Annotated in this window: 42 protein-coding genes and 1 tRNA gene (1 of these 43 running past the window's edge); 9 read left to right on the top strand and 34 right to left on the bottom strand. The window is 62.7% G+C overall.

The window, feature by feature from the left end; genetic code table 11:
• Positions 1-95: 95 nt before the first annotated feature.
• The 30 genes from ACYQ6J_RS06230 to ACYQ6J_RS06375 form a co-directional block, all read right to left on the bottom strand.
• Positions 96-2,498: a DNA methyltransferase gene (locus ACYQ6J_RS06230; protein WP_460182178.1), complete on the bottom strand. Its 2,403-nt coding sequence runs from the start codon at positions 2,496-2,498 to the stop codon at positions 96-98.
• A gap of 183 nt (positions 2,499-2,681) precedes the next feature.
• The gene (locus ACYQ6J_RS06235) at positions 2,682-2,846 is read right to left on the bottom strand and encodes a hypothetical protein (protein ID WP_460182179.1); all 165 of its coding nucleotides are present in this window, start codon (positions 2,844-2,846) and stop codon (positions 2,682-2,684) included.
• 281 nt (positions 2,847-3,127) lie between these two features.
• Entirely contained in the window at positions 3,128-5,413 is a 2,286-nt protein-coding gene (locus ACYQ6J_RS06240; protein ID WP_460182180.1) for a DUF3987 domain-containing protein, read from the bottom strand.
• A complete protein-coding gene (locus tag ACYQ6J_RS06245) occupies positions 5,414-5,794 on the bottom strand; it encodes a dATP/dGTP diphosphohydrolase domain-containing protein (protein WP_460182181.1) in 381 nt (126 codons plus the stop codon).
• Positions 5,778-6,215, bottom strand: coding sequence for a hypothetical protein (locus tag ACYQ6J_RS06250; RefSeq protein ID WP_460182182.1), 438 nt, complete (start codon positions 6,213-6,215; stop codon positions 5,778-5,780). The genes ACYQ6J_RS06245 and ACYQ6J_RS06250 overlap by 17 nt, the downstream gene beginning before the upstream one ends.
• On the bottom strand, positions 6,202-7,464 hold the full coding sequence (locus ACYQ6J_RS06255; protein WP_460182183.1) for a DNA N-6-adenine-methyltransferase: 1,263 nt from the start codon (positions 7,462-7,464) through the stop codon (positions 6,202-6,204). The genes ACYQ6J_RS06250 and ACYQ6J_RS06255 overlap by 14 nt, the downstream gene beginning before the upstream one ends.
• A gap of 14 nt (positions 7,465-7,478) precedes the next feature.
• Positions 7,479-9,170 (bottom strand): DEAD/DEAH box helicase, encoded by a 1,692-nt coding sequence (locus ACYQ6J_RS06260; protein WP_460182186.1) that lies wholly within the window; start codon positions 9,168-9,170, stop codon positions 7,479-7,481.
• Positions 9,170-9,559: a RusA family crossover junction endodeoxyribonuclease gene (locus ACYQ6J_RS06265; protein WP_460182184.1), complete on the bottom strand. Its 390-nt coding sequence runs from the start codon at positions 9,557-9,559 to the stop codon at positions 9,170-9,172. The genes ACYQ6J_RS06260 and ACYQ6J_RS06265 overlap by 1 nt, the downstream gene beginning before the upstream one ends.
• 269 nt (positions 9,560-9,828) lie before the next feature.
• Positions 9,829-10,488 (bottom strand): hypothetical protein, encoded by a 660-nt coding sequence (locus ACYQ6J_RS06270; RefSeq protein ID WP_460182187.1) that lies wholly within the window; start codon positions 10,486-10,488, stop codon positions 9,829-9,831.
• A gap of 102 nt (positions 10,489-10,590) precedes the next feature.
• Positions 10,591-11,046: a DUF669 domain-containing protein gene (locus ACYQ6J_RS06275; RefSeq protein ID WP_460183330.1), complete on the bottom strand. Its 456-nt coding sequence runs from the start codon at positions 11,044-11,046 to the stop codon at positions 10,591-10,593.
• 3 nt (positions 11,047-11,049) lie between these two features.
• Positions 11,050-12,810 carry an AAA family ATPase gene (locus tag ACYQ6J_RS06280; protein WP_460183331.1) on the bottom strand — a complete coding sequence of 587 codons (1,761 nt, stop codon included), beginning with the start codon at positions 12,808-12,810 and terminating at the stop codon, positions 11,050-11,052.
• Positions 12,811-13,028: 218 nt separating this feature from the next.
• Complete coding sequence (locus ACYQ6J_RS06285) at positions 13,029-13,829, bottom strand: PD-(D/E)XK nuclease-like domain-containing protein (protein WP_460183332.1); 801 nt, start codon at positions 13,827-13,829, stop codon at positions 13,029-13,031.
• A gap of 169 nt (positions 13,830-13,998) precedes the next feature.
• Complete coding sequence (locus tag ACYQ6J_RS06290; protein ID WP_460183333.1) at positions 13,999-14,580, bottom strand: sigma-70 family RNA polymerase sigma factor; 582 nt, start codon at positions 14,578-14,580, stop codon at positions 13,999-14,001.
• A 201-nt stretch (positions 14,581-14,781) separates the two neighbouring features.
• A complete protein-coding gene (locus tag ACYQ6J_RS06295; protein ID WP_460183334.1) occupies positions 14,782-15,759 on the bottom strand; it encodes a hypothetical protein in 978 nt (325 codons plus the stop codon).
• Positions 15,756-16,943 (bottom strand): hypothetical protein, encoded by a 1,188-nt coding sequence (locus tag ACYQ6J_RS06300; protein WP_460183335.1) that lies wholly within the window; start codon positions 16,941-16,943, stop codon positions 15,756-15,758. Before ACYQ6J_RS06300 ends, ACYQ6J_RS06295 begins: the two co-directional genes overlap by 4 nt.
• Before the next feature lie 88 nt (positions 16,944-17,031).
• Positions 17,032-17,790 carry an ImmA/IrrE family metallo-endopeptidase gene (locus ACYQ6J_RS06305; RefSeq protein WP_460183336.1) on the bottom strand — a complete coding sequence of 253 codons (759 nt, stop codon included), beginning with the start codon at positions 17,788-17,790 and terminating at the stop codon, positions 17,032-17,034.
• A gap of 4 nt (positions 17,791-17,794) precedes the next feature.
• Positions 17,795-18,121 carry a helix-turn-helix domain-containing protein gene (locus tag ACYQ6J_RS06310; protein WP_460183337.1) on the bottom strand — a complete coding sequence of 109 codons (327 nt, stop codon included), beginning with the start codon at positions 18,119-18,121 and terminating at the stop codon, positions 17,795-17,797.
• A 35-nt stretch (positions 18,122-18,156) separates the two neighbouring features.
• On the bottom strand, positions 18,157-19,308 hold the full coding sequence (locus ACYQ6J_RS06315; RefSeq protein WP_460183338.1) for a restriction endonuclease subunit S: 1,152 nt from the start codon (positions 19,306-19,308) through the stop codon (positions 18,157-18,159).
• Entirely contained in the window at positions 19,301-20,887 is a 1,587-nt protein-coding gene (locus ACYQ6J_RS06320) for a class I SAM-dependent DNA methyltransferase (protein WP_460183339.1), read from the bottom strand. Before ACYQ6J_RS06320 ends, ACYQ6J_RS06315 begins: the two co-directional genes overlap by 8 nt.
• A gap of 10 nt (positions 20,888-20,897) precedes the next feature.
• On the bottom strand, positions 20,898-23,258 hold the full coding sequence (gene hsdR, locus ACYQ6J_RS06325; RefSeq protein ID WP_460183340.1) for an EcoAI/FtnUII family type I restriction enzme subunit R: 2,361 nt from the start codon (positions 23,256-23,258) through the stop codon (positions 20,898-20,900).
• 294 nt (positions 23,259-23,552) lie between these two features.
• A complete protein-coding gene (locus ACYQ6J_RS06330) occupies positions 23,553-23,966 on the bottom strand; it encodes a hypothetical protein (protein ID WP_460183341.1) in 414 nt (137 codons plus the stop codon).
• On the bottom strand, positions 23,963-25,528 hold the full coding sequence (locus ACYQ6J_RS06335; RefSeq protein ID WP_460183342.1) for a recombinase family protein: 1,566 nt from the start codon (positions 25,526-25,528) through the stop codon (positions 23,963-23,965). Before ACYQ6J_RS06335 ends, ACYQ6J_RS06330 begins: the two co-directional genes overlap by 4 nt.
• On the bottom strand, positions 25,525-26,007 hold the full coding sequence (locus ACYQ6J_RS06340) for a DUF2924 domain-containing protein (RefSeq protein ID WP_460183343.1): 483 nt from the start codon (positions 26,005-26,007) through the stop codon (positions 25,525-25,527). Before ACYQ6J_RS06340 ends, ACYQ6J_RS06335 begins: the two co-directional genes overlap by 4 nt.
• Positions 26,008-26,705: 698 nt before the next feature.
• Positions 26,706-26,778: transfer RNA gene (locus ACYQ6J_RS06345), tRNA-Arg, on the bottom strand.
• A 457-nt stretch (positions 26,779-27,235) separates the two neighbouring features.
• Positions 27,236-29,155, bottom strand: coding sequence for a carbon starvation CstA family protein (locus ACYQ6J_RS06350; protein ID WP_460183344.1), 1,920 nt, complete (start codon positions 29,153-29,155; stop codon positions 27,236-27,238).
• Positions 29,156-29,429: 274 nt separating this feature from the next.
• Complete coding sequence (locus ACYQ6J_RS06355; protein ID WP_460183345.1) at positions 29,430-32,075, bottom strand: beta-galactosidase; 2,646 nt, start codon at positions 32,073-32,075, stop codon at positions 29,430-29,432.
• Positions 32,076-32,225: 150 nt separating this feature from the next.
• Positions 32,226-33,542, bottom strand: coding sequence for a Gfo/Idh/MocA family protein (locus tag ACYQ6J_RS06360; protein WP_460183346.1), 1,317 nt, complete (start codon positions 33,540-33,542; stop codon positions 32,226-32,228).
• A gap of 460 nt (positions 33,543-34,002) precedes the next feature.
• Positions 34,003-34,305 carry a hypothetical protein gene (locus ACYQ6J_RS06365; RefSeq protein ID WP_460183347.1) on the bottom strand — a complete coding sequence of 101 codons (303 nt, stop codon included), beginning with the start codon at positions 34,303-34,305 and terminating at the stop codon, positions 34,003-34,005.
• Between the two features lie 56 nt (positions 34,306-34,361).
• The gene (locus ACYQ6J_RS06370; protein ID WP_460183348.1) at positions 34,362-37,634 is read right to left on the bottom strand and encodes a LamG-like jellyroll fold domain-containing protein; all 3,273 of its coding nucleotides are present in this window, start codon (positions 37,632-37,634) and stop codon (positions 34,362-34,364) included.
• Positions 37,635-37,803: 169 nt separating this feature from the next.
• The gene (locus ACYQ6J_RS06375; RefSeq protein WP_460183349.1) at positions 37,804-38,577 is read right to left on the bottom strand and encodes an SOS response-associated peptidase; all 774 of its coding nucleotides are present in this window, start codon (positions 38,575-38,577) and stop codon (positions 37,804-37,806) included.
• 162 nt (positions 38,578-38,739) lie between these two features.
• Between ACYQ6J_RS06375 and ACYQ6J_RS06380 the strand changes: the two genes are divergently transcribed.
• Positions 38,740-39,576, top strand: coding sequence for an undecaprenyl-diphosphate phosphatase (locus ACYQ6J_RS06380; RefSeq protein ID WP_460183350.1), 837 nt, complete (start codon positions 38,740-38,742; stop codon positions 39,574-39,576).
• Between the two features lie 42 nt (positions 39,577-39,618).
• Here ACYQ6J_RS06380 and ACYQ6J_RS06385 read toward each other — a convergent pair whose 3' ends face one another.
• On the bottom strand, positions 39,619-40,479 hold the full coding sequence (locus tag ACYQ6J_RS06385) for a S1 family serine peptidase (RefSeq protein ID WP_460183351.1): 861 nt from the start codon (positions 40,477-40,479) through the stop codon (positions 39,619-39,621).
• A 341-nt stretch (positions 40,480-40,820) separates the two neighbouring features.
• Positions 40,821-41,618, bottom strand: a complete 798-nt coding sequence (locus ACYQ6J_RS06390; protein ID WP_460183352.1) for a hypothetical protein — start codon at positions 41,616-41,618, stop codon at positions 40,821-40,823.
• 265 nt (positions 41,619-41,883) lie between these two features.
• Here ACYQ6J_RS06390 and ACYQ6J_RS06395 point away from each other — a divergent pair, with 265 nt between their 5' ends.
• Positions 41,884-42,018 carry a hypothetical protein gene (locus tag ACYQ6J_RS06395; RefSeq protein WP_460183353.1) on the top strand — a complete coding sequence of 45 codons (135 nt, stop codon included), beginning with the start codon at positions 41,884-41,886 and terminating at the stop codon, positions 42,016-42,018.
• 105 nt (positions 42,019-42,123) lie between these two features.
• Entirely contained in the window at positions 42,124-43,119 is a 996-nt protein-coding gene (locus ACYQ6J_RS06400) for a hypothetical protein (RefSeq protein ID WP_460183354.1), read from the top strand.
• Between the two features lie 67 nt (positions 43,120-43,186).
• Here ACYQ6J_RS06400 and ACYQ6J_RS06405 read toward each other — a convergent pair whose 3' ends face one another.
• A complete protein-coding gene (locus ACYQ6J_RS06405; RefSeq protein WP_460183355.1) occupies positions 43,187-44,119 on the bottom strand; it encodes an HDOD domain-containing protein in 933 nt (310 codons plus the stop codon).
• 702 nt (positions 44,120-44,821) lie between these two features.
• Between ACYQ6J_RS06405 and ACYQ6J_RS06410 the strand changes: the two genes are divergently transcribed.
• The 3 genes from ACYQ6J_RS06410 to ACYQ6J_RS06420 all read left to right on the top strand — a co-directional run bounded on the left by ACYQ6J_RS06410 (position 44,822) and on the right by ACYQ6J_RS06420 (position 50,625).
• Positions 44,822-45,142 carry a hypothetical protein gene (locus ACYQ6J_RS06410; protein ID WP_460183356.1) on the top strand — a complete coding sequence of 107 codons (321 nt, stop codon included), beginning with the start codon at positions 44,822-44,824 and terminating at the stop codon, positions 45,140-45,142.
• Positions 45,143-45,329: 187 nt separating this feature from the next.
• Positions 45,330-46,487: a glycoside hydrolase family protein gene (locus ACYQ6J_RS06415; RefSeq protein WP_460183357.1), complete on the top strand. Its 1,158-nt coding sequence runs from the start codon at positions 45,330-45,332 to the stop codon at positions 46,485-46,487.
• Between the two features lie 208 nt (positions 46,488-46,695).
• Positions 46,696-50,625 (top strand): glycosyl hydrolase, encoded by a 3,930-nt coding sequence (locus ACYQ6J_RS06420; protein ID WP_460183358.1) that lies wholly within the window; start codon positions 46,696-46,698, stop codon positions 50,623-50,625.
• A 146-nt stretch (positions 50,626-50,771) separates the two neighbouring features.
• Here the strand turns inward: ACYQ6J_RS06420 and ACYQ6J_RS06425 are convergent, their stop codons facing one another.
• A complete protein-coding gene (locus ACYQ6J_RS06425; protein WP_460183359.1) occupies positions 50,772-52,193 on the bottom strand; it encodes a hypothetical protein in 1,422 nt (473 codons plus the stop codon).
• Between the two features lie 427 nt (positions 52,194-52,620).
• On the opposite strand from ACYQ6J_RS06425, the gene ACYQ6J_RS06430 reads away from it, so the two are divergent.
• The 3 genes from ACYQ6J_RS06430 to ACYQ6J_RS06440 all read left to right on the top strand — a co-directional run.
• The gene (locus ACYQ6J_RS06430) at positions 52,621-53,622 is read left to right on the top strand and encodes a hypothetical protein (RefSeq protein WP_460183360.1); all 1,002 of its coding nucleotides are present in this window, start codon (positions 52,621-52,623) and stop codon (positions 53,620-53,622) included.
• Between the two features lie 397 nt (positions 53,623-54,019).
• Positions 54,020-56,203: a LamG-like jellyroll fold domain-containing protein gene (locus ACYQ6J_RS06435; RefSeq protein WP_460183361.1), complete on the top strand. Its 2,184-nt coding sequence runs from the start codon at positions 54,020-54,022 to the stop codon at positions 56,201-56,203.
• Positions 56,204-56,489: 286 nt separating this feature from the next.
• Positions 56,490-57,671, top strand: the 5' portion of a protein-coding gene (locus ACYQ6J_RS06440) for a sialidase family protein (RefSeq protein ID WP_460183362.1). The gene runs 81 nt beyond the window's last position; only the first 1,182 of its 1,263 coding nucleotides appear in the window; the start codon lies at positions 56,490-56,492; its stop codon lies off the right edge, out of view.

Genomic DNA, 57,671 nt, shown 5'->3' on the forward strand with positions numbered 1-57,671 from the left:
GCCCGTCCCTGTGGATGCCGTCCAATTCCAACAACCTTCCAGTGCGGAACGATCGACTTTTCTCCAGAAACGCGCAGCGACAGAGTCTGGATGGGTCATACCGCTGCCTCCAATCTTTTTCGCTCCGCCTTCTTGCCCGTGAAGTTTTCGAAGCGCTGGACGATGGTGTCGCAGTACAGCGGGTCCAGTTCCATCAGGAACGCACGCCGCCCGGTCTGCTCGGCCGCGATGAGCGTCGAGCCGCTGCCGCCGAACAGATCCAACACGTTCTCGCCGGCAAGCGACGAGTACTGGATCGCCCGCACGGCCAGCTCCACGGGCTTTTCGGTGTTGTGCGATAGCCCGACAGCCGTCTGAAACGACGGGTGCCCCTCGATACTGAGATTCCATACCTGCCCTCCGTAGGGCACCCGTTCTACGCTCTTAACGCGCCGCAGCGAGTACTCCTGGCCGCCGTGCTCCACCCAGGTGGGACAACCACGCTTGGCCAATTGGGTCTGTTCGTAAAAGTAGAGGTAGTAGACCCGCCGCCGGCTCTGAAAGCGTCGGTCGCCGACTCCGCCGAGGTCGGGAGGGGGATCGTATGCGTAGACGTTCGCTCGGTAGCCCACCGACTCGGCCAGCAAGGCCAACTGCGCGGCCAGATCCGCCGACACCGTGTTCCCCTGCCAATACGGGCGATCGTGGACCTTGCAGCCGTCGCCGTTGAGCCAACCGTGCAGGATGGCGCTGCGCTTCGCGCGCGGCAGGGAAAAGACTTCCGGCGCCATCCGCTTGGCATGAGCGTGACGGCCCCCCAGGGCCTCGAACCGCTCTCCGGCATCGGCGTCGAAGGCCATCACCACCAGCCCGCTGGAGGGCCGCTGCGCGTAATCGTTCGGGTCGTACTCGCTGGCGCGGGGCCATTGCTTGCAGATTCGCGCAGCCAAATCCTGCCGCCTCTTGTGGATCGAGAAGACCGGGTAGCGGTGATCCCCGTGGCCGGCCGCCTGTAGATGCCCCTGGGCCAGGTACAAGCCGAACAAGAACCAGAAGTCTTCGTCCAGCTCAGGAAAGGGATCGGGACCATCGCCGGCGAGGACGGGGGTCATCGTGTAATCGCCGGCCTGCACTTCATCGGCGCGCACCCAACCCACCTCGCCGCCCACGATGCTCCGGCCGCAGCGTGCGGGACGCCAGATGAGAAACGGGTGGTTGTCCGAGGCCTCCGTGGTGATGTTTCCCCCCTTGGCCGTGATCCGATACAGGTACTCGGACGTATAGGGATGCGACGACACATGGACGACATCGTGGAAGGTGCCGTCGCCTGAAAAAACGCGGTCGCCCGTTTGAAGGGACCGAATCGGGCGATAGCCAGCCTCCGTCAGGACCAGGCTCTCGGGGTGAAGGCATAAGTGGAGCATCTTCTGCGGGCTGACCTTCTTGACCTGCCACAGGTCGGGCACGTTGTTGGGGCCGAAGAAGCGGTGGCCCGCGCCCTCCTTCCACCCGTAGAACGCAAGTTCGAAGCACCCAAGAAAGTCTTTTCGGGTCAACACGGGATGCTCTTTGTCCCACACGATTCCTTGCGAGAAGTAGAGCTTGTGCTCCTTGAGCACTGGGGGATAGTTGCCCAGATTCGCATAGCCGCCCCAGATGTAGAAGGCGTGGCCGGGACGCAGCGCCCGCGCGATATTGCCGAACCAGGCGTGCAGAAGCCGGTTGAACTCTTCGTCCGAAACGAAGTCGTTTTCCAGCGGCCGGTCCTTGGCCCGCAGCTTGCGGTGCGTGGATTTGGCTTTCTCCGGGTGCCGGGCCACGTCCATCGACTGGTGGTGCCCACGCCAACGACGCCCGCCCTGCAGCTCTTCGGCCGAAGGATACGAGCTCAAGCCCGCAGCGATGGCGTTGTTCGATCGGGGCTCGACCCGCACGTTGTACGGCGGGTCGGTGTTCACCAGGTGCACCGGGTTGCCATCCAGCAGCCGGTCCACGTCCTCGGCCTTCCCCGCATCGCCACAGAGCAGCCGGTGGTCGCCCAAGAGCCACAGGTCGCCAGGCCGGGTGATCGGCTCATCGGGCGGCTCGGGCACCTCGTCAGGGTCGCACAGGCCTTTTTTCACGCCCGGGTCTAGCAGTTCGGCCAGTTCCTCTTCCGAGAAGCCCAAGAGGCCCAGGTCGTAGTTCATCCCCTGAAGCTCGCCCAGCTCGATGGGCAGTAGCTCGTAGTTCCACTCGGCCAGCTCGGCCGTCTTGTTGTCGGCGATGCGGTAGGCCTTGACCTGCTCGGGCGACAGGTCCTTGGCCACGTGGACGGGCACTTTCTCCAGACCCAGCTTCTGGGCCGCCTTCCAGCGCGTGTGGCCGCAGATGATCACCCCATCGGCGTCCACCACGATTGGTTGCTTGAAGCCATACTCCCGGATGGACCGGGCCACGGCCTCGACGGCCTGGTCGTTTTGTCGCGGGTTCCGCTCATAGGGAATCAGCCGGTCTACGTCGATCCATTCAATCTTCATGCTTTCCTCCGTGACTGCGACATTGGGGACGGATGTGGCGGGGAGCGTCGTTTCCGCAGGGGCCACGCGGACACGCCTTGCACATGGGGCCGAGAGCCGCCCCCCCACCGGTACCGTTTGGCCGTTTCTAGGCCCCTGGTGGCCGCGTGGCGGGGCTTCGGCCGGGAGATATACGGATGTCCATTACCCTTGCAATCGCCCCGCTACGGGCGTTTTGGGGGCCTTTACGGGCCGATTCTCCCGGCCTGCCCTTCCGCTGGGCCGGATGCGGCCCGGTGCCCAAAGCTCGATCTTCATGGCTTGCCTCCCTGCGTCCAAAGTCTTGACCATCCAATAAAACTCTCCCATGGTTCGGCCCCGTTCCCGCACGCCCCGTTAGTGGGGTTTTGGCCGGGAAGTACCTAGCCCACCACCGACCGCCCCCTCGCGCGCGTACGCGCGCTAATGCGTGCGCGTGGGCGGGTGGGCGGAATATGCGGTAATTAGAGAGAAGAAGATGTAAGTTATTTATTTCTTTCATCTTACGACTTCCCTAATTCCCGCCTCGGCTCAGGCGGCAATTAGCCGATTTCGTCGGTAATTACCCGAAACCGTTGCTAATTCCCGCCTTTCGAGGCGGTAATTAACGATCACTCCGATAGCCTGTACCTTTGGCCGATCCGGCCCCGGTCCGGCGTCGAGCCGATCTCGTAGGCGATGCGTCGCTGGCTCACCAGTGCGTTGCGCACCTCTTCGATGTCTCGGTCGCTCCAACCAAGCCGTCGCGACAGATACCAATGGGGCATCCAGGCATCACCGCGACGCTTGCGCCAATTGCCCAACACCTCGATCATCCGCTTGCACTTGGCGTCAAACTGGCCCTCCGCCACGTGCTGGCCGGCCATGAAGAGCATCCGCCGAGTCTGGTAGTCCACGAATCGCCACGCCCACTGCACGGCCGGCTCGTCGATCCGCATCTGAAGATGGTTCTCGCTTGCGGCGTAGACCAGCGCGAGCTTGCGGGCCTTCTCGTAAGCCCGAGCCCAGATGGCCATGCCCGCCGGGTCGTCCCGGTCTTCGGCTTCGGCATAGCGGTCGTCGGCCAGCGCGCGGAACTCCTCCAACGCCGCTTCAGCTTCCGGCGTCGCCTCCACGCAGACCGGGATGGGGTGCCAGTTCTGAAGGTTGCCTTCGCCGGGGCGGAAGTCGGTCCACCAGCGTGCGGTGCACAGGATAGCCTCTGGGATCGGCCGCGACAGCGGCGTCTGGCCCCGGCCGCGCTTGCCCGCCTCCAGCACGATCAACCGCGCGAAGAAGCCGTTGTTGAGCATGCGCACGCTCAAGGCCTCGTAGTAGTACTTGGGCACGGCCGTGCCGAGCATGCACAGCGAGGGCTGGTCGACCACCCCGGGCGAGCGGCCGCCGGCCTTGACCCGCAGGGGATAGATGGTGCTGCTGGAGGTGTACATCTTCAGCAGCACGTTCATGATGCCCTCGTGGCGGGCGTCGGAGGCCCGGTTGATGGCGTTCATCAGGCCGTCGATCTCGTCGGTCTGGAACAGGACCGAGGGCGTGAGGAACAAGCGGTCCTCGATGCCTTCCCCGGAGGCGAAGGCGTCGCCCAGGCAGTCCTGGAGGCCTGCCTCGACGCAGATGCGCTGGTTGACCTTGCGGGGCTCATTCTTGCCCGCGCCGCTATTGGCCAGCGCGAGGACGTAGAGATTGGTGCGGTTGTCGGCCGCATCGCGGACCTTCCGTCCGGCCAGGAAGGCTTGGAGGACGAGGGCTGCGGCGAAGGCCAATGCTGGCTGGGGATAGGGCGAGACGGCCAGCGTGTAGTCGGTCACCTGCCGGATGAAGCCGGGCACGTCCAGAAGGTCGTCCGGCATGGGCCCGGGGTCGGGTGGGGTCGGCTCGGCCGGTGGTTGCGGCTCACTCGGGCCGATGAGGGATGAGATGTCCACCACCTCGCCGTTCGGTTTCGCCTGCCGGGCTTTGGCGATGGTTCGCTGCAGGTAGTCCTGCCGCAGGGCCTTTTCTGGGTTGTCGTTGTGGTGCCGCCGGAAGGCGATCATGAGGTCGGCGATCTCTTGGTCGGTCCACTCGTTGAGTGCGGCGATGGTGGCAAGGCTCAGGTCGTAGCCGCTGGCGGACGGGTCGGCCAGGTCGGTCCGCTGCCGGTTCCACGTTTGCCAGAACAAGGGGCTTTTGCCGGCCAAGTCCAAGAGTTTTTGAGCCGGGGGCTGGGCGTCGGGACGCAAGACCAGCGTGCCACACACAACCTGTGGTTCGGACTCGGCGGGCAGGTACGGCTCGAAGTCGTCAGATGCATAGCGGCGGAGTTCATCCAATTGCAACAGGCGGACTTCAACGGGCGGACCTTGGCTGTTGTGGTTGAGCGTGTCCGGCAGGCGCAGCACGCGGGTCAGGTCGCCGAGGTTTTCCAGCGCCCAGCCCCGCGCAGCGGCTTTGCGGCACAGCAGGGCGTGCCATCCTTTGGCTAGCGCGGCTGCCTTCTGGCGGTCCGCGTCGTCGGCGAAGAGCCACGGCTCATGGAAAAACCAGTAGGCGTGCAGGCCGTGGCCGCTGTAGACCACGGCCGAGGGTGCAAGCGGCATGTGGGCCAGCAGGTCGTGAGCCTCATCGATGCTCTGTGGCAAGTTCGGCTTGGGATGGGCCTGGCTGGAAACATCGATGTCGGCCCACAGTCCGCCGATGGCGGCGATGTCGGCCTGTTTGCCACGGCCACGCGGCGTTCCCGCCACCAGTCCCAGCCCGAAGTAGACGTTTTGCGAGCGGCTCTGCTTGTTGGCATAGCCGGCCAACTGCTGGTAGTCGGCGAACAGCCGCGTCTGCCGCGACGGCGTGGTGAACACCACGACCCGTCGCGCGGGCGAGAGCGCTTCGCCGAACAGGTTTTCGAGCAACTGTAGCATCTACGACTTCCTGCCGTCTGCCCTGGTGGGAATGTCGATCATCTCGGGCAGCGCCTCTTCGAAGTGGCACACGCCCAGGATGTTCCAGGCGGCGTGGGCCAGGTGGTCTTCGCCCCTGTCGCCTGCCAGGTAGAGGTAGATGTGCCGGATGGCGTGATTGAGCATTACGCTGGCCGGGATGCCCTTCTGCCAGTTGTGCTCGCCGTACTTCGCCGCGCCTTCGGCGCAGGTCTCGGCCAGGCGCCGCAGCCCGATGGGCGTGATCAAATCCCAACGCTCGCCGTCGGCGTCCGTGCCGCGCACCGCGCCGGTGGCGAAGCGTGCCAGCCCCTTCTGGGGCAGCATGACCGGTTCGTCAATCGCGTCAACGGTCTCGCTCATGCTTGTACTTCCTTTGGAAAGCCCGATTGGCCGCAGCCCACTGGGCCCAGGCTCGGATCTCTTGCCGCAGGCGTTCCAGGTCCGCGGGTTCCGGGGGGCCGATCTTGCCGCACCACACCATGCGGACGCTGATAACGGACATCTGCTCGGCATCGCCCTCGACCACCAGCACCGTGGCCGGACACGTCAGCGTCAGTCGCTCGAACAAAATCCGTTGGCCTCGGGTGAGCCCCGTGTGAGCCTTCCATTCCAACACGAGCAGATTGCCGTTGATCTCCGTGATGGCGTCGATGTCTGTGAAGGCGATGCGGTCGGGCAGACAGTCGGAAAGAAACCGGAACTTGAGCCGCTTTTTCTGGTTGAAGCATCCATGCTTCCGGCAATCCCAGTGCATCACATGGGGTGGATCATTGGGCGACATGGCACACCCTCCCCAAGTCCGCGAAGGTTTCTTGGAACCGATCCACCTGGGGGCCGCAGTAGATCACCGCCTGCCCTTGCAGCGGGCTGGCCGAGCCCCTATCGGGCCGCCAGAACTGCACCCGCCCCGCCGGGAAGCAGACTGCCCGGGCGGCCGTCAAGAGCGTCTGGAACCAGCGGGTCTCGGTGGCGTTGTTGACCAGCACCACCGCTTCCGTCACGTCGCCCTCTTGGACGTGTTGGACGAGCTTGTCGGCGAACTGCTGCACCAGGGGCTGGGCGTAGGGCGGGTTGAGAAACACCCGCCCCCGCCAAGGCCGCGCCAGTCCGTTCTCTTGGGCGGTGAAGTATTCCGCGGCCTGGACGACCTGGTTGGCCACGGCTGTAGAAGCCGGGTCCAGGTCGATGCCGCCCATGACGGCCACCGCCCGCTCGATGAACTCCTGCGGCGTGTACCACTCGCTGTCGCCCGTGTTGAAGGCGACGTGGGGCAGCCCGCGCTGGGGTTCATCCCCTTCGTCCGACTCGGCTTCGTCTGGTGGGCCGAATGCGGGGTCCCAAATGGTGCTTCGCGGCTCGCCTGGCTCCTCCGGATCGTGATCTCCGAGGGGCTGGGGGTGTGTTGTGGGGCCGAGGGCCCGGGCCACCCGCTCTTCCACCTCGGCCACCGTGGGGTTGGCTTGGGCGATCCACTCGACGAACTCGGGCCACCTGTCTTGGGGCAGCTTGTGGACGGCCGCCAGGTGTTGGGCTTTGTCCGAGAAAACGGTAAGTTGACTTACCATTTTCCGGCATTCAGACAACACCTCGGCAGCGTTGCGCATTTGGAAAATGTATGGATGCGTCTTGCCAATTCGGCGAGCGTATTCACGCAGTCCGCCGGCAACGCCACGACCGCCTTTGCCTAATGGCACCGCCTTCAGACAATGCAAGCCGATTTCCAGGGGCGACAGTTCCCCCTGCTGGTTCGAGAGCACGAGTTCCATCATCGCCGCCTGGTCATCGAGCGGTTCCACCCAGGCCCAAATCCTCTGCAAACCGGCCTTGCGTGCGGCCCGGACGCGGTGGTGGCCGGCCATCAACTGAAACCGCCCGTCCACCGGCCGCACGTGGATGGCGTGCTTCTGCGGGTACTGGCCATCGAGGTTCGCGGCGATGGCGTCGATCACGTCCTCGCGGAACGCCAGCCGCGGGTTATCCGGGTGGTCGTCCACCAAGTCCAGGGGCAAGCATTCCAAGACGGCATTCACAGCGTTGCCTCCGTTCAGAACGGAACGTCGTCCAGGTCGTATTCCGAGGGGCCAACTGGCACGGGGTCCGGCTTCGGCCCCAGGGTGTAGCCCACGATGCGGTCGTATTTCTCGCCGGCCACCGTGCGCACCACGATCTTTTCGGTCCACGCCACCCCGCCCGCCTCGGCGACCTCGACGGCCCGCTCGGCCGTCTCCGGCACCGGGTCGGGCGAACGGCGCCGCCACCACTGTTCGGCCTTCCAGCGGGCGTAGCCGCCATGCTCGAAGCAGACCCACTCGGAGACCCAGGTGAACTGGCCGATGCGGTATTCCACACGCATGGACCGCGGGGCATCCGGCGGGGCGTCTCGCTTGGTGTGGACGCTGTAGCGGATGTCCAGGACCTCGTACTCGGTGTCGGTGACCTGGCCTGAGAGCACGCCTGTGGTGGCGGCTCGGGCGTCATGGCGCTGCCTTTCCGGCGGCGGGAACTGGTGGCCGCACTCGGGGCAGCGGGCGTAGCCGGCAGCGATCACCGCATGGCATTCGGGACATTCCTTGGCCGGCGCCTCGCCGCTGCCGCGCCCGGGCGCTTCGGGCGTCTTCAGTTGATCCACCGGCCCGTGGCGCAGGGCGTTACCGCCGAAGTCCAGGACAAGGCAGTTCTGCTTGCCGGGATGTATCCGGAAGCCCCTCCCGACCGCCTGATACCAGAGTCCCGGCGACATCGTGGGACGCAGGATGGCCACGCAGTCGATGTTCGGGGCGTCGAAGCCCGTGGTCAGGACGTTGACGTTGACCAGGTATTTCAGGGGCACGCTCTTGCCGAACAAGTCGCCCGAAAGCGGTTCGCGGCGGAAGCGGGCGATCAGTTCGGCGCGCTCGGCGGCCGGCGTCTGGCCGTCCAGAAAGCCCACCTCTTGCCCCGACATCTCGGCCAGCACGCGGGCCACGTGGCGCCCGTGCCGCACACCGGCGGCAAACACCAACACACTCCGGCGATCGTGCGTGTGCGTGACGATCTCGCTGCACGCCGCGATCACCAAGCGATCGGTGTCCATCATGGCCTCGACCTCGTCCGCCACGAATTCGCCGCCGCGGATGTGCAGTCGCTCAAACTCGGCCTTGTGGATGCCAGCCTTCGTGACCAGGGGGCAGAGGTAGCCGTCGCGCATGAGTTCCCGCACGCCCACCTCGTAGCAGATGTGGTTGAGGATGCCGTCCGGTGTGCAGATCGGTCCGCTGGACAGGCGAAACGGCGTAGCCGTCAGGCCGATGACTCGCGTGTGCGGATTGACGACCTTCGCCTCGGCCAGAAAGGTGCGATACATCCCTTCGCCGTCGGGGGGCACCATGTGGACCTCGTCGACGATCACCAGGTCGAAGGCATCCAGCTCGCAGGCCCGCTTGTAGACCGATTGGATGCCAGCGACCACGACAGGTTTGTCGCCTTCGCGGCGATTCAGCCCCGCCGAGTAGATGCCGATTGCGACCTCCGGGCACAGCCGGCGAATCTTGTCCGCGTTCTGCTCCAAGAGTTCCTTGACGTGGGCCAGCACCAGCACCCGGCCGTTCCACCTGAGCACGGCGTCTTGGACCAACTGGGCGATGACGAGGGACTTGCCGGCCGCTGTGGGAAGCACGACCGCCGGATTGTCGTCGCGCGTGCGGAGGTGCTCGTAGACGGCCTCGACCGCAGCCTGCTGGTAGGGACGGAGCTGCATCACGTCGGCACCTCCAGCCCGTCGCACAGCACGCACCGCCGCCGGATCGTCACGACGGCTTTGCCCCCTTTCACAACGTCTCGCTTCTCGACCGAGAGCTGTTCAATCAAGCTGTCGTCCGGGTACACGCCTGCATGCTGAAGCGCATCGAGCAGCGCCTTCAGGGCGTTGTCCAAGTCGCGTCGCCGGCGATCGGGCGGATACAGCGAGACTTCCACACGGAGCGGACCGGTCAAGGGCAGTCGGTCTGCCGCATGGTCGATCAGCCGCACGGCGGTCGCCACGTCGCGGCGATACGCCCGTCCTTGGCGGCTGATCAGGGTCCGCGGCCCAACTCGTCGCCAGTAATGATTGACAGACGGCGGGTAGGACAGCTCCACCGTAAGCATGCTCTTCCTTTCTTCGTGCGGAGGTGCAGGCGTGCGTCTCGCAGGGGACCGACAGTCGCCGGTGCGTGTCCTGCAAGTCGCGGGGACGATCGTTTCGCCTTCGCCTTTCCTTTTCGGCTCCACCGGGGCGCTGACCTGTCGTCGCCGCTCCACCGCGCCGGCTCGCACGCACGCCTATGACCTCCTCGTTTCTGCCACGCCACGCCGAACCGTGCCAAACCTCGCCTGTCCAAGCCGTGCCAAGGCCCGCCATGCCCGGCCATGCCCTGTCATTGCGCGTCCAACAGATCGAATCGCATTACTTGGAACCGGCCGTAGGTGGGCCGGAAGTCGCCCACGCCGATCAACCGCCCGGCATCCGTCAGCAGGCCATGCAGCATCTCCAGCGAGACGTATTCCGGCAGATTCACCAGAAGCACGAAGGACGCCGACCAGCCGGCGCCGAGGGCTGGCCGCACGCGGGTGACTCCGTTGCGCTGCACCTGCACGCGGCAGCGATGCTCGTAGTCCCACGCCTTCACTCCCAGACTGGCCAACGGCGTCAGGCTGACGATGGCCGCCTTCACCAAGTCCATCGCGCTTTTGCGTGGCGAGCGGGGGTCCTGCCGGTACTTGGCGGCAGCAATGATCGCCTGCCGCAGGTACTCCCCGGGGAGGCACAGTTCCCCGGCATCATTGCGGTAGACGTAGGATTCCAGATCGTCGGCCTTCTTGGCTGCCGAACCCTTGGCCGCCTTCGCCTTGGCCTCGACCGCTTCGCAGTTCCAACGGTGGAATAGCACGTCGGCCTCGCCGCGGACCGTAACCTTGACGCGATAAGGCAACGAAAGCGCGATGGTGCCGCAGGCGCCGTTGGTCGCCTCGGGCCCGATAGATTTGGGTTTGCCGTTTCCGTTGTGCATACGTTCCCCTTGTGAATGAAAAGCCATGCCACGCCTTGCCTTGCCCAGCCGCACCACGCCTGACCACGCCACGCCAGGCCGGACCATGCCCCGTCTGACCCCAGCCCTGTCTCGCTACACTGCAAGCCATCACGGCCTCCGCCACGGCGGCGTGCTCGATTGGGCCTGTTGCGGCCGGCCGGTCGCGGCGTCCCGCTTCTCGTAGCCACGGATGACGTTGGCGATCTCGTCGGTGTCCTTGCGCTTCTGGCAGCCGGCCTTGATCACCAGCGGCAGGTTGTGCAGCTCCACGCTGTCGCGCGGCGTGAGCACGCCCACGGCCCGGCAGATGGCCGACAGCTCGGCCCGGGCGATCTTCACCGCCAGCTCGTTGGGGTTGTCCAGGTTGAGCCGTACCCAAAGCTGCCGACCCTTGTACTCGCCCTCGAGAATCGTGAAGACCAGCTCGAGGTAGCTGCCCGTGCCGGCCTTGTTCGGCTTCATCTCCGAGGCGGTGATCATCGCCAGGTATTTGCCGGCGGGGATGGGATCGAATGCAGTGGTAGGCTCCACCTGGTTCGCATCAAAAGTACCGAGATTCGCCATAGTTCAATTCTCCTTGGACTGAGGTGCGCGTGAGCTGATCGCCGCCACGAAGGCCGGCCAGGACAAAGGCAGGCTCTCCGACAGCCCATAGCGGTTCTTGGCCACCAGTTGCGGCGTCTCGTAGAGGATGAGTTCCCGTTCCTGGCCGACCAGGCGAATCGCCCCCACGAAGTCCGACCACTCGATCATCGTGTTGGCCAGGTCGGGGTGGATTTCCGGGGCGGATTTCTCCAGTTCGATCCCGTCGATCGTGGTGATCGAGCGGCGGGCGGCATGGGCCAAGAGCAAGACGGCCACGCCCGCGTTGACCAGCCGATCGAGCACGGGAAGCAGGTACTGGTAGACGTAGTTCTTGAGGACCTGCCGGCCGTTACCGTAGCCGCCGTGCGAGCGGTTGAGAGTCTGCTTCATTCCGGTGGGCGTGCCGTCCACCCCGGCCACGTGCTCCTCGATCCGCCGCAGGAGCCAGTCGATCGAGTCGATCACGACGGTCTGGTACTCGTGGCCGCCGGCGGCCAGGCCGTCGAGCCAGGGCTCGATCTCGGGCCATGTGGCCAGATACGGCGTGCGGTGGCAATGGACGTGGGCCGCGCCGTTCTCGCAGTCGACGACGAGCGGCCGATCGGCCGAGGCCCCATAGGTCGTGTTGTGTGTGACGATGAAGTCGTCAGTCACGTAGAGTCCGTCCAGGGCATCGATCTTGATGCACTGGCACGGCTTGACCCCGGCGGGTTCGATCTGGCGGATCGTATGGTGAATGGCCCACTCCGGCACGCGCCACTTGCTGGTGTGCTTTTTAGAAGCCACCGGCACCAGGCCGTTGGTGAAGGAGGCATAGACGCGGTAGGCCAATTGCCCCTGGCGTTTTTCTCCTCGATAGGAGAACACCGGCCTCTTCGTGGACAGTTTGGCCGAGCCACCCAGTGAGCGGATCAGAAAGCACACCCCCTCGGCCAAACGGGCACTGGTGGTGCAATACTCGACAGCTCCCGGCTTGTCCACGTGTCCGTCGCTGTCCAGGAGCCCCCGTAAGAGCTCCAGTCGCTCGGAAACGGACGCGTGGAGGTAGCGGTCCGGGATGAACTTCCCTTCGGCACGGACACCGTCGAGACCTAGGCTCCGCAGAACCGCCATGAAGGCTGACGGTTGGCCGTGTGCATCGCGACGGGAGACGCGCAGATTGATCTTGTCAAACAGGACGCAGCAGTCTCCAGGCGGTACCGCCTCCTCGATACGGCGCTGAACGTCCGGCTCGGGGTTGGTGATGATCACGCTGCTGGAGGTGTGCCCATCGCCCAGATAGATGCCCAAGAGCCAGGGGTCTAGAGGCAGGGGCTCTGACTGGGAGGCAAACTCGACCGGTTGCACCCGCGGCACAGCGTGGTTGAAGCGTGTGCCGTACCGGAGTGTCTTTCGGATGGTCGCCAGGGAGCGGACGGCCCCCTCAACCCCCGATTCCCGGTCGCTGATCGTCCTGGTGAACCACAGATGATCGTCGGTACATTCCGTCGTGCTGCCATCCCGAAATGTGACTCGAAAAACCGGCTGGGCTCCTTGGGGATACACACCCAGCACGCGGTGTCCTTGTCCGTCGGCTCCGATAACGGAGTCCCCAACTCGAATTGCTTCCATAGGCACAAAGCCGGTAGGGGTGAGCACTGTGGCATCCAGGGGTTGTGCTTTGCCCGAACCGGGCGGGCCGTACACGATGCCCTTCGGGGCGCGGAGATGGGATTGGGTCAGGACGGTATCGGGTAAGGGCATAACGAATCTCTCCCGTGCAAGGGAATCTCGAAGCTCAAAAAAGGCCGGTCGCCTTCGGGTGCACGCAGCGATCCTCATCCATGACATGCCTACGTGGCTTCGAAAGACCCGACAGGCGACCGGCGGCCATGTGGGCAGCCAGGCTATGCCACACCCAGCCTCGCCAAGCCACGCCCGGCCCAGCCTCGCCTAGCCCCACCGTGCCAGGTCCAGACGTGTCAAATCGCGTCGAAAAGCCGAAGGGATTCATAACCTGTCCCCCACGTATCACTGGCCATACAGCGCCGCAAACGTTCGATGGCCGCCTCGTTTTCCCGTTGGGCTAGGTTCAAGATGTCCTGATGAACCTGCCAGACACCACAGCGAAACGGCTCCCGCTTCTCGACTGCGATAAAGAAAATGGGCTGGTAAAGGCTGATCGCCTGGGACAGCACGGCCTGATAGAAGGCCACCTGGTGGACGTATCCGTAGCGCCGCGCGTCGGCCTCGAACCAGTCCAGGTCGTCGCAGGTCTTCAAGTCCACGATCCCCCGGTGCGGATCGAACCAGTCCATGCGAATCTGGCACGGCATCTGGCAGTACTCGGCACGCACCACGCCCTCAGGTGTGCCTTCGCTCAAGAGGTCCCTGGCTAGGCCGTGCCCGCGAACCCCTTCGCCCATGCGCTGGACCAAATCGTGCTGCTGCACCGTGAGCACAGGCTTGCCCTGCTCGGCGGCCCACTCGGCAAACGCCTTGGTGCTGGAGCCATAGAACTCGCCGGTCTTGGGGTTGATCGGCCCGCCGACGGCGTACTGCTCCTCAAAGGCGTCCCGGCCTTCCAGCACCAGCGTGTGCAGCGCCCGGCCCACCAGGTACGCCGGCCGATCCTCGTCTTCGATCAATCCCAGCCTCTTCTTGCGGTACAGCACCGGGCATCGGCGGAAGTCGGCAAGCTGGTGGCTGGTGAGGTACTCCGAGGCCTTGGCCTGGTACACTTCGGCTGATTCGCGGATCAAGAACGAATCGGCGACCGTCATCGAGGTATCTCCACACGGCTATGGGGGGATGCGTCAGGTGGCAAGCGCGACGAGACAGAAGGCGTCTTCGCCGAAGCGGACTTCCGCCGATCCGGCGAAGACGCAAGTGAGATCGGCCGCCGGCTCTATCCCTTATGTATGCCGTTTGCGGGCGATCTGTCGGACTTTTTCAAAAGTTTTGCAATCCGGCCTCCTCGAAGTACGGCCGGGCCTCCTCAAGGGCTTTGCGCACCTGATAGCGGGAAATGCCCAACTCCCGGGCCACCGAGGCGACCGTGCCGGTCATGAGCCGCCGGCAGATGTCCCGCAGCCGCTCGGGCATCTGGGCCAAGGCGCACTCGATCGCCTCAGTCTGTTCAAGCCGCTCAACCGGATCCGCGGACTGCGTGCCCAGCCGTCGGGCGACATCTGCCAAAAAGACGGTCTCGGAAAGCGGCTTGAGCCCCTCGCCGGTGGAGGTGAAGTCGCTCTCCAGGGAGAGCGGCAAGACGCCATTGCCTCGCTTCCGGCGCTTGCGGCTGCGCAGGAGCATGGCCGCCGCCCGCGAAACCACGCGGTCGAGGAATGTCTCTAGCCGGGCCCGGGCCGGGTCGAACCGCTCGGCCTTTTCGAGCACCGCCAGCCAGAGTTCCTGCTCGATGTCCTCCTGCTCGCTGGGACGGAAGTCCCTTCGGCGGCAAAGCTGCCGGGCCTTGGCCTGGATGAGTGCCTTGGCGTACTGGGTGACGACGAAATACTTGCCTTGCGACATGGCAACCTCCCAGACCGGAGGCTGCTCGCCACAAGGGTTCTCCCAAGCAACGCGCGGCTTGCGGCACCACACCGCAACCGAAACTTCACGCGACCTCGGCGACCACCGGGCTACGAGCCTCACGGCCTTCACCTGGCGGCCGGCCTGTCGCGATCACTCAGCGCTGCGCACGGACCGAGGGTCCTTCGTCACCGGCGTAAGTCATGGCGCTTCAAGGGGTTTGGATTGAGAGAATCTTTTTCCGAACCTGTCGCGGCGGTGCGACGCGACACCGCGCTGCACCGAATCGCTGTCCTCGGCATCGAGCACGGCCGCCGCACCGCCGGCCCGCTTTAGCGCCCGATGCACCTGATCCTTCGAGACCGCTTGTCCGGTCTGGCGGGAAAGAAACGCCGCCGCCTCACGTACCGAACCGCAGTGCCGGTAGGCCTGGAGGAAGACGTCGTCTGTCAGACTGGTTTTGCCCTCGGCCTTGACCTGCTGACGGACCATGAGCTTCAGCTGCTCTTCGGTTATGACCGCGAGTTGATCTTGTTGCCGTGTCTCGGCGTCTTGGATGGCGGCCACCAATTCCAGGCGGTCCGCGTCCAGGCCCTGCTCGCCCAGCGTCGCCACTTGCGAGAGGGCCAGAACCGGCGGAACTCGTCCTGTCCAGGAATCGTTGTCCGGCTTGTGCTGGGGCACGAAGACGATCGGCCTGTGTGTTCGAGCGATCGCACTGCGCACGCCGACGGCTTCCTCCCACCTCAACCCCCGAGCCAACAGCACGTCGCGCCGTCTGCCCCGCCACTGGGTGCGCCCCAATCGCCACAGGCGCCGCGGCAGAAGCTCCGCCAGCCGGCCGGTAAGCCTCAGCGTAAGGGCCAGCGCTGTCACAAGGCCATCGAGGTTCGCCTGCCACTGGCGACGCGCTTCCGGCGGCAGGCGGGCCCGCAGGACCTGGGGGCATGGGACGAACAGCCGCACCGACCCATCCGGTCCATCGCAGGCGACGATCTCTTCGAAATGCTCGTGGCACTCGGGACAGAGCACGCGCTGGGCATCCTCAGCCCGCACCAGCAATCCCAAATCGACCAACCGCTTGTGGACGCCAGCGGGCCAGCCGGCTACCACGTGAGCCCCCACGATCGGGCACTTGGCCTCCAACAAAGGCCACAAGTAGTCCAAGGCGTCCGTCACAGCAGTATCCCCCAGCGCCGGATGCACCGCTCACCCACCACCCGCACGTCGTCTGGCTTGCTCTTCAGATCGCAGGTGTTCGGGCAAGAGACGTGAAACGTCATCGTTTTGCCGCGCCGGCGCCCGTCACTGAGAAACTGAAGCTGAATGCCCACATGCACCACCCGAACCTGCGTGCGATCGAGTCCCACTCCGGAAAGCAGGCGATCGATCAGGTCCAAGGCTTCGCCGTGCGTGGCGGTTTCCAACAGTCTCGATTCCAGCGATTCCATCGCCGGCACCGGCACCGTGGGTACCAGGCGAATCCGCCGCAGGCGCACGGCCGCGATCCGGTCCTCCGGTTCGGTCTGAAACCAGAAGCCCGGATCGAGCAGGTGATCGAGCCGATAGGTCGGCCGGATCGGCTCCTCGTCGTCCACTTCGATCCCCAGCACCGTGTTGCAGAACGCCCTGCGCAGGGCCAGATGCACCGGCCTGCCGCCCTTGGCCACCAGCTCCATTGCCCCGGCGGCCGGCTCGTAGATGAACACGTTGCTGAACGTGTAGGCCTCCTCCCGGGCCGTCAGGTTCCCGTCGGTGTCGAAGATCAACCGCTTGTCGGGCCAGTCGGGCAAGTAGGCGAAAAAGTACTCCGCCGCGCCGGGCCGCTGGTAATGGTGGACACGGCAGAGCGGTCCCCGCAGTTCCTTCTGCCAGTAGTAGTCGCGAAGGGACTGTTCGAGCGAAGCCACGATCGGCTCGGTGACGGTGATCTGGCGCGGCGGCAGGCTGTTCCAACGGGCAGCGAATTGTCCGCTGCGTAGCGCCTCGGCCCGGGCAAACAGCGCCGCCTGGTCGAAGGCCTCGCGTGCCTCCAGGTACGCCCACAACGCTTTGTCGGCCAGGCTGCTCCACTGGCCGAAGAGCGCCAGCTTCTCTGGAAACCGGCAGGCGAGCTCTTCGGCCAGCACGCGCTGGCCCCGCTCTTCGGCCAGTTCGTTGGCGTCCTGCAAGACGACCTGGATCGCACGCCGCGCGGACTCCTCGATCCCGTCCCAGCGTGCAACCAGCGGGTCAATCCGGCGGGCTGAAAGCTCGTCCCACGGGAAATCCTCCAAGAGCCCGTGCTCGGCGAACAACCGCCTGAGCAGTCCCTTGTCGTGCAGCCGAAGCTGCTTCTTCAAGTCAAAATGCTTGGCCATCAATTGGCCCTCCTTAATCTAGGGTGTCCCTGTACAGAAAACAGTAAACGCCGGTTGCCAAAAAAAGAGAAACACCGCATTGCGGCGCTTCTCAATCAAAGAGTGTCGGCTCCTTCTTGCGCAGCAACAGTCCCATGTTCTCCAGCCGAATCCGCATCGCTTCGGCCGATACCTGGAATCGTTCCGCCAGCGGCCGGGCCAGGTGCTCCAACACCATGTCGTCAGCCGCGTTCTCGCTCTGCTTCAACCCACCGCGCCGCAGTACCTCCGCAGTAAGAATCTGCCGCCGCTTCGATTCCAGGTCGGGCAGACAGATCGGCTCCATCTGGCCACGCCACTTGTGCCACACAGTCTTGACCATCTCCCGCGGCATCAACAGTGCGGCGGCGAACTTGTTCGCCTGAATTTCAACCGGGTCGCGGTCCGTGGAACGGCAGACGTACTCCGCCCGCTGGGCATCCTCCGGCAGCAAGGAAAGCTGGTTGGCCCTCTTCTGGAACAAATGGCGGTGCAGCCGCCAATGGCCGGCCTCGTGTGCCAGCGTGAAGCGATAGCGCCCGAGCTTAACCGGGTGCTGCTCCGGATCAAGGCTTGCGTCCACGCCCACGCGCCGCTCGTTGACCCACAGCGCCCCGTGGACGTCACCGACGCCAAACAGCGCCTGCATATCTTTGAACTCGAATGTAAGCTCCAGATATAGCTCGATGATGTCGTCGATCGGTATCGGCGGCGCGGTGACCTGGCCGTGCTTGTTGCCGAATTCCGCCAGCAGCAGCGCCGCCTCGTCTTCGATGTGCCGATCAGTCAGGTAGGGCAGCTTGAGGCCGATTGTCGAACGTCCTCTGGTCATTATGTCATGTTCCTTCTCTTTTCATCTTTCTGGCCGCTTCGCGCAGCCGCTGGAGTTGCTCAGCCGTCAGGCCTCGCGCTTCGCGGAGCAATTCAGGAAACTCCGTTGGCTCTTCATGAATGATCTCCGGCAGGTCCTCGGGCACGCGGCCCGCCAGCGAAATCCATTCGTCCGGATTTTCGCCCAGGAGTTCGGCCATTCGCTTGACACGGTCCGCCGTCGGCGGTTGAACGTTGCCTTGCTCGACCTGTGACAAATACGTCGGGCTGACGCCGACGAGCTTGGCGAACGACCGCAAACTGTAGCGGCCTTTGCGCTTCTCACGAAGCACTTGGCCAAATGGTTTTCCGGGCTTCTTTCCCATTATTACCCACTTGGAGCAAGCTCGTTCAGCAGCTTTTGACGGGTGACTTCCGCACGTGCACGAAGCCGTTCAGAAGACCCCTTGATACTCCCCAGTGACTCTTCTAGCCTTTTCACTTGCTTGACTATTTTTCGTTGAGCATCAAGCGGCGGCAAATTGATCTGCAAGTCCAAGAACACATCTCGCCGCATTTTTTTCCTGTTCGTCGAACCGGCGCTTCTAGCAACACATTGCTCTCTAAAAGCTGGTGTCCGAAACGCCAACTCAACGTACTGCGCACACACATTCTCGTTGAGAACATACACCGGAAAATCGTTTGCAACGACGGCTCCGTCGAGGTCGTCCGGAACAATCCCTATGGCGCCGTTGCGAATATCAATCCTTGAGAAAACGACGTCACCCGCATGTACAACAGCCTGGTTTTTGACCGCGATCTGATATCCCCACTTTTCGCCGCGAAGCCGGACACCACGGTTGTTCATTGCAATCGTAACTTGGCGATACGTCTCGCCGTCGTTTATCTTTATTGATCTTCGAACCAAGTCTCCGATCTCCCGAAGACGGACAGTCGGAAACCGCGAGCAAGCCGCTTCAACGTACCGGCCGACAAATGCATCAACGACATATAGACTATGATCGACCGAGGCCGTGAGCCTCTCTATTTCCCCGTCGAGTTTCCTCGCTATTCCGACCAGCCGTTCTTGTTCAGACTTGGAAGGTAGCTCACACCGGAGCTCAAAGAATCGCGGTGGATTAAGCGTAAATTTACTCATCGCTGCGGAGCCGACCGAACGCGCCTCAGCTTGTTTGGCAAGCGAATCTGAACGGAATACTAATTCCAAGAACGCGGGCAGAACATCTTCGCGACGCAACTGGTACGCCGGGTATTTGTCGGATACATAGCATCCATCAAGCGCAGGGCTGACGACAGCAAATGCACCGCGCCATGCAAAAAGCTTGTTATAGATGATGTCTCCTGCGCGAATTACATAATGGCGTTTCTTTCTGATTGCCAGACCCGGCTTCACTTCTCGCAAGAACGCCCCCTTGCCCTTGAGATGTACGCCAACCAGTCGATACTCGCCTTCGTCCGGTAAATCAATCGGGCGCGTTATGCGATCGAAGAGTTCCGCAAAGGATACGACCCTAGCCACGGCTCGACTCCCATTCGCCAACGAGGCTTCGTATTGTCTCAGCCGCTGCTCTAATCTCAGTTGCATCTTGAACGATCAAGGAGGCAAGCTCCGAGGGATCGTGAGGTGGTTCGTCGTGTTCAGTTGACGGATTTCGGAAATCAAGAGAATAGTTACGATCAATGATCTGCTGAATATCAACCTTCCAAGCATTCGGCCCCGTCGTTCGAGACTTCCACCAGCTCTTACAAGGCTGTAGTTCCTCCAGTGTAAGAGGGCGAGTCTTAGTGTATGTTTTGCGTCCGTCGGCAATGGGAATCTCGTAGAACCAGATGGTCCGCGTGGGGCCGGGCCTGGAGAAGAACAGCAGATTTGTTCTTATTGGGGTGTAGGGCTCGAACACTCCGAACGGCAGACGCACAACTGTATGAAGGTTGCATTCTTCGAGTAGTTTCTTCTTCACTCGCGCAGCGACGCCGAGATTTGAAAGGAACCCATCTGGTACAACAATGCTTGCGCGCCCGTGACTTCGGCTAAGGCGCCGCAGGATTAACTGCATGAACAGCAAAGACGTTTCCGTTGTTTGCATGTCAGCCGGAAAATTCGAAAGGATTCCGCGTTCTTCTTCACCGCCAAAGGGTGGGTTCGTGATGATTACGTCCACGCGTTCCTTATCCCCGAGATCGCTGATCCTGACGTCAAGGCTGTTTCCAAAGCGGATCTGAGGCGCTTCCAGGCCGTGCAGCAGCAGGTTCATCTGGCAGAGCAGGTACGGTAGTGGCTTGGCCTCGCCGCCGAAGATCGTGCGCTCTTGAAGAACCTTCCGCTGCTGGACCGTTTTGGCCTGCTTCGAGAGATGGTTGAAGGCCTCGACGAGGAACCCGCCCGTGCCACAGGCTGGGTCGAGAATCGTCTCACCGAGTTGGGGGTCCACGGCCTCGACCATGAACCGCACCACTGGGCGCGGGGTGTAGAACTCACCCGAGTCGCCGGCGGCGTCTCGCATCTCGCGGAGCATCGACTCGTACAGGTGACCAAGCGTGAATAGTTCGTCCTGAGCCAGAAAATGAATGTTGTTCACCTGGTTGATGACGTCACGGAGCAGATAGCCGGACTGCATGCGGTTAATGACGCCGCTGAAGACGGTACCGATGACCTGCCGGCGACTGCCACGCCCGTTTTGCAGGCTGCTGAGGTACTTGAGCAGGCCGGGACCACGCGTGCCGTCAGGACGAACTGCCTCTTCTTGGTTGACGAAGGCAATCAGCTCCGGGCCGGTGATGCCGTTTGCCTGGGCGGCCCAATCGCGCCAACGGTACGGCGATTCGATGGCCGGGCGGTAGTGCTGGCCCCGCATCTTGGCCTTCGATTCCTCGATCTGTTCCATGTCGTCGAGGAACTTGAGGAACATGATCCAGGTGAGCAACGGCAGGCGATCAAGGTCTCCGTTGAGCCCCTTGTCTTTGCGCATGATCTTGCGGCAGGACTTGATCACATTGCCGAGCCGTTCGGCCGTGGTGGGCTCGGGTTTTGGGTTCTTGGCCTGCCGCGATGCTTTCTTCTTCCGGGCAGCCGTCTTTGCGATCTTTTTCTTTGCCATGACGTCCTATTCATGCTGCGGCGTAAAGCAGTGTTTGTAGCTGGCGGATTGCCTCCACCAGTCGTTCCTCGCCACCGAACTTGGCGGCGATTTCCAGCACGTTGCCGTGAGCGTTGATCGGGGGCAACTCAAGTACATCGGGAATGACGAACTGGGCCGTGCCATGCTCAGTGTACTTGTCCAGCAGTTCATCGAGGATTTGGCGAGCATCGGGTCCGTACTGGTCGAAAAAGTCGCGCCGTTCGATGCGCAGTCGCTGAGCCCGTTCTCGCCGGGTTCGCAGCGGGGCGTTGAAGGCCAAGTGGCAAAGCAGGTCCAAGGGGTCGGCGTTCGGCTGATTCGTGGCTTCCGCGAGATGGTCGAAGTCGATGCCGCGCTCCGCCAACCGATCGATAATGTCGCGCCGCCGGTCGGGATCGCCCCACTGGCTTCGAAGCTCGGCGGCGTTGCGGAACAGCGTGCGCACCTTGTCGGCCGTGTAGTCGGTGAACTGCACGACGCGGAGCTGGTTGCCATCGGGGTCGAGCTCGTAGACGAGGTGAGCTGCAATTTGGACCTGACCTCCGTCGAAATAAAACTTGCGGCGCGGGGCGTCCGGCTCATCAGGCGGCACGGGCGTGGGGCCTTCGTCTTCAAGTTCCTCCTCTGGCGTGACCACGGTTTCTTCGCCGATCACTCCACCATCCTCGTCGATGGTCTGCTCGGTTTCGATGGTCGGATCGCCGTCGAATTCGGGGTCGGCAAACAATCGCGTGGCCGAGCCCGTGTAGTCGAGGATGCTGAAGAACAGCTTGCCATAGTCGTCGCGGACACGCGTCCCTCGACCGATGATCTGCTTGAACTCGGTCATCGAGTTGATGACTCGCAGCAACACGATGTTCTGTACCGTCGGTGCATCGACGCCAGTGGTGAGTAATTGGGAGGTGGTGAGGATAACGGGCGTTCGGCGTTCCAGGTCCTGAAAGTTGCTCAAATGCCCACGGCCGACGTCTCCTTCGTCCGACGTGACCCGACAGACATAGTCAGGATTGCCACGGACGAGGTCGCTATTGAGGTTGTTCAGCGCCCGCCGCATTTCGTCGGCGTGTTCCTGGTCAACGCAGAAAACGATGGTCTTGGCGAAACGATCAGTGCGGCGCATGTATTCGTCCAAGTGTCGGGCCACGGCCTCGGTCCGTGCGCGAAGCGAGACAATGCGCTCGAAATCGGGAGTGCGGTACTCCTCGTCGGGAATCTCACGGCCATAGCGATCCAGGTCACCCTGGCTGGGCCGCCACCCCGCTGCGTCCCAGGTCGTGACCACACGATGGACACGATAAGGAGCCAAAAAGCCGTCTTCGATTCCTTGTCGAAGGCTGTACGTGTAAATCGGGGCACCGAAATAGTTGTAAGTGTCCGCATTGTCCTGGCGGCGCGGCGTGGCGGTCATGCCGATCTGGTAGGCTGGCTCGAAGTACTCGAGAATCTCACGCCAGTTGCTGTCGTCACGGGCGCTGCCTCGATGGCACTCGTCCACAATGATCAGGTCGAAGAAATCAGGGGCGTACTCGCGGTAAAGGCCCGGTCGGCGCTCGTCACGAGCAATGGCCTGGTAAATGGCAAAGTACATTTCGCGGCTTTTGACCGCTTGGCCATTTTGGATCTTCCAGCGAGCGTCGCCGAAGGGGGCAAAGATCTTGGCCATCGGGTCGTCGACAAGGATGTTCCGGTCGGCAAGGTACAGAATCCGTGGCCGCCTGTATTCCCCGGTGCGATTCCACCGCGATGACCAGAGCTTCCAACAGATCTGGAACGCCACAACTGTCTTACCCGTGCCGGTCGCCATCGTGAGCAGTATGCGCTGCTTGCCTTGCGCAACGGCCTGGACGGCTCGGTTGATGGCGATTTCCTGGAAATACCACGGCGACTTGCCGCTGAGATGATAGGACGGCGTCAGCAACTTCTCAGCAGCTTCGGCGCTGAGCGATTCACTGGCGGTCAGCCGAGACCAGAGCTCCTCAGGGGTAGGGAAGACATCGATCTCGCGTTCCAGTCCGGTCGTGAAATCAAACTCAACGATCCCGTGGCCGTTTGTCGCGTAGGCAAACTTCAGTCCCAAGATCTCGGCGTACTCCTTCGCTTGCTGGAGCCCTTGGCCTGGCGTGGCGTAGGTGGGCTTTGCCTCGACGACAGCAATGGCGAAGTCTGGGCGGTAGCGGAGGATGTAGTCCGCCCGCTTCCCCGGCCGCCGTCGCCCTCGCCGTCCGGCGACGACAATCCGCCCGTCCGTGAATGTGACCTGTTCGTTGATCCGATGCGGTTCGTCGTCCCAGCCGGCCGCTTGCAGCTTCGGCACGACGTATCGGCGGCAAGTATCAGCTTCGTTGGGCATAACAACGCCCCATCGACTCAAGGCGTTCGCCGTCCGTCCCTGTCATGCACCCTGGATCGTCCATGTTCAGGAAACAGAACACGCACCATCTTAACCCGCGAGTCGCTGTTCGACAACTTCCCTCGCACAAACCAAGAACCATCCGTTGCTCAGGCGTTTGGGACTCTCGTCGCACATGAGCCCGCCTTGGGGGGGCCAAGTGGGGACAAGTCCATTCACGTGTGCGGTCTCTAGCCGACCCGGAACTTCGTCCGTTGTTTAGCGAACATGGACGATTTTAGCAGAGCTCGTAGATTATGTCCAGTGCTCCAGCCGGGCTTTCCGGAGAGCGGCCCATTTTTCCCGCTGGCGCTTCCAATGGATCTCGGCGCAGAGCGGCCGCAGCACCTTCTCGTGGATCGGGTCGCGGCCCTGGGTGACGAGTGGCAGAAAGAGCAGCTCTTCCTGGATGTCGGGCGCAAGCTGGAGAAACTGCATTACCTGGGTAATTCGCGGCTGGGTGACGTGGCAGAGCCGGGCCAGCTCGCTGGTGTTCCGCACTACGCCTTCCCGAAGCAGGCGGTCGAACTGGATGGCCAGAGCCATCACCCGAGACACACGCGGCACGCGGCCGGTTGGCAAGGGTTCTTCCAACGCCGGTTTGTCTGCCAGCCGTTTCCGGCCCCGGACACTGCGGGTGAAGACGACTTGCTTGGTCACGGTGATCATGCCGCACCCCCAAGTTGCTTGCGGGCTAGTGCCTTGATGGCCGTCGGATGGAACGAGACGGCGACCGTGCTTTGGGCGGCGTCGAACTCGACCCGGGCCACCAGCAAAGCCACCAGTTGGGCCTGTTCGCGCGTGCTAAGGGCGTTCCAAACACCGTCGAAGTCGGCCAGGGCGGCGTCGATGTCGGCGGCAGTCAGGCGGCCTTGCTCATGCTCTTCGAGTTGACGCTGCACCTCCCGTAGCCGTGTCTCACACTGGGCAATGCGGTCGTGAAGTTCCGCCATCTGGTTGGTAGCCGGCGCCGCTCCATCCCCGGCCAGCCGTCGGAGCTCCGCATGACGCCAGCCCAGTTCTCGCTTCAGCCCTCGCTCTTCGGTGACGAGTTCTGCCCGCTCGGCCTCGAATTGCTGTTGGGCTTGCCGGAGCACCTCGGCGCGCATAGTGCGATCGCTGGCGATGGCCCGAATCTCGTCGATCACGACCCGCTCGATTTCACCGGCGGGCAACGACGGGGATGGGCAGGCCGCGCGGCCGTTCTGGATGGCCCGCGTGCAGGTGTAGTAGCGATATCGCCGCTGCCCTTTGCAAGTGAATGTATGGGTCATCGCCCGGCCGCAGGCCTTGCAGTAGAGCAAGCCCCGGAGCAGGGCCCCGTACTTGTTCCGCACCGCCACGCCGCCTGAGTGGCCGTTGTGCCGCAGCGTGGTCTGGACCTGCCGGAAAAGCTCGGCATCGACGATCGGCTCATGTTCGCCCTGGTGCAATTCCGCCTTGTACTTGATCTTGCCGACGTACAGCGGGTTGGTGAGCAAGGCGTAGAGGGAGCCCTTCTCGAAGGGCCGGCCTCCCTTGATGTGGCCCCGCCTGGTCTTCCAGACTTTGTTCTGCCAGCCGCGGCGGGCCAGCTCCTGGACCACCGGCAGCAATGAGCCCAATGACAGGTAGAGGCGGAAGATTTCTCGCACCCGGGCCGCTTCCTGAGCGTTGACCACCAGGTGTGGCCTGCCGTTGGAACGATCTACGTCGTAGCCGAGGATCGGCGTCCCGCCGGTCCATTTCCCCTTGCGCCGCGTGGCGGCGATCTTGTCGCGGATGCGCTCGCCGATGATCTCCCGCTCGAACTGGGCGAACGACAAAAGCACGTTCAGAATCAGCCGGCCCATCGACGTGGCCGTGTTAAACTGCTGGGTGACGGAAACGAACGACACGCCATGCCGCTCGAAGGTCTCCATGAGCCGGGCGAAGTCCAAGAGGCTACGGCTGAGGCGATCCACCTTGTACACAACCACGCAATCGACCTTGCGGGCTTCGATGTCGGCCAGCAGCCGCCGCAGAGCGGGCCGATCGAGGTTGCCCCCCGTGAAACCGCCGTCGTCGTACCGGTCGGGCAGCACGGTCCACCCCTCGCTGGCCTGGCTCTTGATATACGCCTCACCGGCCTCGCGCTGGGCGTCGAGCGAATTGAACTCCTGCTCCAGCCCCTCATCGGTGGATTTGCGCGTGTAGATGGCGCAGCGGACGGTTGCCGTCGCAGGCTTGGTGGAGGGTTTCGTGCGCTTCATGGCTTGCCCTCCAGGCCGAAGAAGCGGTAGCCGTTGACGTGGGAGCCGGTGATCATCTTGGCCACGGCCGAGAGCGACTTGTAGCGCTCGCCCTCGAACTCGAAGCCGTCGGGCAACACGAGCACCTGAAGCGTGCGGCCTTTGTACTGGCGGACGATCGCGGTGCCGGGCGCGGGCAGACGCGGATCGGCCTTGATCGATGCGTGCGTGACGACCGCAGGCGGTGGCGCGACCTCGTTGGACTTCGGCGGCATCACCCGCAGCTCCGTGCCGCGGGCCAGTTCTTCGGCCCGCTTCCGTGCCCGTTCGCTCAGGTCGCCTTCTACCAGGGCCTGGAGCTTCCAGGCGATCTTGCGAATCAGGTACGTGCGGTGCCGCGTCCGCGTTGGTTCGCCGAACAGCGCGGCGTAGCGCTCGCAGAGTTGCCCCGTGGACATCTTCTGGAGCGCAGCAACTTCCCTCTCGATGTCGAGTTTCATGGTGGCCTTCTCCGGTTTCTCGGTACGCTAAACCCCGAAACGCCGAGACACACTGAGCCTCGGTTTGCCGGGAACCTCAAGGCCAGCCGGCGAGGATTCTGGAACTTCTTTTTCGGGGCGGGATTGGCTGCGCCGCAGGCGGCTGTGGTAGCGCCGGACGCCGCGAGCAAGAATGGCGGCAAGCTGCTTGAGGCGCTGCTCTGCGGTCAGGTCCGAGAACGACGAGTCCACCATTGCGACAGGCTCCTGATTGCGGTGACCTGTCGGTTATGTATGCCGCTGCGGGGAAGGCTGTCCGGCGTAGCCGCACTCTTGCTCCCGCTCTAGCCGGGAGGGGCCTGGGGTGAGAGGAGATGAGCGGAAACGGCCCTGCGGCCATAACCCGCGAGGCGGCTTTCCCAACGGGCAGCGGTTTTCGTTCGGCCCGCTTCGCGAGCCCAACCTCCATCTAACCCGGACGGGCGCGACATGGGGAGACACCGAGACTTTTGGGGCCAGGAGTGGTGGATTGGCGAGCAGTGGCAGTCGCGCCGATGTCTCTGTGGTCGATGCCGAGACTTCACGCCAGCAACGGAGATGGCGCAAGTTGTTGCGGGGAATCGCGTTTCGTTGCAGGATGTGAGACGCCGCTCCCTGACGGTCGCGGCTCGGAAGGGTCTAACCCGTGGGGAGACTAGTTCGCACCAAGGAGGAAGAAGTACGCCTGGCAGGATTCGAACCTGCGACCTACGGTTTAGGAAACCGCCGCTCTATCCCCTGAGCTACAGGCGCGCAACATGCCTCGGTGGCACGTGCCGAGACCGCTCCAACACCCTTCCGAGCGCCGAAACCCGCCCAAGACATCCTGAACCAGGCGTCCACGCTCGCGGGCGACCGGCCGGACTGCCGTACATCGGTGCCCTTATCGTGCCCTCCCGCCGGGCGGAGCCTACCGGGCCGGCACGGGAGGCGGAGACTAACTCTACCTGCGATTCTAACACCTGAGCGGAAAAGCGAAAAGCGACCGGGACTCGCACGGGAGATGTTGGCAAAGGCCGTTCGTTTTCGTGAAAACCGTGGCCGATCGCACCCGTGAGGTAAAGGCCTTCCATCCACCCGGATACCCCCACTTCGCCGCACGATTCGGCTGTCCCTCGTACTTCTGGCCTTGGACTTCCAGTTGGGGGACATTTTTGTTGAGAATCACGGGATTCTATTCGTGGCTAATCGCCGGAGGGGTTGGCAAGCGTCAAGGCGTCGCCGCGGTTTCGGCAGGAGTTGCATCGGTCACGACTGAATCAATTTCGATCGAGCTGTGCGGCGTCGGGCCTCGCAAGAACGCCAAGATGCCCTCCGCCACCAACCAGACGGCCATCACCAGCACGATCACCGTGGTGACGAACAGAGACCATTTCTCTTGCTGATAGAACTTAATCAAGTTCCAGCCCATGGCCCAGGTCGTCATGGCCAGCATGAAAAGCATTGGGATCAGCGTGTACCACACCACGCGACGCTGTTGATAGAGATAGACGCTGACCACGAGCAAGGCCAGGCCGGCCAAGAGTTGGTTCGTCGTGCCGAAGAGCGTCCACAGGGCCTTTCCGGCGGGCACCACGGCGAAAAAGCCGATGCCCAGCACCGCCGCCAGGGAAGCGGCGACACGGTTCGTGAGAAGGGGAACCCGCAACGATCGGCCGATTTCCTCGACGTTGAACCGCAGCAACCGCGTGGCCGAATCCAAGGTGGTTAAGGCAAAGGCGGTGACGGTCACGGCGATGAAGGTGCTGCCTAGCGGGATGGGTACGCCGACTTGGGACATGAGGTTGGCCCCGCCTCGCACGACGGCGCTGAGTTGCTTGGCCAATCCCCCGCCGCCGATGGCGCTCCAGCCTGCGTATAGTCCGCCTTGCCCCCAATCCGCGTGACTCAAAGCCGCAGTGCAAGCCGCAATCACGAGGACCGCGAGAGCGGCTTCGGTGAGCATGGCGCCGTAACCGATGGGCACGGCGTCCGATTCCCGATCAAGTTGTTTGACCGTGGTTCCGCTCGAGACCAAGGAATGAAATCCGCTGGCCGCCCCACACGCGATCGTCACGAAAAGCAACGGGAACATGGGGGGGGCGTCGGGGACGTTCCAACGGATCATGGGGGCGTCGATTTGGGCGAACTCGCTGCCGGTCAACGCCGCTACCGCCAGTCCGGCCCCCAGAAGCAGCAGCGCGACGTAAAGCTGAAAACTGTTGATGTAGTCCCGCGGTTGCAGCAACAACCAGACCGGCAGCACGGATGCCAGAAATGCGTACCCCAGCAAAGCCGCGATCCAAGCGTAATTGACCTTCCAAAGGACGGTTCCCGATTGGGCGATGGCACCCAACTCCGCGACGGCGTCGGCCTCGCCTCGAGCCTGGAAGAAGTCGACCGCCGATCGGGCACCGTACGGTCGGGTAAAGGCTGGTCGGCCCATTTCCGGTTTCGCCGACTTCGCCTCCTCCAGTAGGGTTCGGGTCGCAGGCGAGCAAAACCATTCGTAGGTCAAGACCGGTCGCTCCACTCCGTAAACAATCAGTCCGGCGAAAACTACCAGCGCCACGATTGTGGCCGGAACCAAGGGGACTTTGAGGCGATAGACGGTCAGCCCGAAGATTACCGCGACGACCATCAACCCCGCCGCGGGGATGACGGCATCGGGATTGTAGTTGACGAACATGTCGGCCAGCGTATTGCAGAACGCGCCCATGGCCAGCGACATCAAGAAGAAGATAATCAGCAGCGACAGCAGTCGTGCGCGCGGACCCATCAAGTAATAGGCAACCTCGCCCACCGATCGTCCTCGATGCCGAAGACTGATGAGGAGCGATCCCAAGTCGTGCACCGCTCCAATGAGGATGGAGCCGAACACGACCCACAGCAGGGCGGGTACCCAGCCCCAGATGACGCCGATGGCCGGTCCCAAAATCGGTCCCAGTCCGGCGATGGAGGCAAAGTGATGCCCGAACAGAATCGGAATTCGGGTCGGCACGTAGTCCACGCCGTCCCGCATGGTGTGCGACGGCGTGGCGCGGCGCGGATCAAGTCCGAAGGCGCGTCCCAAGAAGCGTCCGTAGGTGAAATAGGCCGCCGCCAGAACGGCAAGGGCCGCTAATGCCGTTACCGCCGCATTCTCCAACATGGCCGACCTCTCCCAAACGCCAAGTCGCGATGGAGAACCACTTCCCGCGGAATCCGCCGACTCTCAACGCGTCGATCCCGCCAACCTTCCTGCGACGGCGTCACGCCCCTGAGGCTGAGGCGCCGTTTTATCAATGCGCCTTTCAGGATACTTCGCTGAAGAAAAAGCGGCAACAACACCGTCCGGGTCTCGAGCGCGCGAGCCTTGGGCGACCCGCGGTTCCGTCAGACAAGGGCGAAAAACACCGGAGTCGCATCGCTCCAATGCGGTTAGCTCACGGCGAATCGATCCGCAGGACTCGGGTAACGCCGCGGCGGAGTTCTAACGAGATTTTCGGCCCGACGCCGAGATTCTCGCCCGTCAACATGTCCGTCAGCGGCGATTGGCGCCGGGTATCGATCTCGACCGGACCGTCGGACGCCGCGTGGAGAACGACAAACGGACCGTTGGCGTACACGTTGCAATCGGTTGATGTATAAAGGTGAACTCCGGCTTGTCGCGCCGCCAGACGCAGCAGTTCACTCGTCAGACCGGGTGGTCCCACGAATAGCGAATAGCCGCCGCCAGTTTGTCGCAAGGCTACGGCGGGCGTCCCGTCGGGATAAACGAACAGAGTCTCCTCGGGTTTAGCATCGACGGGCGCGAAGAGCGGGCGCAAGGCTTGTTGCGTGCCGAACTCTTGCTGAAGCCCCAGCCGCTTTCCCACTTTCGTGGGAACAGCCCAGGCCTGCGGTTGTTCGGTCGCTTGCAGCCGGAAACCCGTCAGTTCCTGCATCGCCTCCGGTGGGGCAATACGGTTCGGTTCCTGATAACCCGGCGCGTAGCACCAGATTCTCATCGTCCCCTTTGTGGTGTCCAGGAGCGCGCGTTTCTGTTCTGGAGTCAGACACCAGGGCGTGAGGAATACGTACATTTTTGCCTTCACGCGTCCCGCGGCCACGTCGTCCAGCAGGTATTGTCCGTAGGGGGTTCCCATGCGTCCCAGGGGGCGGCGCACTTCGTACACGGCCGGCCGCGTCAACTTGTCTCCACCGGCGGCAACACGGATCATGCTTCGCTCGTCGATCACAGCAGCCACCTCGGGCCGAAAAGCCCTCGGCTGATACAGCAGGGCTTCATCGAGCGGGCGCAGGGCCTTCATTTGGGCCCACATGGCCGGATCGTCGAACCAACCGCTCGCTCCCAGATCCATCCACCAGGTCCCGAAATTGCGCGCGGTGCACTGGCCCGTGTTGCGCAGCAGCAGGGCGTTGGTCTGCTCCGAGTTGTCGGCACCGTCTTGCCAGCCCGGAAATCGACCGGTGGCGATGTAGGTTCGCGTGTCGTCCTCGTAGAGCCACATCTTGCCGGCCAGCGCCACGCTTTCCGCCGCGGTCATGGCGGGCGCGCTCCCCCCCAAGCCCCGATCGAAATACGAGATCGGTGAGCACAGGACGTCGACATCGGGGCACTCAAGCACTTTGCGTAGCGCGTAGTGGCCCGACGTTGCCGCACCGTTGATGATCGCCCCGAACTCGAATACGTAACCGTAAAAGAACACCACGAGTTTGCGTCCTTTCGATGCATCGCGGACCGTCCTCGCGAAGTGGCATACGCACTCGGCCATCATTTCCTGTTGGAATTGGGCGAAGTCGATCAAAGGCCTTTCCCGGACCGGGTCGCGCAACATCCCGGCGGGTGCGGCACGGCGCGACTCGGGCGACGGCACCAGGGCTTGGTCGCACTCCGCGGTCGGATCGCCCCAAGCCGACTGCAAGGCGGCATCCGAACCGTAACGATCGCGGAGCCATTGGCGCCAAGCGATTTGCGAAGCCTTGGAGTAACCGTTGAGCGGCGAAAGCCAGGTGTCTTCGTAGAACCATTCGCCCGTATTCTGGCCGCAGGGGTGGTAACCCGCCACGTGCTCGCAGAAGGCAAACTCCAGATGCTCCACCAAAGCACGCAGACGTGCCGCGGCGTCGCGACGATACTTGGGCGAGGCCGGGACCGCCGGTCGCCGCCGCTGCTCGCCGCGATCCCACAACATCACTTCGTCGGGGTTCGCCTCGATCCACCAGGCGGGCGGATCCATCGGGATGCGGGGAAGCAGCAGTGCCCGCCCGTTGGCTTCCAGCACCCGGCGGCAGGCTTGATCGACCGCGGACCAGTCCTCCACCTCACCCGGTTTCGGCCAAGGCATGTCGATGGGGAAGCTCACGAAGTGGACGTCCGCATCCGCCGCCAACTGGATTTGGGATGCAAAGCGATTGGGTGGCCCGCCTAGGTACACGTAGCGCCGTCCCGGTCGATACAAGGCCACGTTCCACGGTCGAGACGGTTCGGCGCCGGCCCAAAAGCTCACCTCGTAGCGATGCCCCTTGGTCAACGTCAGGTTCGGACGATGGTAGATGTGGAAGTCGGGCCAATTCCCGTCCGGGGGGGCTTTCAGCTCGACCTTTAGCCCGGCGCCGCCGTCCTTTCCCGCACGGGGAACAACGTCGATCGTCCCCACCGTATTGCGTTGATCCGGCGGCCAGACCGACCATTCCCGCGTGAAATCATCCATCCCGCCTTCGAAGCGACAAGTCGGCAGCACTTCACGCTGATCCGTGAGGTCGAAGATGCGGATATCGTCCAGCACCATCGTTCCCGGTTCGGTTCCAAAGCGGAAATGGACGGTTGCTCGGCCAGGCTCATCGTCCTCCGCCGTAAACGCGAAGACGAACTGTCGGGCCTCCGGTAGCACCGTGACGAGGCCGGGACCGGACGCACCCCAGAACATCCGGGCGCGGACGGGCTTGCCGTCAACCACTAGGCGAGGCGCACCCTCCACTACTTCCACACGCACCGTCTCCACGGCCTCGCCGACGCGCGCCGAAATCAAGATCGGCGGAAGCACGGCAAGGCATATCGCCGCCCATCGAAATGAAACTTGGGTCACTAGGGATTCCTCTCAACAACCGCGTCCATCGCACGGCGTCCCGCATCGGCGCCGGGAGTGCGCATACGATCACCCGGCAAAGGCGCACTCCGTGGCTTCGCCGCCTTGAATACCGCGGATGATCAACGACGTCTATTCCTCGCGGCGCCCTTACGTCGCGGCGAAGGGATCTCGTTCCGGACGGGAGCGGAGCAGATTGGCCTCCTCGTCGCCGGGAAATTCGGCCTTGACCGGATCGAACGTCAGCTTGCGATTCAGAATCCAGGCGATGGCCGCCGCATGGCACGCCGTGTGCGAATGATACATTACGTCTTCGTTGCAAACCGTCTTGCCGCGAGTCTTGACACAGTCGAAGAAATTACGGGCATGGGCGGTCACGTCCAGACCTTTGACACGGGCCAACTCTTCGGGGATTTCGCTCTTCAGCGAATCCGGTCGAATTTCGACGCCGCCTTCGTCGCCCGTCTCGATCCAGCCCTTGTCGCCCACATATCGCACGGGACAAGTTCCCAACGCCGTGATGAACTTCGGGGCGCGGTCGCCGAACGGTGTCTTCAGAAAGTCGAGGATCACCGTCAGTCCGTTCGCGTAGCGGCACGTGATCTTATCTTGAACGGGTTCATACTCGACGGGCATGGTGTCGTCTGCGCCCGCCGCCCACTGGCACAGGTCCAGGGTATGGGCACCCCAATCGAGCAGTTTGGCTCCGGAATCGAAATCGAACTGACCCCGCCAACCGCCCTGTACGTAGGTCTTGTTGTACGGTCGCCACGGCGCCGGACCCAGCCACAAATTCCAATCGACGACCTCCTTGGGCGGCGTTTGCTCGCGCGGCAACCAAGTATTGTCCAATTGAGGTTCGTAGACCGATGCGTAGAGCGTTTGCAGTTTTCCCAACTTGCCGCTTTGGGCCATCTGCACGGCGAAGCGGAAATTGGGGACGCTGCGGCGCTGCGTGCCGGCTTGGAACACGCGACCGGTCCGCTTGGCGGTGTCCGCCAGTTGCCGACACTTAGCGATGGTGATGCCGCAGGGCTTCTCGCTATAAACGTCCTTGCCCGCCTCCATCGCCAACATCGAACCGGGGGCGTGCCACCGGTCTCCCGTCGCCACCAGCACGGCGTCGATGTCCTTGCGATCCAGCAACTCGCGGAGATCGCGGTAAGTATCGCACTTTGTATTAGGGAACAACTCCTCGACCAGCTTCTTGCCGGCCTCTCGCCGCGAAGCTTGAACGTCGGCCAGCGCCACGCATCGGACGTCCGGAAGGTTGGACATCGAACGCACGTCGTACGTCGCGCGGGGGCCGATTCCGATGATGCCGAAAAGAACTGTTTCGCTGGGGGCGGTCGTGCCGGCCGCTCCCGCCGCGGCGGGCGAAATCAACCACGGCACGGTTACCGCAGCGCCTGCCGCCAGCGTTTGACCCAAAAACTCTCGACGATGACCGCTGTTCGGAAACGCCATGATTCAAACCTCCACGATGGGCATTGGGAAAAAGGGCGGGCAAGCGAACGAAAGGTTGCGCGGGTGCCGGGCCGAACGCTGCTTTTCGTCCGCCCGACCGACATGTCTGCACGGCACGTCGCACCGCGATCAACTCCGTACGATCGCCAAGCGCCGTTTAGGATAGCCGCCAAGCCAAGCCCAGGCAACCGCCGACCAAAGAAGCGGGCGGAGCCGATCCATCCCAGTCGTCTGGACGCGCTTACGAACGACTACCAGAGCAAGGGAACGACGACGTTGTTCGCGGCCATCGAATTAGCCGAAGGAAAGGGTGATCGCCGAGTGCATGCTGCGGCAGCGTCATCAGGAATGGGTGACGCTAAAGTTGCAAGTAACATCCCGTTCGTGAGCCTCCAGCGTGAGCTGGAGGTGTTTCATCCCGACCTAGCGTTAACCATTTGCTACGATCACCACCACCAGCTTACGCTGGTGGCTCTAATTTTTCACGATCGCAACCAGTGCCACCGCCGGCTTGCGCCGGCGGCTCTTTTTCTCGCGCCGGGGATGGGAAATCGTCGTCATCCGGAGGCATTTGCCATTCCATCAGGCCGCCCACGAAAGCACACCACAGCAACCACGGCGGCAGCGTGATGATCCATTCCCGCTGCAACTCGGGCTTGAAGAAAAGGAAATAGAACACGGCGCCCCCGCCCATCGACAGGAACGCATGAAGGAGTACCGATCGCCACGTTGCCTTGGGGTTCCGTTTCTCGAGCAAGCCCATGGTCGGCTCCTTGCTCGCCGGGATCTTTCGCCGAAAAACGGCCGCAAGCGGCCCGGTCAACGCAGCGTGAAAACACATTCCCGCGAAGCGCCGCCCGCCAATTCCCGGACGTATAACGTCCACTCACCCGGTTCGTCATTGGGGGCCGAGTCGAAGCGGATGTTCAGCGACCCATCCTTGGCGGCGTAATAACCACTCGGTTCTGCGCGGCGTCCCAGCGGGTCCGTCAGGATCACCTCGACGGGCAATACCGCCGGAATCGCCTTGCCGTCGGCGTCCAAGATGCGGACATCGCAATCGATCGTTTCGCCGCGTCGCGCTTCCGCCGGCACCCGGCATTCGACCGCGGCGATGGGCCGAGGAAGCACGATGAACAGCCTTCCATCGCCCGGTCCCAATTCCACGGTCCACCGCAACGGTGGCCCGTCGCCGATCGCCGCCGCTCGTCGGGCCAAGGGATCGTACACGGTCCCCGCGGCTTGCAGGGTGATCGCGGTTTGAAGCGGGAGGCCGACCTCCATCACCTTGCCGTGATGACCCACGTAGTCTCCGAACGTCCGGCGATCGTTGAGGACGAAGACGTACGAGGCCGCGCCGTATTGACGCAAACGAACCACAGCGTCCGCTTCGGAGGCGTCCACGCGCCGTGTGTAGCGGGAATCCAGGGCCTCGCGGAGGCGTTGGGCGAGGGCTTGCAACTCGGCCTTGTCGCGGTCTGCCGCTCCCGTCCGACGATACGCCGGCAGGACGACGTCCGGTTGCAAGGCAGGGGTCAATTCCTCGTCGCCGACCACGATGCCGCCCGCCGCTTGAAAGACGCGGATACGCTCCACGACCGACCGCGGCAAGACGTCGCAGGCGGGAAGCACCAGGACCTTGCAACCGTCGAGGCCGTCGCGGAGGAGCGTTTCCTCGAAAATCACCTTGGGTTGCAGGTGTGCCCATTGCAGGACCAAATGCAGGTCGGCCTCCCAGGATTTTCCCCAACCGTAGGTGCCTCGCCCGGCGAACATCTGCGACGTGAAACTCTCCAGAATCGCGACGTCGGCGGGGGCGTCGGGGACTTGCAACAAGGTAGGCCCCAAGGGACGAACGACGTCGCGAATCAATTCCGCGAGGACCTCCTTGGTTTGCGGGTGGGTGTAGCGATACGCCCCGTGCTCGGCTTCTACCAGCGAACCCCATCCGTGGTACATGATTCCGCGAACGGGGCGAGAAATCTTCGCCCAAAAGGCCTCGCGGAGATGGTCCGGGGAAATGGTGATGAATCGCGCATCGGGGATGCGTTTCTCCCAATCGGCGCGTCGGGATTCGTCTTGCGGCAACTCGGGAGCAGTCTGCGAGCGATACCAGATGATTTGCGTCATCTTCATGACGTTTTGTCCCGGTCGCCCCTCGGCCATGGCGAACAGTTCGTCGGCGGCTTGACCGATCTTGATGGGATCGGGATAGCTGTAGGTCCATTGGGAGATGAAGTCGGTTTCGCCGCCGCTGCCCCAGACGCTCGGTGCCCGCACTGCCGGATCGAAAAACGTCCACCACTCCTTGCGCCCATGCTCTTTGAGGCCGCGATGTACGGCGGAGTGGAGGGCGTTCCAACCGTCGCCTTCCTTCCAGAACCAGCGATAGTAGGTCAGCAGCGGATCGTCGTCGGCGATCACACGATCGGCGGGAAAATTGGACAGGGAGGCGTATTTGAGGCCCCATTTGCTCACGGCTTGATCGGGGATGTCGTACCCGGCGAAGGCGCGAAAGGCCGCGCGGTCGTGCTCGTGAAAGCAGAGGTTCGTGGAATCCCGGACCTCGGTGTCGATCAACGCGGCCTGCACAGCCGGGAATCGTCCAAAAGCCTCGCCCACCGAGGCGCCGACGTTGTAGCAGAATCGCGAAACCTCGGGAAACAGACCGCAGGGGTTGGCGTCCTTGTACGGTTGGCCGTTGCGGTCCACGCGCCGGTAGGGCGCCCCGCGCTCCGCGTCGCGAACGATCCAGGCCGCGGGAGAGAGACTAACGACCGCCCCCACGCCGCGCGCCAGATAACGGTTTAACTCCGCCGCGCGCGTCGCCATGGCGGCATCATCCAGGGGCGAGGTCGGTTCGCCCGCCCGCCAAATCCGATCGTAGTCCGCCGCAGAGATCAACTGATGGGTAAAGCCGATCTCTTGCAGGCGATCCAAGTCGCCGGTCCCCCACATCACGACCGGCATGACGTCCGGCAGGGGGCGCGGCGCCACCACGACCTCCAATTCCAGGGAGGACGTCGCGGTCCGATCGCCGATCTTTCCCGAGACGGTGACGCGCAACGGATACCGGTCCGGTCGCCATCGGGTATCGATCGGAATCGCAATTCGCGTCTCGCCGCCGCGCGGTATGACCGGGATCGCTTGGGAACCGGGGATGCCCGCCACATCCCAAACGACCGCCACATCCCGGGCGTCGTCCGCGGCATCGTTGAAGGCGAGCAGTTCGACGGCGGCCTCCGCTTCCATGCGAAGGAAGGCGGTGCGACCCAGCGGCGCCGCCGCGACTTCCAAGCCGCCCGCAAACCACGCCGGGATTCCGTTGACGATCCGCACTTGGTCGATCCAACCGGGAAAACCGGCGTGGATCGAACCGTAGCGATCGCCGATCACGAGATCGTAGTTGCCGGGCGAGATCGGCCCGCGGTCTTTGTGGACGACGCGACCGAACGGTTCGCCGTTGACGAAGAATCGCCCTACGCCGGCGCCGTTGTAGGTGAACGCCACGTGCGTCCATTCCATAGGTGACAAGGCGATCTCCCGCGAGACGTATTCCGCCGAATCGCGGCCGTAGCCGAGGAAGGCGATCAAGCGATATTTGGCCGGGCCGGTCCGACGCAGATAGAGGCAGTAATCGTGGTTGGCCTGCGGCAGATCTTTAGGGTAAGGATAGTACTTTTTATCCATCAGGAAGGCGGTGGGGCATTCGTCCAACTCCGGCTTGGGTTTGATCCACATTTCCAACGTAAAGGCGCCCGGCGGCGACAGGTCGGGCGCGTTGCGGACCACGGCGCCGTTGGGGGCGTCGCCGACGGGACCGGCGCGAAAGCTCTCCAAGCAATTGCCGAAGAGACCCCCGGGCACGAATCGGGACTCACCGCGGAGTTTCACATCGTGACCGCGTTCCGAATCGTCAAGGGTCTCTTTCCCCGGCAGAAACCGCCACAGGCCGATGACGTTCGGACCGACGGCGTCATCGCCTTGGTACATGCGCTGCCAGGGCTTGGACGGCGCGGACTCCCCGGCGGCGACCCCCGCCCATCCCACTACGGCGGCCCAAAGGACGGTCCAAACCGGCAATCGTTTCATGGCTCAAATCCTTCCGGCGTGGCAAGACAGACCCAATGCGCGGGAGCAAACGGGACCGGCGTCGCGGTGGATGGCATGGCCGCCAATCGCATCCCGCCCGCGTTCTTACGGTAGCGAATCCCCGACGCGCAAACAACGGTCTTTTCCGCCGCTCGCTCTCGCGCGTCGCTCAAAACAGCGATCCGGCGATCTCGCCGCGTTCCAGGCACCGCGGTCCTTCGTGCACGGGTGCGTTCACGTAGGCGGTCACGGGAAAGGCCTCCATATCCTCCGCCGGATACGGCCGCAAAAAACCTTGCAGCGCCGCCGGGTCCTGAATCTCGGGGTTCAGCCACACGGCGTAGCACTCGCGCGGCAAGATCACCGGCATGCGGTCGTGAATGCTCGCCATCAGTGGGTTCGGCGCGGTAGTCAAAAGGGCGCACGATTCCAGCACGGAACCGTCTTCCGACTCGCGTGATTCCCAGATTCCGGCAAAGGCGAAGAGACGATCGTCACGGAATCGAATGAAATAAGGTTGCTTGCGGCGCTCGATCCGCTTCCACTCGTAGAACCCGTCGGCAGGGATCAAACATCGCCGGTAGCGAAGGGCAGCGCGAAAGGCCGGTCGCGTCGCGGCGGTCTCCGTCCGAGCATTGATCCAGCCCGCCTCGGAAGGGCTTTTCGCCCATTGCGGGACCAACCCCCACCGCACGCGAGCCCACTGCCTCCGCGATTCGCCGGGTCGCGCCTGGCCGACCGCGGCGGGCGGCGCGCGAACGATGTCCACCGGTTGCCCCGGCGCGATGTTGTAGCGCGGTTCCAGGAGCGGCAATTGGGGAAGCTCGAAAAGCTGAGCCACGGTCTTGGGGTCCGTTCGCAACGTAAATCGGCCGCACATCGCCTTCCGGTCCTGTTTCGTCGCCGTCCTCGCGGCGGCGACGGAAAGGTATCGCTGGGGCACGAAATCCGCCTCGCCTCACAATCGCCGCTAACATTTTCATTGTACCCGCCCTGGGGACGCGGCGGCGGGAAGTTCCGCGCCTTCGTTGCCGTAACGTACAATTGTGGGGTTTCCCCGTCCGAATTCGGAGACTAAATCGTTGACTCGCATTCGAGGATTGCGATGGTGCCGATCGTTTGGGAGTATCTTGAAATCGCGGTGCTGGCCGTCGTTCAGGGCGTGACCGAGTTTCTGCCGATCAGTTCGTCCGGACATGTGATCGTGTTGGCGGCACTGTTCGATCGTTTCGGGCACCCCCTCGACGAAAAGCTGACGATCAACATCGCCCTCCACATGGGCTCGTTGCTGGCGATTGTGTTTTTCTATCGCGAACGGATCGCCCGATTGTTCGGCAGCGATCGCAGGCTGATCGGCCTGATTCTGGTGGGGAGTGTCCCGGCAGGGTTGGCAGGCGTGGCGTACAAAAAGTTTCTCGAAGCCTGGTTCGTGGGACGTTTCGGCTGGGACCCGTTGGAGGACGCTCTGTTGGCCGGCATCATGTTCGCCGTGACGGGGGGATTGCTGATGGCGGCGCGTCGGTGGGAGTCCCGGCACGGGCGAGGCGCGGCATCCGGTCGCGAACTGTCCTACCCGCAAGCCCTGTGGATCGGCGTTTTCCAAGCGTTGGCCATCCTGCCGGGATTGTCGCGGAGCGGTTCGACCATCGCGGCGGGCCTGTTTTGCGGCATGAAGCGCGACGAGGCGGCGGCGTTTTCGTTCCTGCTGGCGCTGCCCGCCATGGCCGGCGCCGGTCTTTTGGAGGCGCTGGACGCGGCCAAGGAATCGGGCGGGACGCTGGAAGTCGGTCCGCTGCTCGTCGGCGGCGCCCTTGCCTTCGTCATTGGTTGGGCGTCCCTGCGGTGGCTGATTGCGTGGTTGCAGCAAGGACGCCTGGGCTGGTTCGCCGCTTACGTGTTCGCTCTGTCGCCGCTCGTGATCGCTTGGCGATTGCTTTCGTAGCCGAACTTCCGGCGCCGAGGGTACGCCGCGTCCGCCGGGGCTTTACGAGGCGGGCGGCTCCTCCTTGCCAATCGATTCCACGATTTCTCGCGCGAAGGGGGCGGGCGCCACAATCGCCAAGCCCATGCGATGGCGGTATTTGCCGGTCGCATAAATCAATTTGTACTCTTCGTCGACGAAGTGCTGGGCAATCATCACTCCGAGGATGAGACCGTCTTTGTTCGCTCCGCGATGGACCTCCGCGGCGTCTTGGAGATTCCACGCGTAGAGCGGGCCGCCGCTGTCGCCTTCGAAGATGTTCATGTCCACCAGGAACGTTCGACCCGGCTCGACCGGCAGAAACGGATAACCCGCCAAGCAGCCCATTCGAACCACCCCGAATTCGAGCGGACTTCCCTTGAAGGCGTTGCCGTGCGGGAATCCGACTCCGCGAACGGTATCGCCCGGTTGGAGCGCAATCTGCTCCAGGTCTTCGGTCGAAGCCAGGGATTCCCAGGGCAATACGGCCAGGTTGTCTTCTTCGGAGAAAGGCACGGAAATCGCCGCAAGGTCCACCGTCGGATGCTTGCGCCACAGGGGCTTGCCCTCGCGTCGAATCGTCAGCGGCTTGGGATTGGTCTGAAACCGCCCGCTTTCATCTCGGCGGTGCAGAATCACGGTGCATTCATCGCCTTGCATGGCGGAAAAAACGTGATTCGCCGACAGCAAGACCGGCTTGCCCTCCGGAGAACGCACCAGCACCGCGGTCGCGGTCGAGCCGGGGTTGACGACCTTCACGGTGGCCCACATCACGGTGGTTGGGAAACCCTCGCCGGCCGAGCAGGTTGAATCCTTGACAAATCCCCAAAGGGAGCACCATGAAACGATGATCCCGAGCGCGACGCGGATGTTCTGAACGGACATGGAGGGCCTTTCCTTGCTGCACGTCGGAGGTGAGATTCGCCGTGTTACGAAGCACGGCGTCGAGATCGGAGACTCCGTCATCCGCGACTCGCCCGCCGCCGCGGCGACGATAACATCCAGTTTAGTTGCCGCGAGCCGCGCTTTCTTGCGACGAAAATCAGACCGACAAGCATCGATCGTCGCCCATGTTCCAAAAAATGACGGATTGCCGTTACGGACGAACGGACTCCCATCGCGCAAAAAAATCGGCCGAGGTCCCGAGGAGGGAAGCACTCGGCCGGGCCTGCGGAAATGCCGCTCGTCACCGTGCGAATCCGTCGATCATCGCGTCGGGCGATGCCTCACGGATTCGCGGGCGGGACGGGCGCGGCGTTTTCCTGCGCCGAAGCCCCCGCAGCAGCGGCTTCGGCGCCCGAGGCATTTTCACGATTCGACTCCGCGTCGGGTGACGCCGGCGGTTCAACCGGGGCGGGGGCGGCCTCCTCACCCGCCGGTGCGGAAGGCTGAGCGGCTTCGGCCTTGGCCTTCTCCAACTCCGCTTTCATGGCCTCGACCTGGGCCTTCGCCTCGTTGACGGCTTGCTGCTGCTTTTGCAGTTCGGCCTGGGCGGCGGCCAGCTTTTCCTGCTCGGCCTTGACGGTCGCGGCGGCTTGCTCCGCCTGGGCCTTGGCGGCTTGAGCCTTTTCCATCTCGGCCTTGGCTTGAGCCATGAGGGCCTCCGCTTCGGCTTTGGCTTTGGCGGCCTCTTCTTTGGCCTTGACGGCAGCGGCTACGTCGGCCTTGGCTTGAGCGGACGCCTTCTCCGCCTCCGCCTTGGCCTTGAGAGCGGCCTCGGTTTCGCTGCGAATCCGAGCCAACGCATTGGCCGCTTCCTCCTTCACGGAATTCAGGGCCTGCTCTACGGCGGCTTTCACGGCCTCGGCTTGGGCCTTGGCCGCTTCCGCCGCTGCTTGCGCCTCTTCCGCCTCCTTCTTGGCTTGCTCGGCCTTTTCCCGCTCGGCCTGCAAGGCCGCTACGGCGGGGTTGACGCGCCGGCACGCCCGCCTTTTCAGTAGGCCGAACGGTCCGGCCCACGCGGCGTCGGCCGTCATCGACAGGATGATCAGCGCCGAGGCCGCAATCCACACGGCTTTTCGCATGGTCACACCTCCTCTTGAAAAAAGAGAAACATCCGCGGCCCGATCCCGAACGCCGTCGTCCGGGGATGCCGCAACTCTCAAGGTCGGACCCGCTCCCGGACGGAAGCATGCGGGATGTTCACGGCGGGGCGGGCAATCTTTCGGTGGGAAGGCAGGCGGAAACGCAAGTCCGCCGGCTTCCTTTGTTATGATAATTCGGCCCGCGGCGATTTGCACGCCGCCTTGGAATGCGAGTTCACTTGATCGCGGGGCGACAGCGCCTTCGATGAGGTATCGTCGCCAGCGGCTGATGGAAAATCTCGGCTTGCCGCCGCTCTCGCAAGGGACGATTCGCCGGCAAGCGGGCGGCGCGACCGGCGCCGCCCGAAATCCTCGCATTGCCGCCGGACGGGCGGTATGATGAATGCAAGCGCAAGGTGCGGCCCGATCGGTCGGGTCGCCGCACAAGTTCTTTTTTCGGTGAGACTGAGCGATGTACCGGATTGGAACCACACAAGCCGCGCGGATGGCGATTGCCGCATTCATCGGCGTTTCGGTCGCCATGACCGGTCTTTTAGCTTGGGGGCAATTCAATCCCATGCAAGGTCCCATGCGGCGACCGCAGGAAGGCCCTCGCGGCCCCGCCCCCATGGCTCAGGCCCAGCGTATCGAGGCGTCAGGAATCGTGGAGGCGGTGTCTCCGCAAGGGATCCGCATCTTGTCGCCGACGGGGCAACCCTGGGATTTGATCCCCGCCCGGGAGTGCAAGCTGACCCTGAGCGGCAAGGCCATGCCCGACGTGTTGCGTCCCGGATTGCTGGTGTTGTTTACGGCGGAAGTCGAAAAGAGAACAGGGGCCGTAGCGGAACCGGTTGCGGCGTTGATTATCTGTTCGGCCGATCAGCAACATCTGCCGGGGGTATTCCCGGAAGGCACGCGACCGGGCGAACAAGGCGAAGGCGGCGCTAACGCGGGCGAAGGGATGCCGGGCGGTCTGCCGGGCGGCGGCTTTGGAGGTCCCCTTGGCGGCGAGCATCCAACGAACCCACGAGGCCGAGCGCCGCGTCAACCGCGAGGTGTGCCCGACTCTCCGCCCTCGGAACGCTTCGAAATCTGCGGACGCATCACGAACATCGCCAAGACCGGCAAGATCACGGTGGCCGCGCCGAATCCCTACATCCGCGTGCCCATCACCTTCGAGCTTGCCGAAAACCCCGACATCAGTCTCGAACTAAGCGGTCGCGAGGCGGCGCCCTTGATTCGCAAAGGAGCGAAGGTGGAAGGCCGAGGAACGCAGATCGGTCCCGCCGCCGCGCAGATCAGCGAATTGAAGGTAGAATTGGCCGAACCGCTTACGTTGGTCGAACCCAAGAAGACCCCGGCAGGCAGAGAATCGCCCGCCACGCGGGAACACCCTCACGCGGGCAATCGCGGAGGTGAGACGAAACCGCCGGCCGCCGAAAACGCCGAGACCCCGGCCGAACCTCCCGCCGCGGAAAAAACCGCCGAGGAGAAAAAGTAACGGGGGACGCATTCTCCCGCCCCCGCCGCAAGTACCGTATCGGCGGCGTCCGCCGTTCGATCTACAGTTAGCCCGGCGTGCCGACCGGGTGGTTCTCCGCTGTTGCGCGGCTATCTTCATACCATTCCACGAGTGTCTTCCCGCCGGTGGACATCTTCAGAAGAGGCGCCAATTCGGCGCACAATTCATCCACCTCACCGAGCAAGGCGGTCGGCTCCGGACCTTCGTCGCCGACCAAGTTGCGGTACCACTCGTGGAAGGTGTGCCACTCGTGCCAATTGCCGTCGCTTCCCGCCGGGAGCATGGCCGACAGTCCGACCACCGCCTCGCCCAATTCGCGATCCCCCAGATCCGCCGACGGCGAGACCACGTGTTGCTCGATGAGTTGGACGAAACGAGCGGGCAGATTCCACTGGCGGGCCATCATGCCGCCCGCTTCCGCGTGGGTCCAGCGGCACACGGCCTTTTCCACGGTGGACAGTCGTCGCCGTCCGTCATCACGCGCGGCCAGGAATTTTACGTAGATTTCCGGAATCTCCTTGGCCAACAGCGGCACCGCCATGTCTTGCAGCAACGCGGCGGCGAACAGTTCCTCGCAATCGGGGGCCTTGAGGCTGCGGCCCAACTCGCGGGCGAAAAGCGCTCGGCGGAGGGAATCGCGCCAAAGCCCTTTCACGTCGAAAGGCCCGCACTTCGGACTGGGCATCAGGCTAAAAACCGCGCTCCACAGCACGAAATTCTTGATCGTTTTCATGCCCACCAAGGTGATCGCCTGTTGCACGCTGGCGATCTTGCCCGGAAAGCCGAAATACGACGAATTGACGAATTTCAGCACTTGGGCCGCCAAACCCGGATCCGCATTGATGGGAACGGCCAACTCCGCCGGGCCGGATTCCGGGTCCTGAGAGATTTGAAGTATTTGAATGGCGCTTTGCGGAAGGGCCGGTAACTGGGCGTTGGCCAGGAGCTTTTCCAACGGGACCGCCAAGCTTGTGGACATCTGATCTCCCCAGAGTTTCCAAGATCGCTTCTTCACAAGGAATGCCGCGCTCCGCGCGATCGGCCTCGAAAAGCCGCGACATGAATGCGGAAGTGCATCTTGGGTCGAGCCTTTCGCTCACCCGCGGACGCCGGAATCACGGTAGCGTTTTTCCGAAACGCAGGGGCGGGGCGACGCCGGTTCATCTGCCGCAGACGCCCCTTCCCTACCTACGAAAGCCTAGGTCAAAAACCAGGGTGCGCCAAACCGAAGGCGTCCGGCACAAGGGCTGTATTCCGACCCGGCGACAATCCGCCCCCGTCGCGATCGGCGGACATCCGCCGCTTTGGGCACGAAGGCTATCCGCTCCCTAGCTATCCCTGCGGTGATGACAAAAGGCGACGTCCGCGGCGGAGTGCGTTTCCCAAACGCGACACATAGGTCGTCTCAAGGCGGCTCTTTTCCTGCCCGCATACGCTCCGCGAGAAACGGCACGCGGATTGCCTCGTGCTCTTTCCGTCGGTCGTTTCTCCGGTCTGTTCGCTCGCAAGGGATACCACCTTCCGGGTCGTTGCCACAGGTGCCGCCGTGATTGAGACTCCGCCCCGCCGCCTAGGTAGGATGCCGCCGGGTCAACCGCCGTGCGCGGGCGCTACGGCGGGGCGTCGCGGCGTCGCCGAAACGCGCGATCGAGACGCCGCGGTTGGACGAACACGTCGCACGGTGGCCGCGCTTTGCCTCATCGGCCTGCTATGGGGCGGGCTTTTGATCCAGTATCCCGCCTCCGCGGATCGCCCGAAAAAGGAGGTCGGAACGGCGGCGCAGTCGCACACGATAGGCGATGACACGCCCTGGCGAAGGACCAAGGACGGTTGGGAACCGGCCTGGTGGTTGGTCCGACCAAAACCGTTCTATCGCCCCACTTTCCATCCGCTCTCGCTCTTTGCCGCCCAAATGCTTTGCTGCGCTGCGGTCGCTCTGACGGAGGATCGTTATCAGCGTCGCCTCAAGCCTACCCCGCCGGTCGCTCCTCGCCCCGCTTGACAGAACCGCGTGAGCCTCCTCTTCGCGCACTGCATCTGAATCAGGCGTTATAATGGTCCGCGGACGGCCTACCCCCATCGCCGTCCGCAGTCATCCGTGTGAAGGGGCCCCGCCCTTCCCCGATCGCGCGAAGAACGCCATCGGCCGAAAGCCTCGCACCTTCCAACCTGTTTCAAGGAGTCGTACCATGTTGCGCTATCAGACGCCGTCCCACGCGGCGAAGGACGCCGTCACGTCGGGCCTCGAACGCTCCGCTTGGCTCTCGGCGCTGGCGATGTCGCTTTGGTTTAACGGGTGGCCCTGCGTCCGGACTTCGGCGGAAGATACCGCCGAGGAGACCGCCATCGATCGGCAAACTCTCGATCTGTGGGCGGCGCCGTATCGCGGTTGGCATTACTATCCCGATCACGTGATTCCCAGTGAGCCCCAACTTCCCGGCTTTGAAGACTTTCACAACACCGATGTTCCTTGCGTCTATCAATTGCCCGAGCATCCCGATCGTTGGTATATGAGTTTTATCGCTTTCAATGGTCGCGGTTATAACAGTTTCGTGGTCGAAAGCACGGACTTGGTTCATTGGAACAATCCTCGCCTGGCGATGGGTTTCGGCATGCCGGGAGAATTCGATCACGGCGGATGCGTGGTGGGGGCCTATCTCTATCAATCCTATGACATCAAAGCACCTCGCTTTCTTAAAGCGAAGGACGGCTTCTATTGGACTCTATACGGATGCTATCCGCGGCAAGGGGGCTACGAACTGCGCCCGGGCTACGAAGGCGTGGCCAAGAGCCGCGACGGCATTAAGTGGCAACGCGCTCTCAATACTCCCATTTTGTCGGTGTATGATCCGGATTGCGGAACATGGGAAAAAGACTGCATCTATCAACCGTGGCTCTTGGAGCAGGGATCGCTTTTTTATAACTTCTATAACGCGGCGCATGGTTCGGTAGAACAAACCGGCCTGGCCGTATCGCACGACCTGCTGAAATGGAAGCGGTACGAGAAGAACCCCGTGGTGCGGGTTCGGCCCGGCGGCTACGACGAGGTCTTTGCCAGCGATCCCAAGGTCTTCCGCGACGGGGATCATTGGACGATGTTCTATTTCGGCGTGGGAAAGGGCGGTGCCCACATCATGATCGCCTTTTCTCGCGATCTGCGACATTGGACGGCGCATCCCGAACCGCTTTACAAGGCAGGCGGCCACCCCGACGGTCTGGACAAGACCTACGCTCACAAGATCTCTCTGGTTTACCAAGCCAAGAACGACACGTTGTACATGTACTACTGCGCGGTGGGCGAGCGCGGGCGCGGAATCGGACTCTTGACCAGTCGCCCCATCCGGTAAAGAGAAATGGCGGTCGGCTTGCGCGTGATCCTCCGGCGTTAGTGATCCTCCGGCCAAATCCGTGAAACGGCGTTGGGGGCTTGCGTCCGGTCCGCGGCGGCTTTAGCATTGCGGGCGAAAGCGGGGCGTTTGTAACGTCGCCGGCGGACTTGTGCTTCGCGCGCCGCCGATCCGCCCTCGCTGACGACGCCCAGAGAGGGAGCTTGCCATGAAATGGTACGGGGTCGTGTTCGCCGCGCTCTTGTTCTTCGGATGGGGAAACTCGGCGCTTTCCGCCGCCCCGGATGACCTGCTCCGCGGTTTCGCGGAGATTCCGGACGATGCCCGGCCTTGGGTTTATTGGTTCTGGCTGGATGGGAATATCAGCCGAGAAGGGATCACGGCGGACTTGGAGGCCATGAAACGGGCGGGAATCGGCGGGGTCCTCATCATGGAAGTGGATCAGGGCGCCCCCGCGGGGCCTGTTCGCTTCGCCTCGCCCGCCTGGCGCGAAATGTTTGCCTTCATGCTCGCCGAGGCGCATCGGTTGGGTCTTAAGGTGAACATGAACAATGACGGCGGATGGACTGGCAGCGGCGGTCCGTGGATTCAACCCGAACAAGCCATGCACCGGTTAGTCTGGTCCGAAATGACCGTCGAGGGCCCGAACGCCGACCCGATCGTCTTGCCGCGACCGCCGGTTGTGGAGAATTACTATCGGGACGTCGCCGTGCTGGCTTTTCCTCGACCGGCGGAACCGGCCCGCATCCCGGGAATCGCGGGAAAATCGTTGGCTCAGCCGTTGAATGCCGCGCCGGTCCTTCCCGCCGTCGTCGAAGAACCGCCCGCCGATCGAGTCATCCCGCTCGATGCCGTCCTGGACCTCACCGACAAAATGGACGCCGAAGGTCGCTTGGCTTGGGACGTCCCCGAGGGCCGGTGGACCGTTCTCCGCTTCGGTCACACGCCGACGGGAGCGCGCAACCATCCGTCTCCCGCGGAAGGGCGCGGGCTGGAGTGCGACAAGCTCAGCGCGGATGGGGCGGACGCCATGTTCGCCGGACTGATGGGAAAGCTGATCGCGGATTCGCCCGACCTGGTGGGAGAAGAACAAACCTTGGTCTCCACCCATATCGACAGTTGGGAGGTCGGCTCTCAAAACTGGACGGCTCGGATGCCCGTGGAGTTTCGGACTCGAAGAGGCTACGACATCCGGCCCTATTTGCCCGTCATCGCCGGTTACGTAGTGGGCGGTCGGGAAACATCCGAGCGATTCCTTTGGGATTTTCGGCAGACGATCGGCGATTTGGTCTTGGATCGTTACGCGGGCCGATTTCGGGAACTGGCCCGGCAACATGGAATGCGACTGACGATCGAGGCCTATACGACATGCCCCGTGGACGAGTTGGCCTACGCCGGTCGCGCCGATGAGCCGATGGGCGAGTTCTGGTCGTGGTCGAAGTACGGGGCGGCCTTCAGTTGCACGGAGATGGCCTCCGCCGCGCATGTCTACGGCAAAAAGATCGTCGGCGCGGAGGCCTTCACCGCGACGGACGCCGAGCGTTGGCTGGGACACCCCGGCAACATCAAAGACTTGGGGGATTGGGCTTTCTGCGAAGGGATCAATCGCTTCGTCTTCCATCGCTACGCGCTCCAGCCCTGGACCAACCCGGATCGCCCGCCCGGAATGAGCATGGGTCCCTGGGGTCTGCACTACGAGCGCACGCAAACTTGGTGGGATTACGCGCGCCCCTGGCACGACTATCTGGCGCGATGCCAGTACCTCCTGCAAAAGGGCCTATTCGTCGCGGATTTGTGCTTTCTGACGCCGGAGGGGACGCCGCAGACGTTGGGCGGTCAAAGCGCGATCTCTCAGTTCGGTCGGCCCCGCGAGCGCGGCGGATTCAACTACGATTTCTGTCCGCCCGAAGTCGTGCTCACCCGGATGTCGGTCAAGGACGGTCGACTCGTTCTGCCGGATGGAATGAGTTACTCGATGCTGGTGCTGCCCCGAATTCAGCGGATGACGCCGCCCCTGGCGGAAAAGATCGCCGAACTGGTGCAGGAGGGTGCCACGGTCATCGGGGGACCGCCGGTAAAAGCTCCCGGACTGACGGATTTCCCGGTCGCCGATCGGAATTTGCGGGCGATCGTGGAACGGGTCTGGGGTACGATGCAGTCCCCGGCCGAACCGGTCCTTCGCCGATACGGTAAAGGCCGCATCTTGTTCGGCGGTCCCTTTTCGCCCATCTTTCAAATCGAGGAACGACCGGGCTTGGAAAAGGCCCGCTGGATTTGGACCGACGAAGGAAATCCGGTCGCGGCGGTTCCGATCGGGCATCGTTATTTTCGCCGAGTCTTCCAACTGCCGCCGGACGCGAAGATTGCATCGGCATGGCTGGTCATGACCGCCGACAACGAGTTCGAATGCATGGTGAACGGTCGCCGGGTCGGCCACGGCGACGATTTTCACCGCCCCTACCGCATGAACGTGACGGGATTGCTCAAACCCGGCGCCAACCTCATTGCCGTCGACGCCTTCAACGCGGCGGACTCGCCCAATCCGGCGGGATTGATCGCGGCCCTGCATCTGCAATTCGCGGACGGCCGCTCGGAGCTGATTGTTTCCGATAGCGATTGGAGATGGATGGAGTCGCCGGTCTCCGGATGGGACGTCGATCCGACCGCTTCCGGGGATTGGAAGACCGTCCGCGAGGCAGGACCCTTGGGAATCCCGCCCTGGGGCGATGTGAGCGATCAGGGCGGAGACCCCAATATGATCGCCGACATCGACGCGGTCGAAAATGCGGCGGAGCAACTAGGGTTGATGCCCGACTTTCATTACGAATCGGCGGCGGGCGACCAACCTCTCCGTTACATTCACCGCCGGATCGATTCCACAGACGTCTATTTCGTCGCCAACAAGACCGATCGCCCCGTGGAGGCGGCTTGCCGCTTCCGTGTGACGGGGAAACGACCTCAGTTCCGGCGACCCGAGACCGGTGAGATTCTTCCCGCACCGGCATGGCGGGAGCACGAGGGATGTACGGAGCTGCCGCTGCGGTTGGACGCCTTCGAGTCGGTCTTCGTCGTGTTCGTGGCGGACGAGGCTCCCGGCGAGCACATCGTCGGCATCAGTAGAGACGGGCAGGAAATCCTTTGGCCGGGAAATCGACGCGGATCGCTTGTGATTCGTAAGGCCCTGTACGGCGTACTGGACGACCCCTCCCGCACACGCGACGTCACCGCGAAAGTGCAGCGACTTGTGGACGACGGAAAATTGCGGTTCCCCGTGGCCGATCTCGCGCGGGATGACGATCCGGCATATCTGGTGGTCAAGCGTCTGGTTGTGGAATACGAAGTGGACGGTCATCCCGGGCGATTGGAGGCGTTCGATCCTCAAGTGGCGACGTTTCCCCGGGCCGCCGTGGAGGAACCGGCCTTGGAGTTGCGAGCCTCGTCCCCCGACCGCCGCGAATGCGTGGTTTGGCGTCCCGGTCGCTACACGGTGAAAACGTCCGAGGGACGAGAAATCGCGATCGAGATTCCGCAATTGCCCGCCTCGCCGGCGCCGTCGGGCACCTGGGAGGTAGAGTTTGAACCCGCCTGGGGCGGACCCGGCAAGCTCACGATCGAGAGTCTTCTCTCGTGGCACGAGTTTCCGGAACCGGGCGTTCAACACTACTCGGGCCGCGCCGTGTACCGGACCACGCTGCATGTGGATCCCGCTTCGGACTCCACTCGGGACGAAGTGCTGCTCGATCTGGGCCGGGTCGAAGTGGCGGCGGAAGTGAAGATCAACGGCAAGTCGGCGGGCATCGTTTGGAGACCGCCCTACAGGCTTGCCGTCGGCCGACTCTTGAAGCCCGGCGACAACACCTTGGAAATCGCCGTGGTCAATCTTTGGATCAACCGTCAAATCGGCGATGAACTCCTGCCCGAGGACAGCGACCGCAATCCCAGCGGCACGTTGAAAAGCTGGCCGGATTGGCTCGCGAAGGGCCTACCGTCTCCCACCGGTCGCCGGACCTTCACCTCGTGGCGTCTGTGGAAAAAAGGAGATCCGTTGCAACCGTCCGGATTGCTAGGCCCCGTGACGATCCGCCGCGGGATCGTGGTGGATCTGAGCTCGGATGAAGCCACGACACCAACGAAGTGATGCTTCTGCTGCGTATCCGCCGGGTCTTGGTTGCGTCGTAAAAAAACGAACCCCGCGGAGATTCTGCCTCACGCGGGGTCGGGAAGGAGATGGGTTGATTCAGCCTGCGCGGCATCCCATCGCAAGGGATTGCCGGCCTTGAAAGATCACGTGCTCGATGCCTCGCCACCCTCGGCCTGACCGCTGGGGGCCGATTGCCCGCCGTTGCTCGGAGTCTCAGCGGGTGCCGGACCGGGCAAAATCGGCCGCTGGGTCTCTTGCGGCAATTGGGGAGGCTGATCGGCAGCGCTCGCGCCGCTTCCCGAAGTTGCGGGGGCAGGCGACGGCGACGGTACGGGTGCCGAAGGGCCGGGGACCGGCGAGGTCGTCGGCGACGGACACACCGTCTCCAGCGGAACCAAGCACGGATCGACCGGTACGCGGCAGGCGATCGTTCTCGGCCGATACGTCGTGTACGTCACCGGTTCGATCTTCTGCACGGTCCGCGGGATTTGCACGGTACGTTCCTCCGCCACCATGCGGCAGACTTGCACCGGGATTTGCTGCACGCGCTCTTCGCAAACTTGCTTGTAAACCGTCACCGGGATCTGCCGCACCTGCTCCTCCTCCACCATGCGGCACACTTGGACCGGCACCTGCTTCTCCACTCGTTCCACGATGGGCTTCGTGACGGTGACGGGAACCTTCCGCACCACTTCCTCTTCGACCATGCGGCAGGTTTCAACGGGCACCTTGCGCCGAACTTCCTCGGGTTGGTAGCGCGTCACCTCGACCGGCACCTGGACCGGCACGGACTTGGCGACGTATTGCGTTTGAGGTACCGTCTGCGCCACCACGTTCGGTTGCCACACTTGGCGGACCTCGTATCGACCGCGATTGTTCGGCACCCAATACAATCCGCCGGGTTGCCACGTCACGGCGCCCGTGGCGGGATCCACCACCGGTCGTCCCGACTCCCAGCTCAATCGGTTCTGGAATAAGCCCGGCTTCAGCACCAGTTGCTCGCGGTATTGGCCCATGTCCACATACTGCGTGCGGTAGGTGACCACCGGTTCGGTTACGGTCGTGTAATCGGTGCGGTAAACGACCTCCTTGACGGGTCGCATGACGGTATAGACTTCCTCTCGCTCGGAAGTCTCCCAGACCGGCTTGAGAACGCGAACGCGCTCTTCGCGCTCGGCGGTCTCCTGCACATAGCGGACGACGTTATAGCTCTCGTCGCGATACTGCGTCTCCCAGACCGGCTTGAGAACGCGAACGCGATCCTCGCGGACCGAGGTCTCCGGGACCAGACGCGAAACGCGGTACCGCTCCTCGCGATATTGCGTTTCCCACACCGGCTTGTAAGACACGACCTTGCGCTCCTCGTACTGCGTTTCGCACGTGGTACGATAGGTCGTAATCTCCACCGGATCGTAGACGGTTTGGTAAACGATTCGGTAGGTCGCTCCCTCGACCGGCAGGGCCGCGGAGTAGGCGTAGCCTTGGCCCTCCGCGCGATGCCATCCGGTCAACAGAACCGTACAGAGCACCGGCAACCCGCATGCTAACGCCCGCTTCATTCTCATGGCACCACCTTGAATGGATTCCAACCGATTTTCATGGGAACCAAGGCAATATCGGTTCGGTCTTGAGCCGCCCATCCTGAGGCTGCGCAACAACCGCGCCGCGGCGGCGACCGCGGTACTCCCTTTAATTTTGCGACATGGTTTGGCGGAGGCAAACGAAAGTCTGGTAAACCTTGCCGACGCGCGTCGCTAATCTAATATAGAACGCAAGATATGGCACGAAGAATTTTCTAAAGAAACGGCCTGATGTTGCCGAAATGCAACGTCCCCGCCTCGAAAAAGCCTTCCCGATCCGCAATCGCGGCAATTCCGGCAATGCCGCCTCCGGGCGACATCACGGCTTGTCCGCGTGCCGGCGGTGGGACACAATGCAGTCACTAGCTGCGGCATCCTTCCGACCGCCGATTTCTTCCAAAAGAGCGTTTCCATGCTCGAGCGTCGCTGCGAATTGTGCGGGAGTCTCCTCGACGAGGAGGATCTGTTTTGCGCCAATTGCGGGCGCGAGGCCCCGTCCGGCGATGCGAACGACGGCGGAGACGCCGCTGCAACTCGCGAAGGGCCCGCAGCGGGCACGATCACCACGAACAACTTCACGTGTTCGGGTTGCGGGGCGTCCATGAGCTATGATGCGGGGGCCAAGGCCCTGCGCTGCCCGTTCTGCGGCTCCACGCGACTGGAGGCCAAACCGGATGCCAAGAGCGTCTCCCCCCGGCGCGTAATTCCCTTCGCCGTGGATCGTGCTGCGGCGGAAAGCATCCTGCGTGGTCGAATGAAACGGGGCCTCTGGCAACCGTCGGACCTGGCCGACTCGGCGACCGTTACGGAAATGATGCCCGTTTACGTCCCGTACTGGTCCTTCTCCGCACGCACGCACACATACTGGACGGCCGATTCCAGCGTCACCCCGCCGGGGGCCCGAGGTAATTGGTTTCCGCTCTTCGGCGAGCACCGAGGACGCTACGACGGCCTGCTGATCGGCGCGGGCGGCACGCTTCGGATCGGCGAAAGCTCGGAAATCTGTCCGTTCGATCTGAGCCGCGCCGTCCCTCCGGAAGAAGTCGATCTCGACCACGCCATCGTCGAGCGGTTCTCGCTGCCGAGAAGATATGCCCGCACTTTGGCCGTACAAAGCTTTCACAGCGGAGAAGCGTCGGCTTGCGCGGCAGCGTACGTTCCCGGTTCGGCTCGCAACGTCAAGGTCAACGTCGTGCTGAGCGGCATGAGCAGCGAACCGATCTTGGCCCCGGTGTGGCTTCTGGCCTATCGCTATCGAGATCGGGTCTTTCGGTTCGTGATCAACGGTCAGACGGGCAAGGCGGTAGGATCCCTGCCGGTTTCGCCCGCCAAGATCGTCGGCGCGACCGTCGTCGGCGCGATCGTTTTATCGGCCATCGTGCTGCTTTTCGTGGCGCTGGTCCGCGGGTGCTGATAAGGCGACCCGACCGCGCGACGGTCATGCGGAACGAGATCACCCTATCTAAACGCAGTCGCAAGGAATGTTGTGGTCCAAGCGAGGGCGGATACCCGTCGATCGTGCTCAACCTGGGGGATCGCTCGCACCGCTTGTGGTTCAACGGTTCCCAACGGCACTTGATTCGCGGCGGCGCAAGGGTACAAACTACGTACCGATTTGCCGTGTTGCCGCAGCGTGAGGACGTCCCGTCCTGCCTGCTTTTGGGGTCGGCTTTACGAAACCCAAATCCCCTGTCCTTCCGTTATGATTGCGAAAGAGACATAGTTTTGACGCCTACCGAGACGTTTGGGCACGCAGACAATCCGATAGACCGCGGAGGATTAGAGACGTGAAACGCACCGGATTTTCATCCATGTCGGCGCAAAGGTCGTTGCTTGCAGCGTTATTGGTCGTCTGTCTCAGTGTCGAACGGGCGAGTGGCGACGTCGGCATCCTGGAGTTTCAACCGGGGGCGACGGTATGTCGAGCACAGCGGCCCATTACCCTGCGTGCGACCTTAACCAACCTCGGTGATCGCGATGAAGAGGGAACTGCGGAACTCCGCATACCAGACCAGGTGCGACTTGTGAGCGGCGCATACAAAACCGCATTCGCCTTTCGAGACGGCGATGGCGAACTTTCTCTGTCTTGGACGATCGAGGCACTCCAGGAAGGACGTCACACGCTTGAAATGATCGTCAATGTCCCCGGACGACCGCCCTTGCAAAAGACTATCACGCTGCTGTTTCTCCCTCCTGCGGCTATAGAGAAACAGGACCGGATTCCGGAGCCTCAACCGGTGATGACGGATATCCTGGTGGGAGCGCATAATTGTCCCCTTTGGGAAGCCGACAAGCCGGAAATGTGGCGGAACCTCCTCAAGCATCCCGAACGGACGCCGGCCCTAGGGTTCTATTGCCAAGAGAATCCCGAGGTCGCAGATTGGGAAACAAAGTGGGCCGTGGAACATGGAATCTCGTTTTTCCTTTACTGCTGGTACCGAGCAAGCCAGGGTCGGCCTGTCGAGACGCGTTATTCGAGCGCCATTCACGATGCTTTGTTCCATTCGCGGTTTCAAGACAAGATCCGCTTTGCCATCATGTGGGAAAACCAGCGCCGCGGGGTAGCCGGTGTTGCCGACGAAGAGGATCTTTTGCACAACCTGCTGCCCTATTGGATCAAGAACTATTTTCGTCGGTCGAACTATCTGGTGATCGATAATAAACCGCTTCTATTCATTTATCGCCCGGAATACTTGATTGAGGACCTAGGCGGAGTGGACAAAGTAGCTCAGGCATTTGCCAAGATGCGCGAAGTCAGCCGCCGGGCCGGTTTCGCGGGGATTTATCTGCTGGGTGAATACCGAGGTACGGACCCGAAACATTTACAACTTATGAAAGACCTTGGTTTGGATTACACGTTCGCTTACGTGTGGCCGATTCGGAATAACCCCAGTCCCGAGGAAGCCGTCCGACTTCAAATGGAGTACATCAAGAAAACGCAGGAGTTGAACATTCTGCCGCAAGTAATTACGGTCTCCCAGGGATGGAGCGGTTGGCGAGACGAAGGCTCTATATGGAAACTGCCGCCGGATGACTTCGAGAGGCTATTACGACAGGCCAAAGCCTTCGCAGCAACACTCCCGCCCGATGAATTGGGCAGTCGACTGCTATTATTGGATAATTGGAACGAGTGGGGGGAAGGACACTACATCGCCCCGCATCGTGAATTCGGTTTCGGCTATCTCGACGCCGTCCGTCGCGTCTTTGCGCCCGACTCCGGACCGCACTTCGATCTTATCCCCGAGGATATCGGTCTCGGTCCCTACGACGTCCCCATCCGAGCCTACTACGAGAGAGAAAGGGAGATCCGCCCGCTATTGCACAAACGAATTGCGCCGACAGTAGTGGAAGACGGTTTGGTGGCATCGTGGAGCTTCGACGAGGACGAAGATGCCGAAGTGGCTTTCGACTACTCGGGACACCGCTTGGGCGGAATACTTCATCGCGCGAAACGCGTCCAGGGACGGCGGGGCATGGGGTTGGAATGCTCGGGAGGATGTGTGATCGTCCCGGCGGGCGATCGACTGTCAATTGAGTCACAGCTTTCCGTCGAGTGCTGGGTCCGCACGGACCTCCCCGGTCAGGATAACAAATGGATCGTCAACCGAGTCTTTGGAGGTGCCGAGACGACCGGTTTTCGCCTTGGTATTCTACAAGGAAAACCTTCCTTCCAAATCCCGGTGACGGCCTGGAGCCATCACCTGGTGGCAAATCAATCGCTGCCTACGGGGCGATGGGTCCATCTGGCAGCGACCTTCGACGGCACGATGATGCGGCTTTACATGGATGGCCGGCAAGTGGGAATATTGGAACGACCGGGCAAAATCGGTCGTAATGACCGCAACATCATTATTGGCAATTACGACGTAGACCATGAAGCCTATTTTGTCGGTACATTGGACGAGGTGCGATTGTACGATCGGGCATTATCCCCGGACGAAGTCGCCGCCCACGCGGCATTAGGCGGCACCCAACCGCCGGATAAACCGAAATAGTGCCGCTTTCGCTCGAATACTCAACGGTGGCGAAATGCCGCACGCGAACGGCGCGAACGCGTAACGGCGAGACGCCCGGAGTGGCACAGTCGCAAAGAAACGGATGGCTACCGACCGTCACGCAAAGCGTGGTGGGGGATTCACTTTAGCCGTGTAACGTAGCTGTAGGGAAAGTTCAATGAGCTTGCGCAAATATAGGATTGTTGTAATAGACTCATTCATTAACCCTGTGCACGAAGCATGGTCGGTTGCATCTCTGAAACTGCAAGCAGCCGCGTGTTTGTGCGTGCTGTTATTCGCGCACACGGCCACCTGGGGCGAATGTCCTCCGCAGACCATCGAGGATCATCCCGAGACGCGCTTCGCGGCGATGACGCCCGATGAGATCCGTGCGTACGAATGCGATATTATGCGGCGCGTGGCGGATCTGGCCCTGGTGACCCCTCAGCTCAACACGTCGCCTTTGCCCGATTATGATTACGATCGGCTGGATTACGGCATGACGATCGGCATTGAAAGAACGCCGCGGGGACGCATTTGGGCCTGCTGGGTGGCGGCGGGCGACAGTCCCAAGGCGTTCTTTGTCCTTGCGACCAGTGACGACGACGGCGAGACATGGTCGAGACCTCGCCTCGTTGTGGACACCCACTCAACAAACCTGCCCATCGACCGAACCGTGATCATCGGCAACTTGTGGGCGGACCCCGAGGGCAGACTGTGGCTCTTTTTCGACCAAACCATGAATCATTTTGACGGTCGGGCCGGCGTTTGGTCGACGGTGTGTCAAAACCCCGATGATGATCAACCCCAATGGAGTATGCCGCGACGCATCTGGCACGGCAGTATGTTGAATAAGCCGATTGTGCTATCCTCCGGCGAATGGGTCTTGCCGATCTATTTGAACCAATTCCCAGGCTTCGCACCTTTCAAAGAACTGTTTGGCGAATTGGATCCGATGCGAGGCGCCCACATGTTTGTCTCCACAGACCATGGCCGCACGTGGCAACGTCGCGGGGGACCCGTGAAATTTCCCGATCCGGATTGGATCGAGCATATGTTTGTGGAGCGGACGGACGGCACGCTCTGGATGCTGGCTCGTACCAGAAAAGGGATCATGCAGTCGATCTCCACCGACAGAGGGCTGACGTGGTCCGAGCCATCCGAACTCTCCGGCGTCGGTCACCCCAATGCGAGGTTTTTCATCCGCCGCCTTCCCTCGGGACGGATTCTTCTGGTCAAACACGGCGATGCGATCGACACCCACCAGGGGCGAGTCAAGCTGAGCGCGTGGCTGTCCGAAGACGAGGGAAGAACGTGGCAGGGAGGTCTGGTGCTCGATGATAGGGGGGGCGTTTCCTATCCCGACGGTTTTCAGGCTCCGGACGGCACGATCTACATCTCGTATGACCGCAACCGGGCTACGGACGGGGAAATCCTCATGGCACGATTCACGGAGGAAGATGTTCTC

The organism is Thermopirellula anaerolimosa (assembly GCF_054657335.1).

Coding starts and splice junctions, on each gene's coding strand:
- ACYQ6J_RS06230 (WP_460182178.1), bottom strand. CDS start 2,498: ATGAAGATTGAATGGATCGACGTAGACCGGCTGATTCCCTATGAGCGG.
- ACYQ6J_RS06235 (WP_460182179.1), bottom strand. CDS start 2,846: ATGGGAGAGTTTTATTGGATGGTCAAGACTTTGGACGCAGGGAGGCAA.
- ACYQ6J_RS06240 (WP_460182180.1), bottom strand. CDS start 5,413: ATGCTACAGTTGCTCGAAAACCTGTTCGGCGAAGCGCTCTCGCCCGCG.
- ACYQ6J_RS06245 (WP_460182181.1), bottom strand. CDS start 5,794: ATGAGCGAGACCGTTGACGCGATTGACGAACCGGTCATGCTGCCCCAG.
- ACYQ6J_RS06250 (WP_460182182.1), bottom strand. CDS start 6,215: ATGTCGCCCAATGATCCACCCCATGTGATGCACTGGGATTGCCGGAAG.
- ACYQ6J_RS06260 (WP_460182186.1), bottom strand. CDS start 9,170: ATGCAGCTCCGTCCCTACCAGCAGGCTGCGGTCGAGGCCGTCTACGAG.
- ACYQ6J_RS06265 (WP_460182184.1), bottom strand. CDS start 9,559: ATGCTTACGGTGGAGCTGTCCTACCCGCCGTCTGTCAATCATTACTGG.
- ACYQ6J_RS06270 (WP_460182187.1), bottom strand. CDS start 10,488: ATGGCTTTTCATTCACAAGGGGAACGTATGCACAACGGAAACGGCAAA.
- ACYQ6J_RS06275 (WP_460183330.1), bottom strand. CDS start 11,046: ATGGCGAATCTCGGTACTTTTGATGCGAACCAGGTGGAGCCTACCACT.
- ACYQ6J_RS06280 (WP_460183331.1), bottom strand. CDS start 12,810: ATGCCCTTACCCGATACCGTCCTGACCCAATCCCATCTCCGCGCCCCG.
- ACYQ6J_RS06285 (WP_460183332.1), bottom strand. CDS start 13,829: ATGACGGTCGCCGATTCGTTCTTGATCCGCGAATCAGCCGAAGTGTAC.
- ACYQ6J_RS06290 (WP_460183333.1), bottom strand. CDS start 14,580: ATGTCGCAAGGCAAGTATTTCGTCGTCACCCAGTACGCCAAGGCACTC.
- ACYQ6J_RS06305 (WP_460183336.1), bottom strand. CDS start 17,790: ATGACCAGAGGACGTTCGACAATCGGCCTCAAGCTGCCCTACCTGACT.
- ACYQ6J_RS06320 (WP_460183339.1), bottom strand. CDS start 20,887: ATGGCAAAGAAAAAGATCGCAAAGACGGCTGCCCGGAAGAAGAAAGCA.
- hsdR (WP_460183340.1), bottom strand. CDS start 23,258: ATGCCCAACGAAGCTGATACTTGCCGCCGATACGTCGTGCCGAAGCTG.
- ACYQ6J_RS06330 (WP_460183341.1), bottom strand. CDS start 23,966: ATGATCACCGTGACCAAGCAAGTCGTCTTCACCCGCAGTGTCCGGGGC.
- ACYQ6J_RS06335 (WP_460183342.1), bottom strand. CDS start 25,528: ATGAAGCGCACGAAACCCTCCACCAAGCCTGCGACGGCAACCGTCCGC.
- ACYQ6J_RS06340 (WP_460183343.1), bottom strand. CDS start 26,007: ATGAAACTCGACATCGAGAGGGAAGTTGCTGCGCTCCAGAAGATGTCC.
- ACYQ6J_RS06350 (WP_460183344.1), bottom strand. CDS start 29,155: ATGTTGGAGAATGCGGCGGTAACGGCATTAGCGGCCCTTGCCGTTCTG.
- ACYQ6J_RS06360 (WP_460183346.1), bottom strand. CDS start 33,542: ATGGCGTTTCCGAACAGCGGTCATCGTCGAGAGTTTTTGGGTCAAACG.
- ACYQ6J_RS06365 (WP_460183347.1), bottom strand. CDS start 34,305: ATGGGCTTGCTCGAGAAACGGAACCCCAAGGCAACGTGGCGATCGGTA.
- ACYQ6J_RS06370 (WP_460183348.1), bottom strand. CDS start 37,634: ATGAAACGATTGCCGGTTTGGACCGTCCTTTGGGCCGCCGTAGTGGGA.
- ACYQ6J_RS06380 (WP_460183350.1), top strand. CDS start 38,740: ATGGTGCCGATCGTTTGGGAGTATCTTGAAATCGCGGTGCTGGCCGTC.
- ACYQ6J_RS06385 (WP_460183351.1), bottom strand. CDS start 40,479: ATGTCCGTTCAGAACATCCGCGTCGCGCTCGGGATCATCGTTTCATGG.
- ACYQ6J_RS06390 (WP_460183352.1), bottom strand. CDS start 41,618: ATGCGAAAAGCCGTGTGGATTGCGGCCTCGGCGCTGATCATCCTGTCG.
- ACYQ6J_RS06395 (WP_460183353.1), top strand. CDS start 41,884: ATGAGGTATCGTCGCCAGCGGCTGATGGAAAATCTCGGCTTGCCGCCG.
- ACYQ6J_RS06400 (WP_460183354.1), top strand. CDS start 42,124: ATGGCGATTGCCGCATTCATCGGCGTTTCGGTCGCCATGACCGGTCTT.
- ACYQ6J_RS06405 (WP_460183355.1), bottom strand. CDS start 44,119: ATGTCCACAAGCTTGGCGGTCCCGTTGGAAAAGCTCCTGGCCAACGCC.
- ACYQ6J_RS06415 (WP_460183357.1), top strand. CDS start 45,330: ATGTTGCGCTATCAGACGCCGTCCCACGCGGCGAAGGACGCCGTCACG.
- ACYQ6J_RS06420 (WP_460183358.1), top strand. CDS start 46,696: ATGAAATGGTACGGGGTCGTGTTCGCCGCGCTCTTGTTCTTCGGATGG.
- ACYQ6J_RS06425 (WP_460183359.1), bottom strand. CDS start 52,193: ATGAGAATGAAGCGGGCGTTAGCATGCGGGTTGCCGGTGCTCTGTACG.
- ACYQ6J_RS06430 (WP_460183360.1), top strand. CDS start 52,621: ATGCTCGAGCGTCGCTGCGAATTGTGCGGGAGTCTCCTCGACGAGGAG.
- ACYQ6J_RS06435 (WP_460183361.1), top strand. CDS start 54,020: ATGTCGGCGCAAAGGTCGTTGCTTGCAGCGTTATTGGTCGTCTGTCTC.